This is a genomic window from Bradyrhizobium sp. MOS001, from assembly GCF_004634465.1.
Taxonomy (GTDB): Bacteria; Pseudomonadota; Alphaproteobacteria; order Rhizobiales; family Xanthobacteraceae; genus Bradyrhizobium; species Bradyrhizobium barranii.
This window is the reverse complement of sequence record NZ_SPVJ01000023.1, coordinates 57,672-114,820: the sequence shown is the minus strand read 5'-3', so window position 1 is coordinate 114,820 and position 57,149 is coordinate 57,672. Positions and strand designations below refer to the sequence as shown.

Here is a 57,149-nt window from a genome sequence, read left to right as displayed (position 1 = left end):
CATCATCGGCGGCTCCGGCTGCGGCAAGTCCACGCTGCTGCGTGCCATCGCCGGCCTCGATCGCGCGAGCGCAGGCATGGTGACGCTCGACAGCGAGGCGATCAGTTCGCCGCACGCAAAAATCGGCATCATCTTCCAAGAGCCGCGGCTTCTGCCCTGGCTCAGCGTCGCGGACAATATCGGCTTCGGCCTTGCCGACCTGCCCGCGGCCGAGCGGCGCGAGAAGGTGGCGCGCGCGCTCGCCCGCGTCGGGCTCACTGATAAGGCGCAGGCCTGGCCGCGCGAGCTCTCGGGCGGGCAGGCGCAGCGCGTCGCGATCGCGCGTGCGCTGGTGCCGCAGCCGGAAGTGCTGCTGCTCGACGAGCCGTTCTCGGCGCTCGACGCCTTCACCCGCAGGGATCTCCAGGATCATCTGCTCGACCTCTGGGCCGACACCCGGCCGACACTCATCCTCGTCACACATGACGTCGACGAGGCCGTGGTGCTGGCTGATCGCGTTTTGGTGATGCGGCCGCGGCCGGGCCGGCTGTTCGACCAGATCGAGATCAATCTGGGCCGGCCGCGCGACCGCAATTCGCCGCTGTTCGAGAATTTCAAGCGAAGTGTGCTGACGTCACTCGACCGTTCGCTCGACCGCAACGTGCCCGACCGTGACGCAACCCAGGGTCCCGGTCAGGCCATGTGGTGGTGACATTTTCTCTCTGAGCCGGTACATCGAGGGACGATTTTTCCGGGAGAGAACAAGATGGACGCCGCAGCACTGCGCCAGATGCAGGCCCCGATCAAGGAACGCTACAAGACCGATCCCAAGACCGCGATGATCACGCTGAAGGCCAAGGGCTCGACCGACAGCGAAGGCATCGCCTGCAAGGTCGAGACCGGCCGCGCCATCGCGATGGCGGGCCTGCATCCGGCCACCGGCGGCTCCGGCCTCGAGCTCTGCTCCGGCGACATGCTGCTGGAAGCGCTGGTTGCCTGTGCCGGCGTCACGCTGAAATCGGTCGCGACCGCCATCGAGATCCCGCTCAAGACCGGCAATGTCTATGCCGAGGGCGATCTCGATTTCCGCGGCACGCTCGGCGTCGACAAGGAGACTCCGGTCGGCTTCGCCGAGATCCGCCTGCGCTTCGAGGTCGACACCGACGCGCCGCAGGACAAGCTTGATCTGCTCCTGAAACTCACCGAGCGCTATTGCGTGGTCTACCAGACCATCAAGAACGGCCCGAAGGTTTCGGTGTCGATGCAGCGGATGTGACTTCCTGACCCTCCCCTTGAGGGGGAGGGTCGATCGCGCGCAGCGCGAGCGGGGTGGGGTGATCTCTCCACTCGGGCGCCGTATCCGTCGAGAGACTGTCACCCGACCCCGTCTCATATTTCGCTACGCTCCATATGAGCCGACCCTCCCCCTCAAGGGCAGGGTAAGAAGCAAAAAAATGCCCCCCGAGCTCCACTTCATCATCCTCCTCGTCCTGCGCATGGCGATCGCCGCGGCGTTCGTCGTGTCCGCGTCGTTCATTGCCGAGCGCACCGGTCCGGTGATCGGCGGACTGGTGGCGACCTTGCCGATCTCGGCCGGTCCTTCCTACGTCTTCCTCGCGCTCGACCATGATGCCGCCTTCATCGCGCAAGGCGCGCTGTCGAGCCTTCCGGTCAACGCGGCGACGATCGTCCTTGGGCTCACCTATGTCGTGCTGGCGCAGCGGAACAATCTGCTGGTGAGCGCGGGCAGCGCGGTCGCGGTGTGGATCGTGCTGGCCTCCATCATCCGCCTGTTCGACTGGACGTTGACCGCCGGGCTCGCCGTCAACCTGGTCGCCTTCGGCATCTGCATTCCGCTGCTCGCACGATACCGCCATGTGAAGATGCCGCTGGTGACGCGTCGCTGGTACGACATTCCATTCCGCGCCTCGCTGGTCGCGACGCTGGTTGCGATCGTGGTCTCGACCTCGGGATGGGTCGGCCCGCGGGTGAGCGGCGTCATCGCACTCTACCCGATCGTGTTCACCAGCATGATGGTGATCCTGCATCCGCGCATCGGCGGCCCGCCGACCGCTGCCGTGCTCGCCAACTCCGCCTGGGGCCTGCTCGGCTTCGGTCTGGCAATTGCGGTGCTGCACGTCGCCGTCACGCAGTTCGGCTCGCCGATCGGCTTGAGTTGCGCACTCGCCACCTGCATCGGCTGGAACCTGACGCTGTGGTGGATGGGACGACGGAAGAGGCCGATGCATCAGCCGCGCCGCGCTTCGTAAGGCGAGATACGCTACGCTTGGGACCTCAACCCTGCGTCAGGATAGTTAGTTACCCGGGCTGGCAGACCCGCTAAACTGGCAACAGAGCAAGATCGGGGCGTGCGGTGGAGGGATTGTACAAGGTCGAATACGATATCAACGACGGCTCCGGCCGCAGCGTGCTGTACGCCCATGCCGGGAAAATGCTTGGCGGCAACACGGCCTTCGCCCACTTCGGCACCTACGAGATTGTGGACGGCGAAATCGTCGCCAGGCTCCGGACGAAGCGCCACAGCCGGTCGCCGCAGCACAGGTCGCTGGTCAGTTCCGACGCCGTCACAATCAGCATTCGCGGTCGACCGCAGGGCAAGCTCTACCGCTTCGAGGGAGAAGTGGTCGAGGACGCCTCGGTGTTTCGCGCCGTGATGACGCCGCTCGGCGACGAGGACGTTCCCCCGCCCGGTGCGGTCGGCGAGGGCGGCATCGTCAGCGGACTCTATTCGATCGACATCCGGATGCTGGATGGAATTACCGGTGGCCATACCGGCGTGATGTTGCTGCGCGACGGCCGCATCCTCGGCGGCGATGCCTTCTTCTATTATCTTGGCGCCTATTCTTCGGCGAACGGTCGCTGGAAAGGCGAATTCGTCAATCAGGAACACACGCCGGCGAAGAGCGAGCATCCCTTGTTCGGTGGCTATGAGGTGGGCATCGGCTTCTCCGGCCACTGCGATGACAAGGGCGCCGACATGGAAGCGATCGCGCTCGCCGGCAAGCGCAGCATCCGCCTCGCCGCCACCTTGAAGCTGATCGAGCCGTTTGCCAGGGCGAGCCGCTGACGGCCGCCGGAAGGCGTTGCGTTAATGGGGCAGCATCCTGGACGGTAGTCGCGCGGAAAAGTGCGCGCGGGGCCGCAATCCGTTCATGTCGCGACGTCGCTAAGTATCGATTTGATCGTTGCTAATTCGCGTTTCGGCCGTTTCTTCCGCCGGCCATTTTCGGTTCCATCACTCCGTATTTCTTCGGAGATGGGCTGCCCGATTCCGATAGGTGCATTAATCTAAATTTGGTGCATTCCCCGTAAAGCTACTCGTCGGTTGTCGTTTCCGCGTTTGGGCGGACATGGGCATCAAGGCGGGTCCTCTGTACGCGTGAACGGACCCACATAGTTCACAGCTAGTCATATTCCAACGCTCGGTCTGTCCGAGGGCGTCCGCTCGCCTGTCTTTGAGGCGCGTTGCGCTGCGGCACCATGCGATCCATTCTGGAGATGTTTTGATGTTTGGTCGTAATCCCCATGGAAATGCCCAGGCACAGCTCGACGCCATCGGCCGTTCGCAGGCGACGATCGAATTTGCACTGGATGGCACCATCCTCACCGCGAACGAGAATTTCCTGAAGGCCCTGGGCTATGGGCTGGGGGAGATCAAGGGAAAGCATCACTCCATGTTCGTGCCCGCCGATCAGCGAGGCGGCGCGGCGTACAAGGCGTTCTGGTCCGCGTTGAAGAGCGGCGAGTTCCAGGCCGCGGAGTTCAAGCGGATTGCAAAGGGTGGTCGCGAGATTTGGATCGAGGCGTCGTATAATCCCGTGCTTGACGGCGACGGCAAGCCGATCAAGGTCGTGAAGATCGCGACCGATATCACCGCGAAGAAGATCAATGCCATGACGGAAGCCTCCAAGGTGTCCGCCATCGGCCGCGCCCAGGCCGTCATCGAGTTCAAGCTCGACGGCACTATCGTGACTGCGAACCAGAATTTCTGCCAGGCGCTCGGCTATTCGCTGGCCGAGATCGAGGGCAAGCATCACAGCCTGTTCGTAGGCCCCGCTGAGCGCGACAGCGCGGCCTATCGCGAATTCTGGGCCAGGCTCAACCGCGGTGAATTCCAGGCGGGCGAATACAAACGCATCGGCAAGGGCGGCCGCGAGGTCTGGATCCTCGCCTCTTATAACCCGCTGCTCGACGAGAACGGCAAGCCGTTCGGCGTTGCCAAATTTGCGACCGACGTCACCGCGGAGAAGCTGAAGAACGCCGACCTCGCTGGTCAGATCTCGGCGATCGACAAGGCGCAGGCCGTGATCGAATTCAACATGGACGGCACGATCATCACCGCCAATGCCAATTTTCTCGGCACGCTCGGCTATTCGCTGGCCGAGATCAAGGGCAAGCATCACAGCATGTTCGTCGAGCCATTGGAGCGCGACGGCGCTGCCTATCGCGAGTTCTGGGCCACGCTCAATCGCGGCCAGTACCAGGCGGCTGAATACAAGCGCATCGGCAAGGGCGGCAAGGAGGTCTACATCCAGGCCTCCTACAACCCGATCCTCGATCTCAACGGCAAGCCGTTCAAGGTCGTGAAATACGCCACTGACACCACGCGGCAGGTGCTGGTCCGCATGGGCAATGAGCGCGTCCGCGGCATGATGGAATCGGTCGCCGCAGGCTCGGAGGAGCTGAACGCGTCGGTGCGCGAGATCTCCGAAGCGATGACCAAGTCCCGCGAGACCGCGATGAGCGCGGTGGAGCAGGTTGCCTCTGCCGACGCGCAGGCGCAGCGGCTGACCGAGGCAGCGAAGGCGATGAGCGGCATCATCGAGATGATCAACAGCATTACCAGTCAGATCAACCTGCTCGCGCTCAACGCCACGATCGAATCGGCGCGCGCCGGCGAGGCTGGCCGCGGCTTCGCGGTGGTCGCTTCCGAGGTGAAGAGCCTCGCCAATCAGGCGAGACAGGCGACCGACAAGATCGGCCAGGAGATCGGCAGCCTCAACGGCATCTCCGGCGACGTCGTCAGTGCGCTCGGCTCGATCAAGCAGGCCATCAACAACGTCAGCGAATACGTCACTTCGACAGCCGCTGCCGTCGAGGAGCAGAGCACGGTCACGAACGAGATGTCGACGAGCATGCAGCGCGCCGCCGCGGAAGCTGCTGCGATGGCGGCAAGGGCGTAGCCAAGCGCGCAGAAGTCGTAGGGTGGGCAACGGCGCGCTCTTCGCGCGCCGTGCCCACCATCTTCCCGCGAATTGGTCGTTGAATGGTGGGCACGCTGCGCTTTGCCCACTCTACGGCATCGTCACTGCTTCGGCAGCTTGGCCTTCAACGCATACAGCGCATCCAGCGCCTCGCGCGGGGACATCTCGTCCGGATGCAGCGCCTTCACCGCGTCCATCAATAGCTCCGCCTCGCTCGGCGGCGCGGCTTCGGCGGCGGCGCGCGAGGGCACCGCGAACAGCGGCAGATCGTCGGCCAGCGCCCGGGCGGTTTGACCGCGGTCCTGGGCTTCCAACTTCGCCAGCACCGATTTGGCGCGCGTGATCACGGCCGGCGGCAGGCCGGCGAGCTTGGCGACCTGGATGCCGTAGGAGCGGTCGGCCGAGCCCGGCAGCACCTCGTGCAGGAACACGACATTGCCCTGCCATTCCTTCACCCGCACCGTCGCGTTGAACATCCGCGGCAGTTTTGCCGAGAGCGCGGTCAGCTCGTGATAATGCGTGGCGAACAGCGTGCGGCAGCGGTTGCTCTCGTGCAGATGCTCGATCGCGGCCCAGGCGATGGAGAGGCCGTCGAACGTCGCGGTGCCGCGGCCGATCTCGTCGAGGATCACGAGCGCGCGCTCGCCGGCCTGGTTCAGGATCGCTGCGGTCTCGACCATCTCCACCATGAAGGTGGAGCGGCCGCGGGCGAGGTCGTCGGCGGCGCCGACGCGCGAGAACAGGCGGTCGATGATGCCGATCCGCGCGCGCGTCGCCGGCACGAAGCTGCCGATCTGCGCCAGCAGCGCGATCAATGCGTTCTGGCGCAGGAAGGTCGATTTACCGGCCATGTTGGGACCGGTCAGCAGCCACAGCTGGCCGGATTTTTGCGCCGGTGTTGGCGAGAGATCGCAGGCATTGGCAATGAATGGCTCGCCATTGCGCTTCAAGGCCTGTTCCACGACGGGATGGCGGCCAGCTTCGATCGCGAAGCCGAGGGAGCCATCGACCTCGGGCCGCACATAATTGTCGTCGACCGCGAGCTTGGCCAGCGAGGTCGCGACGTCGAGCAGCGCAAAGGCATGGGCAGCGGCGCGCAGATCGTCGCTGATATCGAGCGCCTTCGCGGACAGCCGCTCGAAGATCTCGAGCTCGAGCCCGAGCGCGCGGTCGCCGGCATTGGCGATCTTGGCCTCGATCTCGCCGAGCTCCGAGGTGGTGAAGCGCACCTGGCCCGCCAGCGTCTGGCGATGGATGAAGGTCGCATTCAGCGGCGCCGACATCAGCTTGTCGCCGTGTTGCGCGGTGACCTCGACGAAATAGCCGAGCACGTTGTTGTGCCGGATCTTGAGGCCCTTCACACCGGTATGATCGGCGTAGCGCGCCTGCATCGAGGCGACCACAAGACGCGAAGCGTCGCGCAGGTTTCGCGTTTCGTCGAGCGCGGGCTCGTAGCCCTGACGCACGAAGCCGCCGTCGCGCTTGATCAGCGGCAGCTGCTCATCAAGGGCGCTGGCAAATTCGGATGCGAGCTCGCGCGACGGACGCTGCAGGGCCGCCATCACCACCGCGATCTCCTGCGGCGGCTGGTCGAGCTCGGAAAGCCGCGCCAGCACCTGGTCGGCGGCGATGATGCCGTCGCGCAGGCCGGAGAGGTCGCGCGGTCCGCCGCGGCCGACCGAAAGGCGGGCCAGCGCCCGCGACATGTCGGGCGCGCCGCGCAGGATGCTGCGGATGTCTTCACGCGCAGCGGAGTCCGCAACGAAGGCGCTGACGGCATCGAGCCGCCGCGCGATTGCGGGCGCGTCCGTCAGTGGCGCGGCCAGCCGCTGCGCCAGCAGGCGCGAGCCGGCCGAGGTCACGGTGCGGTCGATGGCGTCGAGCAGCGAGCCGCGGCGTTCGCCCGCGAGCGTTCGCGTCAGTTCGAGATTGGCGCGGGTGGCCGGATCGATCGCCATGGTCGCGCCCGAGGCCTCGCGCGCGGGTGGCGACAACGGCGGATGCTTGCCGACCTGGGTGCGGTCGACATAGGTGACGGCGGCGGCTGCGGCGGTCGCTTCGAGCCGCGTCAGTTGCGCCAGCCCGTCCATGGTCGCGACGGCGAAATAATCACACAGGCGTTTTTCCGCGGTGGCGCCATCGAAGACGTCGCGGGTCAGCGGCGTCACCGCCGGCAGCTCGCGCAAGGTCTGTCCGAGCTCGCTGTCATTGTAGAGTGCGTCGGTGACGATCGCCTCGTTCGGATTGATGCGCGCCAGCGTTGCGGCGAGCTCGCCGCTAGAGCATTCCATCACCGTGAATTCGGCGGTCGAGATGTCGATCCAGGCGAGGCCAAAACGGTCGCCGCCACCGGAGGCGCGGGCGCGCGCGATCGCCAGCAGATAATTGTTGGCGCGCGCGTCTAACAGCGTGTCCTCGGTCAGCGTGCCCGGCGTGACCAGCCGCACCACGCCACGGCGTACCACGCTCTTGTTGCCGCGCGCTTTGGCGGCGGCGGGATCCTCGGTCTGCTCGCACACGGCGACCCGGTGGCCGGCGCTGATCAGGCGATGCAGATAATCCTCGGAACGCTCGACCGGCACGCCGCACATCGGGATGTCGGCGCCCTGATGCTTGCCGCGCTTGGTCAAGACGATGCCGAGCGTCTTCGAGGCGATCTCGGCGTCCTCGAAGAACAGCTCGTAGAAGTCGCCCATCCGGTAGAACAGCAGCAGGCCCTGATGCGCCGCCTTGATTTCAAGGTACTGTTCCATCATCGGCGTGACGCGCGCGATGGCTTCCGCCGGCAGCGTGGGCGCTTCGTCAGGGGGCGGCACAGGTATCGGCTGTTGCATTGTCATGGGCGGCGCAACCTACAAAATTTCGCCTCCTGCTCCTACCGGTTTGGCCGGCGAGCGGAGGTTTTCCACGTTGTCCGCACCACGGCATGCATTGGCAGCGTGCGCCCCCCTCGGAACAAGCAAGAAACCGTCAATTGACCTGCCGCGGGCGCCCTCCTAAAACTCCGCGGACATTGAAGAATTTGGGCCGGACCGCGGCATTCAGGGAGAACAACGATGCGTGACGTCTTTATCTGCGATGCCGTGCGGACCCCGATCGGCCGTTTCGGCGGCTCGCTCGCCAAGGTGCGCGCCGACGACCTCGCGGCGGCCCCGATCAAGGCGCTGATGGCCAAGCATCCCAATCTCGACTGGGCACAGGTCGACGAAGTCTTCTTCGGCTGCGCCAACCAGGCCGGCGAGGACAACCGCAACGTCGCGCGCATGGCGCTGCTGCTTGCGGGCCTGCCGGATTCGGTTCCCGGGCAGACCCTGAACCGGCTCTGCGCCTCCGGCCTCGACGCGGTCGGTGCGGCTGGCCGCGCCATCCGTTCCGGCGAGATCGAGCTTGCGATCGCCGGCGGCGTCGAATCCATGACCCGCGCGCCCTTCGTGATGGGCAAGGCGCAGGAAGCCTTCTCGCGCTCCGCCGAGATTTTTGACACCACCATCGGCTGGCGTTTCATCAATCCGCTGTTGAAGGCGCAGTATGGCGTCGACGCCATGCCGGAGACCGGCGAGAACGTCGCCGAGGAATTCCAGGTCTCGCGCGCCGACCAGGACGCCTTCGCGATCCGTTCGCAGCAGCGCGCGGGCGCGGCGATCGCGGCGGGTTATTTCGCCGAGGAGATCACGCCGATCACCGTTCCCGGCGGCAAGGCCGGCCCGATCACCGTGGACAAGGACGAGCATCCGCGCCCGGAGACGACGCTGGAAGGCCTGGCAAAACTGAAGCCGATCGTGCGCAATCCCGGCACCGTGACCGCCGGCAACGCCTCCGGCGTCAATGACGGCGCGGCCGCGATGATCCTGGCTTCTGAAGCCGCCGTGAAGAAGCATGGCCTCACCCCGCGCGCACGCATCCTCGGCCTCGCCTCGGCCGGCGTGCCGCCGCGCATCATGGGCATCGGCCCGGTGCCGGCGACCCGCAAGCTGATGGAACGCCTCGGCAAGAAGATCAGCGATTTCGACCTGATCGAGCTCAACGAGGCCTTCGCCTCGCAAGGCATCGCCTGCATGCGCCAGCTCGGCGTCGCTGACGACGCCGATTTCGTCAATCCGCATGGCGGCGCCATCGCGCTCGGCCATCCCCTCGGCATGAGCGGCGCGCGCCTCGCGCTCACCGCCGTCCACGGCATGGAAAAGCGCGGCGGCAAGCTGGCGCTGGCCACCATGTGCGTCGGCGTCGGCCAGGGCGTTGCCGTTGCGATCGAGAAGCTGAATTAAGCTTTCTCTTCTCCCTCTCCCCGCAAACGGGGAGAGGGCCTTTCGAGGGCCGTGTCATGATCATCGAGCGCGAGCAGGATGTCACGGCCGCCGCACTGGCGGTTATGGAGCGGACGTCCGACCCGCGGATGCGGCAGATCATGGTCTCGCTGGTCAAGCATCTTCACGGCTTCGTCCGCGACGTGCGCCTGACCGAGAAGGAATTCCGCGACGCCACCGCTGTTATCGCCGAACTCGGCAAGCTGACCACCGACACGCACAACGAAGTCGTGCTGATGGCGGGCTCGCTCGGCGTCTCGCCGCTGGTGTGCCTGCTCAACAACGGCGATCAGGGCAATACCGAAACCGATCAGTCGCTGCTCGGCCCGTTCTGGCGGTTGAACTCGCCGCGGGTCGAGAATGGCGGCTCGATCGTCCGCTCGGAAACGCCCGGCGCGCCGCTGTTCGTCAGCGGCCGCGTCGTCGACAGGGACGGCCGTCCCGTCACGGGTGCGGAGGTCGATGTCTGGCACGCCTCGCCGGTCGGTCTCTACGAGAACCAGGACCCCGATCAGGCCGACATGAACCTGCGCGGCAAGTTCACGACCGACCAGGACGGACGCTTCGCCTTCCGCTCGGTGATGATGGTCGGCTACCCCATCCCGACCGACGGCGTGGTCGGCCGCCTCCTGGAGGCGCAGAGCCGGCATCCCTATCGTCCCGCGCATCTGCACGCGCTGATCTTCAAGCCCGGATTCAAGGTGCTGATCTCGCAGGTCTACGACCCCGCCGACCCCCATATCGACAGCGACGTGCAGTTCGGGGTGACGCAGGCACTGATCGGCAAGTTCCAGCGCCACGACACGCCGCATCCGACCGCACGAGACGTCCCGACCCCCTGGTATTCGCTCGACCACACCTACCGGCTGGAGGCCGGTGAGGCCGTGTTACCGCGTCCGCCGATCAAATAGCGTGGCCCTGCCGGGCGCAGGACGCCCGCCAAACCCGCTTCCCTAGATTAGTTATGTTCTATAATGATCGGGGGGAGCGTTGACCGGCTGGAGCAAAATGGCCGGGGAGGAGTTCGCCAATGACATTCATCTATCCCGTCGACAGCAACAAGGCGCATCCGCTGCCGCTGTCGCCCGAATACAAGAGCTCGATCAAGCGCGCGCCGAACAAGCCCTTGATCCCGATGCGCCACACGCTGTCGGAATTGACCGGCCCGGTCTACGGCCACGAGACCGTGCGCGAGGGCGATGCCGATCTCACCACCCAGCATACCGGCGAGCCGATCGGCGAGCGCATCATCGTGCACGGCCATGTGCGCGACGAGGACGGCCGCGGCGTGCCGAACTCGCTGGTCGAGATCTGGCAGGCCAATTCCTGCGGCCGCTACGTCCATGTCCGCGACCAGCATCCGGCGCCGCTCGATCCGAACTTCACCGGCGCGGGCCGCACCGTGAGCGATGCCGCCGGCTACTACCGTTTCGTCACCATCAAGCCTGGCGCCTATCCCTGGGGCAATCACCACAACGCCTGGCGTCCCGCGCATATCCATCTGTCGGTGTTCGGCCATTCCTTCGTAACGCGCCTCGTGACGCAGATGTATTTCCCTGCTGACCCGCTGTTCCCGTTCGACCCGATCTTCAATTCGGTGCCGGACGAGAAGGCGCGGGCGCGGATGGTGTCGTCTTTCGACCTCGAGAACACGCAGCCCGAATGGGCGCTGTGCTACCGCTTTGACATCGTGCTGCGCGGCAAGAACGCCACGCCAATGGAGAACACTTAAGTGCAGGACAACGGTATTACCCCATCGCAGACCGTCGGTCCGTTCTTCAAATACGGCCTGACACCGACCGGCGAATACGCCTGGAACGACGCGTTCACCAACTCGACGCTGACGCCCGACGTCACCGGCGACCGCGTCCGCATCGAAGGCCGCGTGTTCGACGGCGACGGCGTCGTCGTGCCCGACGTCATGCTGGAGATCTGGCAGGCGGATGCGAAGGGCCGCTTCGCCGACCCCCAGGACAAGCGCGCGCTGCCCAATGCCAGCTTCCGCGGCTTTGCCCGCTGCGGCACCGACAAGGACGGCAATTATTCCTTCGACACCGTCAAGCCGGGCGCGGTGCCCGATCCCGACGGAAAGCCACAGGCGCCGCACATCGTCCTTGCGGTGTTCGGTCGCGGCATGCTGCGGCATCTCTACACCCGTATCTATTTCAGCGACGAGGCCGGCAATGTCGCCGATCCCGTGCTGGGACTGGTGCCGGCCGATCGCCGCGCGACGCTGATCGCGACGCGCGAGGCGGGGAAGGCGGTCTATCGGCTCGACCTGCGGCTTCAGGGCGACGACGAGACGGTGTTCTTCGACATGTGAGGCAGCAACGCGTGGCGGCGATATCGACAGCCGCCACGCGTTTCTCATCCAGCGCAACTGAGCTGGTTGCTGCGTTTCATCGGGCCTGAGACGTTTCTGTTCGTGCCCCGAGTCGGTCTCGCTGACGCAAAAACGACCGACTGACGTCCTCTTTTCGTAATTTTCCGGTGCCCGCGGGATACAATTTCCGCGCGAAGCAATCCCGTGTTTACCGCAGTTGTTTAGGGTCCGTTCGGATTTCGACCTGCGCCATTGGATTGTTTCATGAAAATTCGTCTCTCGCTTTCTTCTGCAGTCATTGCATTCGGGATCGTGCTCGCCATCGGCTTTACTGCCGTCGTCTCGACCAGCCTTTACGCCCTGCGCGAGCTCAAGGTCGGCGGTCCGCTTTACTCCGACATCAAGCTCGGCAACGACCTCATCGCGGACATCCTGCCGCCGCCCGAATATGTGATCGAAGCCTATCTCGAGGCCACGCTCGCCATGCGTGAGCCGGACCAGCTGTCGGCCCATGGCGAACGCCTGGTCCAGCTCCGCAAGGATTACGATGAGCGCAAGGCATTCTGGACCACCTCCAACCTCTCCACCGATCTGAAGACGGCGTTGGTGTCGAAATCCGACGCCGAGGTGCAGAAGTTCTGGAAGCTTCTGTCCGACCAGCTCCTGCCAGCCCTCAAAGCCAAGGACGTGGCCGGCGCCGAACGCGCCTATGCGCAGCTCAAGGACGCCTACACCGCGCACCGCGCCGTCATCGACAGCATCGTCGAGAGCGCCAACAAGCAGAATGCCGACATGGAGAAGCTGGCCGCCGAGCGCGACAGCTCGATCCTCTACATTCTCCTCGGCGTCTCCGCAGCCGTCCTGGCCTTCATTGCCGCAGGCCTGCTCGGCGTCGCGCTTGGCGTGGTACGCCCGATCGTGCGCATGACGGACACGATGCAGAAGCTCGCGACCGGCGATCTCGCCGCCGACATCCCCTTCGCGCACCGCCAGGACGAGGTCGGCTCGATGGCGGGTGCGCTCCAGGTGTTCAAGCAGGGGGCGATCGAGAATTCGCGCCTGCGCGAGGAGCAGTTGCGGAAGGAGCAGGAGGCCGCGACGGCCAAGCGCGGTGCCCTGCACCAGATGGCCGAGACCGTCGAGCGCGAGACCGGCCGCTCGGTCGATTCCGCGAGCGTGGCGAGCCAGGGTGTCGAACGGGCCGCCTCCAGCCTGTCCGAGATCGCCCGGTCGCTGTCTGCGGAGTCGCAGGCGGTGGCCTCGGCGTCCACCCAGGCGCTGGGCAGCTCGCAGACGGTCTCGGCCGCGGCCGAAGAACTGAGCGCCTCGATCCGGGACATCGCAACGCAGGTGGCGCGGACCAGCACGGTCACGAAATCGGCGGTCGCGGGCCGCGAGCAGGCGCGTTCGACCATCCAGGCGCTGGCGGGCGCGGTGAAGAAGATTGCGGAGGTCTCCGACCTCATTGGCGGCATCGCCGGCCAGACCAACCTCCTGGCGCTCAATGCCACGATCGAGGCCGCGCGGGCCGGCGAGGCCGGCCGCGGCTTTGCGGTGGTTGCGGCCGAAGTGAAATCGCTGTCCGACCAGACCGCCAAATCCACCGAAGAGATCGGGCGCCTGATCGCCGAGGTGCAGGCCTCGACCCAGGCCGCGGTCGATGCGGTCGAGACGATGGGAGGCCACATCGTCGAGATCGACGGCGTGGCGACCTCGGTCGCGGCGGCGATGGAGGAGCAGGACTCCGCAACGCGGGAGATCGCGCGGTCGATTTCCGAATCGGCATCCGCTGCGAAGGAGGTCTCGGCCAAGATCGCCAATGTCAGCCGCGACGCCGCCTCGGTGGACGAGCGCGCCACGGAGGTGAGGCAGGCGATTGCGGGCATGGCGGCCAATCTGGAATCGCTGCGGTCGGTCGTCGTCCGGACCGTGCGCGACTCGACCGCCGCGGCTTGAGCCGGGCGCCGGGTCTGCAACTGGTGTGTGGGGTCGTGATCGCGCAGTATGGCGCGGGACAGGGGCATCGTGGTCATGACACCTCCACAACTGCCGGCGGTCGTTGAGCCCGCCCAACTGACGGCTGCGCTGCGCAGGGGTGGCGTGCTGGACGCTGGCGCGGTGCGCGAGGTGAAGGTGCTGCATCAGCGTGACACCGTCGTGTCACACATCGTCCGCCTCGGCCTGCGCTATGTCGGGGAATCCGCCGGTGCGCCGCAATCACTGATCCTGAAGACCGCCAATTCCGCGTTTGCGCAGACGCTCGCCAATGCCGGCCGGCACGAGGTGGCGTACTACACGCAGCCTGCGCCGAAGATGCCGCTGGGATTGGTGCCGCGCTGCTTCGACGCGCATTTCGACGAAGAAAGCCTCGCCTGGCACCTGCTGCTCGAGGATCTCACCGACAGCCACGAGGTCGCAACGCAATGGCCGCTGCCGCCGTCACGCGAGCAGGCGATCGCGATCGTCACGACGCTGGCGCGCTGGCATGCGGCCTGGTGGGACCATCCCGATCTCGGCGAGACCGTCGGCAGCTGGGCGAGCACCGAAGACAGCACGCAGCACATGGAGGCGTTTGCAGGTCATTACGACCGCTTTGCCGATTTGCTCGGTGACCGCCTCAGCGAGGAGCGACGCCTCATCTACCGTCGCCTCATCGATCAGTCGGCCCGGCTATCCGAGCGCTATCATTCGCGCCGTCATCTCAGCATCACCCATGGTGATGCCCATAGCTGGAATTTCCTGCTGCCCCGCACCGGTGTCGCCGATACCGCGCGCATCTTCGACTTCGACCTGTGGGGCATCGACGTCCCGACCAACGATCTCGCCTACATGATGGCGATGCAATGGTACCCGGAGCGACGGCAGGCGCTCGAACGCTCGCTGCTCAATTTCTATCATGACACGCTGATCGAAAGCGGCATCACGGGCTACACGCGAGGTGCGCTCGATCGCGACTACCGTTGGTCCGTGCTCTGGCACATCACCAAGCCGGTCTGGCAGTGGAGCATCAACATCCCGCCGGTGATCTGGTGGAACAATCTGGAGCGGGTGATGATGGCGGTCGAGGATTTGGGCTGCGAGGAGTTACTGTAGTAACTCGTGCCGCCTGCTCGCTGTCGTCGCCCGGCTTGACCGGGCGACCCAGTATTCCAGAGACGTTTGTGGGCTTCGGAGAAGCCGCGGCGTACTGGATGCCCCGCCTTCGCGGGGCATGACGCCAGTGGCTACTCCATCACCGCATGTTCCGGCCCCGCGGCCTGCTTGCGCAGCGTGGCCTTGGTCGAGCCGATCAGCAAGGCGAGCGGGATGGTGCAGAGGATGAAGATCATCACCAGCATATAGTCGTGTGCGAAGGCGATGATCTGCGCCTGCACGCTGACCATCCTGTCGGCCATGGCGCGGCCGGCGTCGGTGGAGAGATTGATCATGCCGCTGACGCTGGGCATCTGGAGCGCGTGGTTGAACGGGTTGATGTACTCGGACAGGATCGCGTAGGTCCTCCGCGTTCCCTGCGTCAGTTCGGCGATGACGACGGAGATGCCGACCGAGCTCGCGACGTTGCGCATCAGGGTCAGCATCGCGGTGCCGTCAGTACGCAGCTCGTTCGACAGGGTCAGGAATGCCACCGTCGAGAGCGGCACGAAGACGAGGCCGAAGCCAAAGCCCTGGATGACACTGACGGTGACGATCTCCGGCACCTGGGTCAGGTCGGTCCACCCGGTCATCTGGAACAGCGAGCCCGCGGTCAGCGTCAGGCCGGTGATGATCAGTGTGCGTGCCTCGAAATAACGCATCATGCGGCCAACCAGCATCATGGCGAAGAAGGTGCCGAAGCCGCGGCTCGCCAGCAGCAGGCCGGCGGTGATGATGGGATAGCCGATCACGTTCTGCATGTAGGGCGAGGCCAGCGCCATGGTCGAGAACAGCACGAGCCCCATCACGACCATGAACATGCAGCCGGTGACGAAGTTGCGATCCTTGAACAGCGCGAAGCGGATGAACGGCGACGACGTCGTGAAGGAGTGCGCGAGGAAGAAGTAGAAGGCGACGGCCGAGACGATGAACTCTGCGATGATCTCATTGGATTCGAGCCAGCCCAATTGCTCGCCCCTGTCCAGCGCGAGTTGAAGCGAGCCGATCGCGACCGCCAGCGCGGCGAAACCGAACCAGTCGAATTTGAGGCTGATATCCTTCCGGGTCTCGTCCATGAAGACGATCAGGCCGAGCACGGTGATGGCGCCGAACGGCAGGTTGACGAAGAACACCCAGTGCCAGGAATAGGTCTCGGTCAGCCAGGCGCCGAGCGAGGGGCCCATGATCGGGCCCATCATCACGCCCATGCCCCAGATCGACATCGCCTTGGCGCGTTCCTGGAGCGTGTAATAATCGAGCATGACTGATTGCGACAGCGGCACCAGGGCCGCGCCGAACACGCCTTGCAGCAGACGGAACAGCACCATCTGGTTGATGTCCTGCGCCAAGCCGCACAGCACGGATGCGAAGGTGAAGCCGGCGGCGCAGATGATGAAGATGCGCTTGCGGCCGAAGCGGTTGGCGATCCAGCCGACCGGCGCCGTCATGATCGCGGCGGCGACGATGTAGGACGTCAAGACCCAGTTGATCTGGTCCTGCGAGGCCGACAGTGAGCCCTGCATGTAGGGCAAGGCGACGTTGGCGATGGTGGTGTCCAGCGCCTGCATGATGGTCGCGGTCATGGCGCAGATCGTCACCATGTTCCTGCGCAGGCCGGGGACCATCAGGCTGGCATTGGGGCCGGACATCGGATCAGTCCTTGTCCTGGTCTTTGTCCTGGTTCGCCGTCGCCGACAATCCGAACAGGCCGGCGAGCGAGCGCTTGTGGCCGGTGTCGATGGTGGCGTAGACGCTCATGCCGGCCTTCAGCTTCCGCACGTATTTGTCGGTCTCGTCGAAATAGATCCGGATCGGCACGCGCTGTACCACCTTGACGAAATTGCCGGTGGCGTTCTGCGGCGGTAGGATCGCGAATTGCGCGCCGGTGCCGGGCGAGAGCGAACCGATCTTGCCCTTGAAGACGTGGTTCGGGAACGCGTCGACCTCGAGGGTCACAGGCTGTCCCTCGGTGACGTGGGTGAGGTCGCTCTCCTTCGGATTGGCGTCGACCCAGGGGTGGGCGACGTCGATGATGGAGAACACCGGCGTGCCGGCGGTGACGTAGCGGCCGAGCTGAATCTGCTCGACCTGCGTCGCAACGCCGCCCATCGATGCCCGCACCACGGCGTGGTCGAGATTGCGCTCGGCATTGTCGAGCTTGGACTTGGCCTGCGCGTAAGGCGGGAATTTCTCCAGCGGCAGGTCGGTGTCGCCGAGCAGCTGCGTCTTGGCCGCCGAGATCTGCTGCTTGACGTATTGCGCGATCGAACCTGATGTGACCAGCGCGTTCGCGGAGTTGTCGAGGTCGAGTTGCGAGCCGTAGCTGTTCTTCACCAGCGCCTGCTTGCGCTCGACGTCGCGCTGCTTCAGGTCGACGCCCTGTTGCGCAAGGTTAAGCATGTCGCCGTAGATCTTGATGTTGGCGCGGAGGTTGTCATAGGTCGACTGCGCCTGCATCAGCTGCGCCCTGGCCTCGTCCACCGCGAGGCGGAACGGCACGGGATCGATCTCGAACAGCTCGTCGCCTTGCTTGACGATCTGGCCTTCCCTCACGACGACCTTCTGGATCTTGCCGGAGATGTCGGGCGTCACCAGGACCTTCTGCGCGCCGACATAGGCATCGTCAGTGCCGACGTAGCGGCCGCCGTTCAGATAGAAGGTGAGGCCGCCGACGGCGACGACGAGCGGCAGCACGACCAGGAGCAGGAAGCGGCGATAGCGGCGCAGGCCCGCCACCAGGCGGCGGCGCGGATCGGTGCCGGCTTTCTTGGTGGGCTTGCCGCTGTCGCTCTTCTGCTCGGGCTGGAACTTGAGGACCTGATCAGCCATAGCGCTGCTCCTTACGCGCTTGTTCCGCGCCGGATGTCTGGATCGCGTTACGCACGTTTTCCTTGATGGATTCGAGTTGGGTGAGGAGACGGTGGGCGTCCGCCGGGCTGATGCCGTCGAGTGCGTTCGCCGTGAGTTCCGATTTCAGGCCGCTCATCTTGCCGAGCAGCGCACGGCCGGCCTTCTTGAGATAGAGGCGCTTGACGCGGCGGTCCGAGGCGTCGCTGCGGCGCTCGATCCAGTCGCTGTCGCAGAGCTTGTCGATCAGGCGCGTCAGCGTGATCGGCTGCATCTCCAGCAACTCGGCGAGTTCCGACTGCTTCATGCCCTCGCTGCGCTCGACCTTGGCCAGGACCGCCCATTGCGCGCGGGTGATGCCGAAGCGCGATGCCTCCTTGTCGGCATAGACCCGCAAGAGGCGGTAGAGTTCACCGAGCGTGAACAGGAAGTTCTGGTCGACGGACCCGCGGGTCATAAGGTTATCTCCAATGAGCTTGACTATAATAAGCAAGCTTATGATTATTTCGTGGCGGATTAGCGGGACGCTGTCCCGCAGCAAGAGCATGGCTGGCAGGCGCATTCCCGGTCGCGCTTTGGGTTCCACGGCCGAAATGCTAGAAGGCAGGCCACATGACCCTCGCAAAGCCGGCATTTCCGACGCCCGACCACGATCACGGCCGCTGCACCGCGGACGCGCTGGCGCACGCCGAGACGGTTTGCGAGGCTCGCGCGCAGAAATTCACGCCGATCCGCCGCCAGGTGCTGGGGGCGCTGCTCTCCAGCCACCGGCCGCTCGGCGCCTATGAGATCATCGACGAATTGGCAAAGTCGATGCCGCGGCCGGCGCCGATCACGGTCTACCGTGCGCTCGATTTCCTGATGGCCAACGGCCTCGTGCACCGCATCGAAAGCCGCAACGCCTACCTCGCCTGCGCCGCCCACGACCACGACGCGACCTCGGCGGTGGCGTTCCTGATCTGCGAGCGCTGCGGCCTGGTCGGCGAGATCCCGTCGGCGTCCTTCGCCAAGGACCTCAATGCCGCGGCGCGCAGCTCAGGCTTCGCACCAAAACTGTCCGTGGTGGAGATTACGGGCGTCTGCGCCCATTGTCAGAAAGCTGCATAAAGCAACAACGGCGCAAGCCGGTATTCGGGAAGAAATGTCCGAACCACAAGCCATACCGTCCGCCGGTCGCCCCCTCAGTGCCGGCGCCATCGCCCTGATGCTCATGCTGTGCCTGACCTGGGGCTTCAATCAGATCGCAGTGAAGCTGGTGCTGCCGGAGGTGCCGGCGATGCTCCAGGCGATGATCCGTTCGATGGGTGCGCTGCCGGTGCTGTTCATCGTCGGCAGTTTGCGCGGCGTCAAATTCTTCGAGCGCGACGGCACGTGGAAGGCCGGCCTGGTCGCCGGGCTGATGTTCGGCGTCGAGTTCGTGCTGATTTTCCAGGGCCTGCGCCTGACCTCGGCCTCGCGCGCGGTGGTGTTCCTCTACACGGCGCCGTTCTTCGTCGCGCTCGGGTCCTACCAGGTGCTCGGCGAGCGGCTCGGCGGCACCCAATGGCTGGGGCTGGCTGTGAGCTTTGCCGGAGTTGCGCTCGCGATCGGCGTGCCGCAGCCCAATGTGGATTCGCACATCCTGCTCGGCGACCTCCTGATCGTGGCCGGCGCAGGGCTTTGGGCGGCGACCACGCTGGTCGCCAAGGGCACCCGGCTGCGCTTCGCGGCGCCGGAAAAAGCACTCGGCTATCAGGTCGCGACCTCGATCCCGATCCTGGGCACCGCCGCCTGGCTGTTTGGGGAGACCATCACCCAGACCCCGTCGCCGCTGTCGCTCGGCCTGATGGCCTTCCAGGCGATCTGGGTGGTTGGAACCACGTTCACGCTTTGGTTCGCGCTGGTCAAGACCTATTCGGCCAGCAAATTGTCGGCTTTTACCTTCATCACCCCTTTGTTTGGCGTGGTGGGTAGCTATTTCATCATGCACGACACCTTGAGCCTGACATTCGGGGCCGCTGCGATCCTTGTAATTGCTGGGCTTTTTCTGGTTAACCGTCCCAGCTCAACGGCTGCGGCGCCGCGCGATGCATTGCTCAACGTCACCAAAACCTGATATTTGGACCCCATGAACAAGCTCGAAAACCCCATTGATTCCGACATTGCGGGCCCGGCGCCCCGGCACCGGACCACCCAGGTCAAGGTCGGCGACGTCGCCGTTGGCGGCGGTGCGCCGATCGTCGTGCAGTCGATGACCAACACCGACACCGCCGACATCGACGGCACCATCGCCCAGGTCGCAGCGCTTGCGCGCGCCGGCTCCGAAATGGTCCGCATCACCGTGGACCGCGAGGAGGCCGCTGCTGCCGTTCCGCATATCCGCGACGGCCTGGCCAAGCGTGGCATCACCACGCCGCTGATCGGCGACTTCCACTATATCGGCCACAAGCTGCTCGCGGCCTATCCGGCCTGCGCCGAGGCGCTCGCGAAATATCGCATCAATCCCGGCAATGTCGGCTTCAAGGACAAGCGCGACACCCAGTTCGCCGACATCATCGAGATCGCGAACAAGAACGGCAAGCCGGTCCGCATCGGCGCCAATTGGGGTTCGCTCGACCAAGAGCTGCTGACCAAGCTGATGGACGAGAACGCCGCGTCCGCCAATCCGCGCGACGTGCGCGCGGTGACGCGCGAGGCCATGGTGCAGTCGGCGCTGCTCTCGGCCGCACGCGCCGAAGAACTCGGCATGCCCAAGAACCGCATCATCCTGTCGGCCAAGGTTTCGGCCGTGCAGGATCTGATCGCGGTCTATCAGGATCTCGCGGCGCGTTCCGATTACGCCATCCATCTCGGTCTCACCGAGGCCGGCATGGGCACCAAGGGCATCGTGGCCTCGTCGGCCGCGCTCGGCATCCTGCTTCAGCAGGGCATCGGCGACACCATCCGCATCTCGCTGACGCCGGAGCCCGGCGGCGACCGCACCCGCGAAGTGCAGGTCGGCCAGGAATTGCTGCAGACCATGGGCTTCCGCACCTTCGTGCCGCTGGTTGCGGCGTGCCCCGGCTGCGGCCGCACCACATCGACCACGTTCCAGGAGCTGGCGAGCTCGATCCAGGCGTTCATCCGCGACGAGATGCCGGGCTGGAAGACGAAATATCCGGGCGTCGAAGAGCTCAACGTCGCGGTGATGGGCTGCATCGTCAACGGCCCCGGCGAATCCAAGCACGCCAATATCGGCATCTCGCTGCCGGGCACCGGCGAAGCGCCGGCCGCGCCCGTCTTCGTCGATGGCAAGAAATTCCGCACGCTGCGCGGCCCGACCATCTCCGCCGACTTCAAGGCGCTGGTGATCGACTACATCGACCAGCGCTACGGCCAGGGCGCCAAGGTGCCGGTGACCGCGGCGGAGTAAGCGTCTCCCAAACATTGGAATCGTAGGGCGGGTTTGCCAAAAGCAACCCGCCTTATTTTTTGCGCGACCGTAGCCTGGATGGAGCGCAGCGAAATCCGGGGCATTGCCCACCGTGGAACGACCCGTTCCCGGATTGCGCTTCGCTCCATCCGGGCTACGATGTCTTCCAATCAAAATGATCGGGAGACATGCCATGAGCTCACTCGCCGGCAAGCAGGGCCCGCGCTACCGCCACACGGCCGAAGACGGCGCGGCTTACGAGACCATCGCGGTCGAAAAGCTCACCCCCATCATCGGCGCGGAAATATCCGGCGTCGACCTCGGCAGCCTCGTCGATGGCGATGCCCGCTCCAACCGACAGATGGACGAGATCCACCGCGCGCTCGCCGAAAACCTCGTCATCTTCTTCCGCGATCAAAACATCACGCCAAAACAGCATCTCGCGTTCGGCCGCAAGTTCGGCGAGCTGCATTTCCATCCCGCCGCGCCGCACGAGGACGAGGATCCCGCGCTGATGAAGATCTACGCCGACAAGAACTCGCCGCGGGCGAACGGCGAGGGCTGGCATTCGGACGTGTCCTGCGATCTCGAGCCGCCGATGGGCTCGATCCTCTACATCAAGCAGTGCCCGCCGCGCGGCGGCGACACGCTGTTCGCCAACATGTACGCGGCCTATGAGGCGCTGTCGGATCGGATGAAGGCCTATCTCGACGGGCTGACCGCGCTGCATGACGGCGAGCCGATCTATCGCGGGCTTTACGCCAATTACGGCGTCGCCGATCGTCCGTCCTATCCGAGCGCCGAGCATCCGGTGGTGCGCACGCATCCGGTGACGGGCAGGAAGGCGCTCTACGTCAACCGCGGCTTCACCCATCACATCAACGGCATCCCGCGCGACGAGAGCGATGCGATGCTGGCCTATCTCTACCAGCACGCCGAGAACCCGCTGTTCCAGTGCCGCTTCCGCTGGACCGGGAATGCCATCGCGTTCTGGGACAACCGCTGCACCCAGCACCGCGCGATGTGGGACTACTGGCCGCATACGCGTTCAGGCACGCGCGTGACGGTGAAGGGGGAAAGGCCGGTCTAAGTCGCCGCCGTCGCCAATCGCTCAGTGACCTGAATCACGGACTTGGTATTGCCCCCGTCGAATGATGTGGGCTCGTGGTGCTGCTTGCAGGGGCTACAACCAGCGATATACTCGCAAAGGGCGATTTGGGGGGAATTATGCGCTGGGTGGCGGCTACCATTCTTGCGCTCGTTTTTTACGGGTTCGCGGGTCAGGCGCTGGCCGAGAAGCGCGTCGCTCTGGTGATTGGCAATTCGTCGTACCGGAATGTCCCGAGCCTTCCGAATCCCCGGAATGACGCCGCCGAGATTGCCTCCCTGTTCAGATCTGCAGGATTTTCCGCGGTCGATGCCCGCCGTGATCTTGGGATTTCAGACATGCGGCGCGCGATCAGCGATTTCGCCGAGATGGCAAGCGATGCCGACGTGGCCGTCGTCTATTTCGCCGGCCATGGCATCGAGGTCGATGGTGCAAACTACGTCATCCCCGTCGACGCGAAGTTGTCCCGCGATTTCGACATCGAGGATGAGGCTATTTCCCTCGATCGCATTCTGAAATCGATCGAGCCCACCAAGCGGCTTCGCCTCGTCATCCTGGATGCGTGCCGGGACAACCCGTTCTTGAAGACCATGAAGCGAACCATAGCGTCCCGATCGATCGGTCGCGGGTTGGCGAAGGTCGAGCCCGCGATATCCGATACGCTGATTGCCTTCGCGGCCAAGGCCGGATCGGTTGCGCTGGACGGCGATGCCAAAAACAGTCCCTTCACGGCCGCGCTGCTGCACAACATCGCCGCTCCCGGCTTGGACTTGAGGATTGCGCTCGGCCGAGTTCGCGACGAAGTGCTGAAGGTCACCAATCGTCACCAGGAGCCGTTCGTCTATGGATCATTGGGCGGCTCTGTCATCTCGATCGTCGATGCACCGAAACTGCCGCCACCGCCAACGACGGATGACATCGTCTGGAACGCCGTGAAGGATTCGACCTATCCGGCCGTGTTCGAGGAGTTCATCGCGAAGTTTCCGACGACGCCACATCTGAAGGCGGCCCAATCACGGCGTGATGAGCTCAAGCAGGCGCAAGCTGCGGCTGCCGCGCGCATACCCCCGCCGCCGACCGCCGACGAAATCGTCTGGACGGCGATCAGGGATTCGAACTATCCCGCGATCTTCGATGATTTCGTCAGCAAGTTTCCCACCAGCAAGCATCGAGCCGAGGCGCAATCGCGTGCCGACGAGCTGCAAAAGCAGATCGCCGCCGCTGCCGCCCGCGTTCCACCGCCTCCGACCGCCGACGAGGTCGTCTGGGATGCCATCAAAGGCTCGACGTATCCGGCAATCTTCGATGATTTCGCCAGCAAGTTTCCGGCAAGCCCGCATCTGGCGGACGCCCAGAGGCGCAGGGATGAGCTGAAAAAGCAGATTGCCGCCACGCAGGCTCCGCCACCTCCAGCCGCCGAGGACATCGTCTGGGCCGCGATCAAGGGATCGCGCGATCCCGCGATCTTCGATGAGTTCGTGAGTAAATATACGGCGAGCCCGCACATCGCGGACGCGCGACAGCGCGGGAATGATCTGAGGAAGGAGATCGCGGCCGCTCAAGCGCCGCCACCTCCGCCTGCAGATGAGATCGTCTGGAACGCGATCAAGGAGTCGCACGATCCCGCGATCTTCGAGGAGTATTCCGCAAAATATTCCAGCAGTTCGCACGTCTCTGCCGCGCTGTCGCGTCGTGACGAGCTGTGGAAGGAACGCGCGGCGGCAGCTGCACCGCCGCCGGCCCCGCCCGCGACCGATGAGATCGTCTGGAATGCGATCAAGGATGGGCGCTCGCCGGCGATGTTCGAAGAGTTTCTGAGCAAATTTCCCGAAAGCGCGCGCTCCGCAGAGGCGCGCGAACGGTTCAAGGCGTTACAGGCGGTGCAGGTGGCCTCCACCAACGCCACGCTTCCGGCTCCAGACACGACCCCGCAGCGCGAAGGACTGACTGCGATTGGCATCAAGGTGTTGTCCGATTCGGAAGAGGCGGCTCTGAAGCAGAAGGCCAGCTTCAAGGAATGTGAAAAGTGTCCGGAGATGGTTGTGGTCCCGCCGGGCGCGTTCATGATGGGGACGTCGGAGAGTGCATCGAAACGCACCGCGGAATCGTCTCGCCACAAGGTGACGTTCGCCCATTCATTCGCGGTTGGCCGTTACGCTGTCACGTTTGCGGAATGGGACGCCTGCGTCGCCGATGGGGGATGCAATGGGTACAAGCCCTGGGACAACGGTTGGGGCCGCGGGAGACGACCGGCGATCAACATTTCCTGGTCGGATGCCAAGAGCTATGCAGCCTGGTTGTCGGCCCGCACCGGCAAGACGTACCGCCTCCTGAGCGAAGCCGAGCGGGAATATGTGACGCGCGGGAACGACGTCATCGTTCTGGTGGGGAGTCTCCGTGTCTCGGGGCCAGGCCAACTACGATGACAGGGCCAGCCAGGACAAGAATGCAAAGGGTGCCTCCGGGCAAAAGACGGCTCCTGTCGATTCCTTCCAGCCGAATCCGTGGGGCCTCTATCAGGTGCACGGCAATATTTGGGAATGGGTCGAGGATTGCGTCAACGACACTTATGAGGGCGTGCCTGTGGACGGGAGTCCTTGGCTGAAAGGCCGATGCGAGCAGCGTGTCCTCAGGGGAGGCTCCTGGGTCAGCAAGGCGGATGCAGTCGAAGCGGGGAGCCGTTACGGCGTGCAGTCCGAAGGACGCGTGAGCAACGTTGGATTTCGAGTCGCGAGAACCTTGAGATAGCCGGGCACGAGTGCATCGGCCTCGCCAGCCGGAACAATCCCATACAATAACTCTAAGATTTTTTCATTGGAGACTTATGAAATGACAACCTACCCGGTACGCCTACCGTCGGCCCTCTTGATCAAAATCACCGCGGGGCTCGTCCTGTTCTTCGGAATCCTCTGTGGCGCACATGCGGGCGGGGGGAACACGTCGCTCGTCGTGAAATCGGGCGAGGCAAAGGAAATCTGCAAATGCGGCGGACACTGGCGCGTCGACAGCAGTGGCAAGGTCTGGCCCGTCAGCATTGAAGTCGTGACTCCGCCGAAGAGCGGTGCCGTGACGACGCGAGCGAGCACCGGGCAACGCAAATTGAGAAGCGGAGAGGCCAAGACCGTGCGGCTGACCAGCGTGGTGTACCAATCCAAGAAGGGTTATGTCGGTGAAGACTCCTTCACGTATCGGCGCGTGACGGCGGACCCTACCGACCCGGATAATGGCAAGGTATACACAGTCGCCGTCACCGTCAGGTAATTGCGATGGGGGCGGATAGGAGCCCTAAGATCTGCCCCCTTCGGCCTGCCATAAAGGCGGCGATTACGCTGCGCCAACCCACTTCACGAAGCCGTGCTTGCGTTGACGTCTTCCCGCGTCCGCGCCAATCTTCCCGAAAATCAAATCGGGAGGATCCGCCATGCTCCGCGCCGAGGACAACAAGTTCCTGACCGAGTCCGGCTCGGGGACGGGAATGGGCGAGTTGTTGCGATCGTCGTGCAGCGCTTCGGCGACGTCGCCGACTTCGTCGGCAGGCCGAGGATCGCGGCAGCGGAGTAGGACTTGTCGTTAGGGCGGGGCATCGTCGCAATTCTCCTCGTGTCGCTGGTCGCACTGTTGCTTCCGTCGATCGACGCGGGCCGTGCTGCCCCGGCCCGGAAGGTTGCGAAAGCCAGACCTAGGCCTGCGCCCGCACCAGCCAAATGTGAGATGCCGAAATTCCGGATCGTCGTCGACGTCGGGCACACCCCGGACTCCTACGGCGCGTTGAGCGCGCGCAATGATCCGGAATTCGGCTTCAACTTCCGGCTCGCAAGGCTGGTCACGGCAAAACTCAAATCCGAAGGCTTTACCGCAACCCGGCTGCTCGTCACGGACGGCAAGGCGCGGCCGAGCCTGTTCAAGCGCGTCAGTGCCGCGAATGACGGCCGGGCCGATCTCGTGCTATCGATCCATCACGATTCGGTGCCGGATAAGCTGCTCGAGACCTGGGAATTCGACGGCGCAAAGAGCTATTTCAGCGACCGCTTCTCGGGTCACTCGCTGTTCGTGTCCGAGCGCAATCCGCACTTCACCAGCAGCCTGAAGCTGGCCCGGATGATCGGCAGACAGTTGAAGGAGCAGGGGCTGCACTACGCCAGCCAATACACCCTGCCGGTGATGGGCCGCTACCGGCGCCAGCTGCTCGACAAGGATGTCGGCGTCTACCGCTATGACGGGCTCGTCGTGCTGTCACGGACGCGGAGTGCCGCCGTGCTGCTCGAAGCCGGCTCGATCATCAACCGCGACGAGGAGATGGAGATGAATTCGTCGGAGCGGCAGGAGATGATTGCGGGCGCCGTTGCGGCGGGGGTCGGGGAATTTTGCGAGAGGCGATAGTTGGTGCTGCCGTCATTGCGAGCGAAGCGAAGCAATCCAGAGTCTTTCCACGGCAGCAGTCCGGATTGCTTCGCTTCGCTCGCAATGACGAAAAGACTACAACGGCACCCCCCGATACTCCCTGTTCGCCAGGCTTGCCTCTTCCAGGTCCAGGTCGCGCTCGATCCGGCGCCGCGTCTCGTCGGTGATCTGACCGTCGCGCAGGAGGTCGTGGATGAACTTTCGCTCGGCGACGATCAGGTCGCGGGTCAGGGCGGTGCCGGCGGCGGAGACGTCGTGATGGTTGGGGTCGAGGGAATCCGGAAGCTGGTTGACACGAATCTCGTGACGCGCGCGCAGGAGCCGCATCACCTCGTCCGACACATCCTTTTCCTCGGTCATTGCGTCGAGCGACTTCAGCGCCGCCTCGAGCGCCTGGCGGCGTGCCGCGATCTCGGCCTCGTGCTCGGCGACATGCTCGTTGCGGCCGGCCTCGGCGACACCGAGCCAGCGCACCACCGGCGGAAGCGTCAGGCCGACGCCGATCAGCGTCACGAAGATGACTCCGAAGGCGACGAACAGGATCAGGTCGCGATACGGGAAGGCCTCGCCGCCCGGCAACGTGAACGGCAGCGCCAGCGCGGCCGCCAGCGACACCGCGCCGCGCACGCCGGTGAAGGCGAGCACGAACGGCCATTGCCATGGCGGCGATGGGTCGCGCTTGCGCAGGCTCTTGCTCAATATCCGCGGCAGATAGATCGCAGGATACAGCCAGACGAAGCGTGCGATGACGATGACCGCCAGGACCACCGCGGTCGCGATCATGATATCGTCGAGCGGAAACGCCTTCGACTTCTCGTAGAGTGCCCGCATCTGGAAGCCGGTGAGCAGGAACAGCAGGCCCTCGATCAGGTAGATGATGAGATCCCAGAAGAAGATGCCTTGCAGGCGCGTTGACGCCGAGATCAGCAGCGGGCCGTTCCAGCTCACATAGAGGCCGCAGGCCACGGTCGCGATCACGCCGGAGCCGCCGAGATGCTCGGGCAGCCAGTAGGACACGTAGGGCGTGATCAGCGACAGCGTCAGCTCGACCTGCGGATCCCTGGACCATTTGCGGAAGCGAAGGGAGAGCCAGCCAATGCCGATGCCAAAGGCGATCTCGCTGGCGACGATGAGGACAAACTCGCCGGCCGCCAGCGGCAGTGAGAAATGGCCGACCATGATGGCCGCAAGCGCGAAGCGGTAGAGGATCAGCGCGGTCGCGTCGTTCGCGAGTCCCTCGCCCTCGAGGATGACCAGGAGCCGGCGCGGTATGTTCAGACGGCGCGCGATCGCGAGCGGCGCCACCACGTCCGGCGGAGCGACGATGGCGCCCAGCAGGAATCCGATGGTCCAGGGCAGGCCGATCACATAATGCGTGGCCGCAGCCACCAGCGCCGCGGTGAAGATCACCGCGCCGACAGCGAGCAGCACGATCGGCCGCAGATTGTTCCTGAACTCGCGCCAGCTCATCGCGACGCTCGCCGAGTAGATCAGCGGCGGCAACACCATCAGCAGCACCAGTTCCGGCGGCAGTTCCACCGGCGGCATGCCCGGCACGAAGGCGAGGCCGACGCCGGACAGCATCAGGAGAATGGCGGGTGCGATGTTGAAGCGGCGGGCGACCAGCGCGGTGCCGGCCAGCACCGTGAGCAGGATGAGAAAGGTCTGAAATTTCGCTGCGATCATGGCCTGTCTTGGCCCGGAAGCGGCCAAAAGGTCAATGCGTCGCGGCTCACGCCAGCCGTTCGGCCACCATGCGTCCGACGCGCGCGAACACGGCTTCGATCTGCGCGGCGTTGGGCCTGCCGCCCTGGGTATAGGCCGCGATCAGGATTGGTACATCCGCCTTGTTGTCGAGCTTGGGCCAGACGACCGCGATATCGCCCGACGCATCCTTGCCGTTGTTGCCGGTCTTGTCGCCGATCTTCCAGCCTGCCGGCAGGCCGCCGCGCAGCCGGTTGGCGCCGGTCTTGCAGCCCACCATCCATTCGGTGAGCTGGGTCCGCGAGGCCGGCGACAGTGCTTCGCCCACCACCAGCCGCTTCAGGTTGCCGGCCATCGCCGCCGGCGTCGTGGTGTCCCGGGGATCGCCGGGCGGTGAGCGGTTGAGCTCGGGCTCGTTGTGGTCGAGCCGCGAGGTGGTGTCGCCGAGCGATCGCCAGAAGGCCGTGAGCGCGGCGGGGCCGCCGATCCGCGCCAAGAGCAGGTTGGCGCAGGTGTTGTCGCTGAGCTCGACGATCGCCTTGCACATGTCGGTGACCGACATCGCGCCGGCGGCGAGATTTTGTTTGGCGACCGGCGCGTAGTCGAGCAGGTCGGCCTTGCCGTAGGGGATCATGGCCGCAAGCTGCTCCTCGCCGCGATCGGCCCGCGCCAGCACGCAGGCCGCGAGCGAAGCCTTGAATGTCGAGCACATGACGAAGCGCTCGTCGGCGCGCCATGCGAGCTTCGCGCCAGTCGCGAGGTTCTCGGCATAGACCCCGATCCGCCCGCCGCTCTCGCGCTCGTAGGATTCGAGCTCCGGCGGTGCGTCTACGGCGAGCGCGGGGGAGGCGGCCATCCAGCACAGCGAGGCAAACAGGGTACGGCGGTCGAGAGGCATAGGGGACTTTCAGACATCGTCATTGCGAGCGCAGCGAAGCAATCCAGAATCTTTCCGCGGAGACAGACTGGATTGCTTCGCTTCGCTCGCAATGACGGAAAATCAAAGGCGAGTTCGTCAGAATTCGGGCAGCGGAAGGGTCGTCCCCCTCACTCCCTCAGGTCATACCGGTACGATTTCGACACGATCTGCCAGCCGTCGGCGAGCTTCATCGCCACCAGATAGTCCGTGAAAAAGCGTGGCGGCAGCTGGCACCTGACCTTGATGAAGACGGTCTTGTCGTCCGAGCGGTCGATGGTGACGATGAAATCCTCGCGCGGCTTGCCTTCGGCCTTGCCGGAAGGGCGCTTGCGGACGCGATCGAGCCAGTCGGGCACGGTCAGCACCTGAAGCTCGCCCTTCTCGACCCAGCGCAAATCGGCGGAGGGATGGAAGATGGCGCCGAGTTTTTCGGCATCGCCCTCGTAAAGTCCGTCGAAATAGGATTGCACGACGGCTTCGACGCTCGAACGGTTCTGGCTCATGGGACATCCCTTTGAATGATGGCTTGGGGCGAACTTAGTCGTACACATCAAAATGCGCTATGGGTGTCTGCGCCAATTGAGCGAGGACGCTGGAATGACCGGATCAGAAAATTCGAACGCTCGTATCCTCACCGGTGAATGCTATTGCCGTGCCGTGCGCTGCGAGGTCGCGGACGCGTTCTCTTACGCACTGAACTGCCATTGCTCGAACTGCCGCCGCACCACCGGCTCCGCCTTCAAGCCGTTCGCCGGGATCGTGCAGGACAAGCTCCGCATCGTCCGTGGCGAGGACCAGCGCCTCATCTATGGCGACGACACAACCCATGACGCGCACTGCGCGCGCTGCGGCTCGCTGCTTTATTCCCGGGTGCGCGAGGGAAAATGGGTCCATGTCGCCATGGGGACCCTGGTTGACGCCCCCTCGATTCGGCCGAGCGCCCACATCTTCGTGGGCTCGAAAGCGCCCTGGCATGAGATCACGGACGAGCTGCCGCAATACCGGGGACACATCGGGGCTGACTGAGCGCATACTTGGCCTGCGCCAGCGAACCGCTATCGCTCTGGCGAGACTAAAGAGTTCCTTGGCAGTTTGCAGGCGTCGTCTTCGTGATCTCCATCACAAATGCGATGGCGGATTCTGCTAAGGCAATCCCCAAAGGGCGACCGAATTGCTCCCGATCTCTGGAAGTTCTGTCATGCGTAGCCTGCTCGGACTTTGTCCGCTTTTCCTGGCTCTCTTGTTCGGCGCTGCGCCCGCTCTCGCCGGAAAGCGCGTGGCGCTGGTCCTTGCCAACTCGTCGTATCAGTACGCGCCGTCGCTCGCGAACCCCGTCAATGACGGTGCAGTGATGGCGAAGACGCTGAAGGACGCCGGCTTCGAAATTGTGGAGTCCCGGCATGATCTGTCCGCGCTGGAGACGCGGCGCGTGCTGCGCGATTTTGCCGATGTGACGCGCGATGCCGACATCGCCGTGATCTACTATGCCGGCCACGGCATCGAGGTCGAGGGCTCGAACTATCTGATCCCTGTTGACGCCAAGCTCGAACGCGACACCGATGTCTACGACCAGGGGCTGTCGCTCGACCGCGTCCTGGTCACGGTCGAGCCCGCCAGGCAGCTTCGCCTGGTGATCCTCGACGCCTGCCGCGATAATCCGTTCGGCAAGACCATGAAGCGCACGGTTGTCTCGCGCGGCATCGGCCGCGGCCTGGCCCAGGTCGAGCCGAACAGCCCCAACACGCTGATCGCGTATTCGGCCAAGGCCGGCTTCACGGCGCAGGACGGCGACGGCGCCAACAGCCCGTTTACGGTCGCGCTGTCGAAGCATCTGACGACGCCGGGCCTCGACGTCCGCCGCGCCTTCGGCTTCGTGCGCGACGACGTGCTCAAATCGACCGGCAACAAGCAGGAGCCGTTCGTGTACGGTTCGCTCGGTGGCGAGGACGTGCCGCTGGTGCCGGTCAAGGTGGTCACGGCCGCTCCGGTGGCGAACCCGCAGGCGGCCGATATCCGCCGCGACTACGAGCTCGCGCTCCAGGTTGGCAACAGGCCGGCCTGGGAGGCATTCCTGGCCCAGCATCCTGACGGCTTCTATGCGAATCTCGCCAAGCTTCAGGTCGAAAAAATCGGTGCCGAGCAGGCCCATGCGGCGGCCACCGAGAAGGCGAAGCAGGCCGAGGCCGAACGCGATCGTCTTGCCGCCCTCGGCGCGCAGAAGGATGCGCAGGCCAAGGCTGCGGCTGATGCGAATGCCGCCGAGCAGGCGCAGCTCGCCGCGCAGAAGGCCAAGGAGCAGGTGCAGCAGCAGGCGGCCGCGGCCGAGCAGCAGCGCGTCAACCTCGCCGCCGTGGCACCAGGTGCTGCACCCGCCAGCACGGCGAGCCCCGCCGGCAGCAGCGTCGCTTCGCTGACGCCGACGACCACGCCGGTCGACCTCAGCCGCTTGGTGCAGACCGAGCTCGGCCGCGTCGGCTGCTTCTCCGGGCAGGCTGATGGCAACTGGAATACGATTTCGCGGCGCTCGCTGTCGCAGTTCAACCGTTACGCCGGCACCAAGCTCGACGTGAAAGTGGCGAGCACCGATGCGCTCGATACCGTCAAGTCAAAGCCGTCGCGCGTCTGCCCGCTGGTCTGCGAGCACGGCTTCAAGGCCGACGGCGACAAGTGCACGAAGATCGTTTGCCGTGAGGGCTATGCGATCAACGACGACAATGCGTGCGAGAAGCAGCGCATCGCCAAGCCTGCGACGGCCAAGCCTGCAACCGCCAAGCGCGACGACGGCGATGAGCGTTCCGCACGGCAGCGCCGTCAGGCCGGTGGCGCGGCGGGCGGCTATGGTGCCGCCGCGGGCATTGCGGCTGCCGCGAGCGCCGGCCGCGCCTCGGGTGGCGGGCAGATTTTCTGCAATGGCGGCAGTTGCCGCCCGGTCAACCGCGGCTGTCATCTCGAATATCGCGGCGGCGGCGGCCCCGGCAACGACGCCAATGCCGAGGTGTGCAACTAGGACCGCGCCATCGACGCCGTCGTCTCGGCACTTGCCGGGATGACGTCAGTTCGAGATCGCGCTTGCCGCGATGTTCACTGTCAGCGCCAGCAGCGCCGTGTTGTAGATGAACGACACGATGCCATGCGCGGTCGCGGTGCGGCGGATGGTCTTGTCGGTGATGCCGACGTCGGAGACCTGCGCGGTCATGCCGATCACGAACGAGAAATAAACGAAGTCCCAATAATCGGCGTGATCTTCCTTATCGCCGCTCGGAAACTGCAATCCGCCCGGCGGGTGCCGGTAATAATCATGGGCGTAATGCAGCGCGAAGGTCGTGTGCACGGCGGCCCATGAGAGCGCGATGGTGGCGATCGCGATGGTCAACTCCCACGCCCCGCGATGCGGGGTGCCGAGCTCAGACATGATCGCTGCGATGCTTGCGAAGGCGCCGATCGCCGTCACCAGCAGGATCACGAAGCGGCCGTCGTCCTGCATTGCGGCACTACGGCGGATGTGCTGCTGGTCGTTGCACAGCATCATCGCGTAGACCAGCACGAGATAAACCGCGATCAACGCATCCCAGCCGAACAGCAGCCGCGTCACCAGCCGGTGCGATCCCGGCAGCAGCAAGCAGACCAGGATGCCGGCAGCGAGCGCGATAAAGGTACGCGGCCGCGCGTAAATCAGCCGCATCGGCCGCGACATCTTGCGGAAGCGGACGAGGACGGGATCGTCTTTGTCGGTGGCCATGATGGCTCCAGCCCTCTCGCTCAACTCTCGTTGTCGCCGCGGCGGCGGCCTGCTCCCTCGCCCCGCTTGTGGGGAAAGGGTCGGGGTGAGGGGGAGCCTCCGCAAGGACGGTGAGAGCTGGATTCGCGAAGGCTCCCTCTCATCCGATATTCAAGCCGCGCCTGAATATCGACCTCTCCCCGCAAGCGGGGCGAGGTGAAGATCGTGCACTACATCAGTTCTTTCGCTCGGCGACGAAGCGCGCGGCGGCTTGCAGCACGGCGGCGCGGTCGCCGAAGATCGACACGGCGCCGTAGGCCCGCGCGAGCAGGTCGCGCACGCGCTGCTTGGCGCCTTCGATGCCGAGCTGGGTGACGAAGGTGGTCTTGCCGAGCGCTGCATCGGCGCCGGCCGGCTTGCCGAGGGCCGCCGCATCGCCTTCGACGTCGAGCAGATCGTCGGCGATCTGGAAGGCTTCGCCGAGCGCGCGGCCGTAATCGTCGAGCGCCTGATATTCCTTTTGCGAGGCCTGGCCGAGGATCGCGCCCGCGATGCAGCCGTAGCGCAGCAGCGCACCGGTCTTCATCTGCTGAATGCGGGCGACATCGATCGGCTCGTTGCCGCCAAAACGGCCTTCGCCGGCGAGATCGAGAATCTGGCCGCCGACCATGCCGCCGATGCCGGCGCAGCGCGCCAGCGCGCGCGTCAGCAGGAGGCGCACATTGGCGTCGCGGTGGATCTCATCGCGGGTGATGATGTCGAAGGCGAGCGTCAACAGGCCGTCGCCGGCGAGGATCGCGGTCGCGTCGTCGGTCTTCTTGTGCAGGGTGGGACGGCCGCGGCGCAGGTCCGAATTGTCCATCGCCGGCAAATCGTCATGGATCAGCGAATAGCAGTGGATGCATTCGAGCGCGGCGCCGGCGAGCAGGGCGGCCTCGCGGGGAACGCCGAACACGGCGGCGCTCTCGACCACCAGGAACGGCCGCAGACGCTTGCCGCCGTTGAGGCTCGAATAGCGCATTGCGTCCATCAGTCGCTTGGGACGAGCGATCTCATCGTGCAGGATGTCGTGCGCCAGCAGGCGTCCAAGCAGGGCTTCGGTGTCATCAGCGGTCTTGTCCAGGCGTTTGGCGAAATCGGACGGGGACGTGCCGGTCATCAAGAAGGGCTCCAGAACTAAAATTCGGCGGGACAATCCTTTATGCGCCCGCCCCAGTCAATCGTTTGGAAGGCCTAAAAAGTGCTGGAAAAGGCCCGAATTATCACAGACTTAATGGCGGGATCCGTGGCCGCGTTTCATTTTGCGCCGGAAAGGTCGATTTGCGCATCGTCAAGATCCTGCTGGTAGCGCTCATGGTCGTGGCTCTCGCGCCCTACGTGATCGCGCCGTTCTACCGCACCGGCCATCCGGTTTCGACGCTGATGGCCTGGCGGTCGCTCCGGGGTGCGCCGATGCATCGGGAGTGGATTGATCTGGCCGCGATGTCTCCCTCGCTGCTGCGATCGGTGGTGGCGGCCGAGGACGCCCATTTCTGCAAGCATCACGGCATCGATTGGGGCGCGCTGCGCGAGGCGATCGACGATGCGAAGGAGGACGGGACGCCCTTCCGGGGCGCCTCCACCATCACCCAGCAGGTGGCAAAAAATCTGTTCCTCTGGCAGGGGCGGGATTTTGTCCGCAAGGCGCTGGAATTCCCGCTGGCGCTGTGGATCGATTTTGTCCTGCCCAAGGCGCGAATCCTGGAGATTTACCTCAACATCGCCGAGCTCGGCCCGCAGGGCCAGTTTGGGGTCGAGGCGGCCAGCGCCTATGCCTTTGGCAAATCGGCGGCCAACCTCTCGCCCCGGGAGGCGGCACTTCTGGCCTCGATCCTGCCCAATCCGGTCAAACGGAGCGCCCGGACCCCCGGGCCTGGCGTCCGGCGGCTGGCGGGGACCTATGTGGCGAGGGCGCAGGCGAACTCGCTTTTGACCTGCTGGCGGGAAAATCGCTGATTTTGGGCCCTTTTCGGACGTATTTTCCGGTCCAAAAGCCTAGATTTACGGCCAGCCTTCCTCTATAAGCCCGGCCTTGATCGGCATTCAGCTCGCCTCGGTTTGCGGGTGCTGAGCCGTCCCCTCGCGGACGATGCCCTGACAACACCAATCCCTAGAGGATATTGAAATGGCCGTTCCGAGAAGAAAAACCTCGCCGTCGCGTCGTGGCATGCGCCGCTCGGCAGACGCCATCAAGAAGCCGACCTATGCGGAAGACAAGGACTCCGGCGAGCTCCGTCGTCCGCACCATCTCGACCTCAAGACCGGCATGTACAAGGGCCGTCAGGTCCTGAAGAAGAAAGAGTCCTGAATTTAGGACCTTTCTCCGGGCAGGATCATTTCGCCTGCCTGATTTCGGCCACCCAATGAGATATGACAATGACGGCGGCGGAGCTAATGCTTCGCGGCCGCATTGTCCTGTCCGGATATCTTGATCGAGAAGGCATTTCGCCGATGGTCGGTTTCCCGCTGCTCCTGATCCCGCTCGCGGTCTACAACATCATCGCCTTCCTGATGCCGTCCGTGTCCTTCACGGACGTGCTGTTCAAGGTGCCGATGATCACGGGCGAGACCTGGCCGGTCACGCTTGCCGACGTGATGCTCGCGCTCGGTATCGTGTTGCTGCTGTTAGAGGTGGTCAAAGGCGCGCGGCCCGGCTCGAAATTCCTGATGGATCATCTGCTGTCGCTGATCGTGTTCGGTGCTGCCGCGGCCGAGTTCGTGATGTGGCCCAAGTTCGGCAACTCCACCTATTTCCTGCTGGTGCTGCTCGCGATGGCCGATTTCCTCGGCGGTATCGCCCAGCGCACGCGCCGCCGCGTCACCTATGTCGCGGAGACGACAGTGCCGGCGCCGCGCAAGGCCAAGCGCCAGGTCGAAGCGGCAACGGACGATGTGGCGTCCGAACCCAAGTTCGAGCCGGTGTCTGCGCCGGCGGTGCCACCCGCGCCTTCAGCGCAGTCGGTCGCCGAATCCGTGCTGAAGGATCACCCCGCGCCGAAGCCGGTGAACCCGCCCTCGCCGGAAATTCCCTCGCCGGATTTGCAACCGGGCAACGGCACGCCGCCGTCTCCCGACGCGCCGCGCTGATCCTTCAAACCACCTGCCGCGTGCGCGCGGTGACGCTCGGAAGCGGGCGCTTGCTGCCATAGGCCGTCTGCGCATCTTCGGAAGAGGCGCGGCGGAGCCGGCTGGACTGGGGCAGGTGCTCGGCATTGGCAATGAGTTGGGTGACGAAGCTCGGATCGGGACGGGGCAGCGGCGCCTTGTGGACCCACTGCAACGTCGGCAGCAGCGGCACCAGGGCCGTGCCCGTGCCGTTGTCCGCGCAGTTCGGTCGATCAGTACTTAACATCGCAATCACCGTTGATCCGGCGAGGCCTGTCGCGTTTCGAGACGCCGGCGCCGGTGCGTGTCATGTACTCGCAAGGCCTATGCCGGCCGGGCCGGTTTGGTTCCGCGGGCCTGCGAAACATGGTCTCCAAATTGTTCATGAACTTTGCCTAGAGTCGGAGTCGAATCTGGCCGTATTCTGTGCCGACTCAGGACTCCCTGCTGTCCCGAAACGAGGCGATTTTGACCCCTGCATTGCCGCAAGCCTCCGACATCCTGGCCGCTCTTGGTCAGGCCGTTTTCGCCTGGGACATCGCCAGCGATTCCATCGTGTGGGGTGAGCAGGTCGCCAGCGTCTTTCCCGGCATCCCGGCCGAGCGGCTCGCGACTGGCGCCGAATTCGCCAAGCTGATCGAGCCCGCGCAGACGCTGCGGACCGCCGCGCTGGCGCAGACCTCGCCGGTGCACGGCGCCGACGGCACGCCCTATCGGGTCGAATATGGCGTGCGCATGAGCGCCGCCGATCCCGTGGTCTGGATCGAGGAGACCGGCCGCTGGTTCGCCGGCCCCGATGGCCGCCCGGTGCGCGCGATCGGCTCCATCCGCATCAACAATGAGCGCCACGCCCGCGACGAGGAATTGACCAAGCTGGCTCGGCTCGATCCGCTGACCGGTGAGCTCAATCGTTCCCACCTGATCGCGGCGCTGGCCGAGGCGATCGAGGAGACGACCCGCTTCCGCTCGACCGCAGCCTTCATGCTGGTCGGCATCGATCATCTCGCCCGCGTCAACGACGCTTTCGGCTTCGACGTCGCGGACGCCGTGATCCTCGACGTGGCCAAGCGCATCCGCGCCCGCCTGCGCGGCGGCGACGTGCTCGGCCGTTTCTCCGGCAACAAGTTCGGCCTGATCCTGAAGAACTGCACCGTCGATGACATGAACGTCGCCGCCGAGCGCTTCCTTGCCGGCATCCGCGACGAGGTGGTGCCGACCAAATCCGGCCCGGTCTCGGTCACGGCGTCGATCGGCGCGGTCAGCGTGCCGCGCTATGCCCGCAGCACCGACGAGGCCGTCAATCGCGCCCATGAGACGCTGGACGCGGCAAAACAACGCCGCGTCGGTTCGTTCGCGGCGTGGCGCCCGGATGCTGCGCGCGACGCACAGCGCCGCGTCAACATCCGTGTCACCGACGAGATCGTCACCGCGCTGAACGAGCGCCGCATCAAGCTCGCCTATGAGCCGGTGGTCGCGGCCGCCTCGCGCGAGTGCGCGTTCCACGAATGTCTGGTGCGGATGGACCAGGGCGACGGCCAGGTGCTGCTGGCGCCCGACATCGTGCCGGTTGCCGAACGGCTCGGCTTGATCCGCCTGGTCGATCACCGCGTGCTCGAGCTCGTGGTCGCCGAGCTTGCGGCCGCGCCCGACATCTGCCTCAGCCTCAACATCTCGCCTGATACGACGATGGATCCGGACTGGTGGGCTGGAATTGAGTCGCTGATGCTGGCCCATCCCGGCGTCGCCGAGCGGCTGATCGTCGAGATCACCGAGACGGTCGCGATCCAGGACATCGATGACGTGCGCGGCTTCGTCACGCGGCTGAAGAATTTCGGCAGCCGCATCGCCATCGACGATTTCGGCGCCGGCTACACCTCGTTCCGAAACCTGCGCAAGCTCGGCGTCGACATCGTCAAGATCGACGGCGCCTTCGTGCAGAACATCACCCGTTCCGCCGACGACCGCGCCTTTGTGCAGACCCTGATCGACCTCGCCCGCCGCCTCGACATCAAGACGGTTGCCGAGTGGGTGCAGGACGAAGAGGCCGCCGCCATGCTGCGCGACTGGGGCTGCGACTACATCCAGGGCCGCCTGATCGGGCTCGCCTCAGCCGACCGCCCATGGGGCACGCCGCCGGACAGCGCACTGCCAGCGGCAGGATAGAGCTGCGTCCCTTGCTTCGTCGGATAACGACGAGCTGCGCGGGGCTTTCCGCATGCTCGCTGTCATCGCCCGACTTGATCGGGCGATCCAGTATTCCAGAGACAGTTGTGTTTAAGCCGAGAGGCCGCGGCGTACTGGATGCCCCGGTCAAGCCGGGGCATGACAGCTGAGTGGGAGGCGCGCAGCTACGCGACGCAAATACCGGGCACCGCGATCTTCTGGAACAGATGCGGGCTTGCGACTGCGGATGCGGGGTAGGCGGCGATCTTTGCGCGGAATTCCGGGTGGGTGAAAGCGGCGCGGAAATGCGCGTTGGATTCCCACACTGCGTAATTCAGGTAGGTCGGGCTGTCGCCGACGGCGCGGTGAAGCTGGGTGGAGATGAAACCGGGCTGGCGCTTCATGAAGGCGGCGTCGTCCTGCCACGTCTTGAGGAAGCTCTGCTCATCCTCGGCGTCGAGCGTGAACACGTTGACGAGCACCACGGGGCCGGTTTCGAGCGCGATCTGACGGTCGATCGGGAAGGCAGGGTCGAGGGGACGCATGAGGGGCATGACATTGCTCCGGTCAAGTTGGTGTCATAATGTCAATTCGACAGTCCCGGATATAGGCAATTGACATCATGATGTCAATACGGAGCAGTGGTGCCAAATGACCAAGACCAAGCGGACCCCGGCGGGCGAAGCCCTGACCGGCCTCATCCTCGACCTGTTCCGCGCCAACAGCCTGCTTCTGACCGCTGGCGATCGGCTGGTGACATCGCTCGGCCTCACCAGTGCGCGCTGGCAGATCCTGGGGGCGATCGCCGACGCCGAGCGCCCGGAGCCGGTCGCCTGGCTCGCCCGCAATCTCGGCGCCAATCGCCAGAACGTGCAGCGCATCGTCAACGACCTCGCGCGGGATGGTCTCGTCGTGTTCGAGACCAACCCGCATCACCGCCGGGCGCAGCTCGTGGTGCTCACCGACAAGGGCAGGCAGGTCTACGACGCCGCCGGCCGGTTGCAGGTCCCGTGGGTCAACGGCCTTGCGGATGGATTGTCGGTCAGGGATATCGACGTGGCCCATCGCGTCGTGACCGCACTGCGAGCCGGTCTGAAAGACGCCGGTGAAGCGAACGAGTAAGCAAGCGAGGCGCCGGGGGACACGAGGCGTACATCGTGTGAGCCCATTTCGGACTCAAATCCGCCGCCGACTCAATCGATGTATCCAAATGCGGTTGGAGGCATGTCCTGAGTTGGGGAATTTGCCATGAGTGATGAAGATTTAATGCGTCATAAGCTGATTTCCACTGCCGAAGATATCGTGCGTGATGAGTCTTTCGAACTCTTGTCGCAGCAGCTCTGCGAAGGCGCTAGCTTTTCGGACGATGAATCCCCGTCGAACGACGTTTTTTTGCTTCTTGAGGAGAATGCGCGGCTTCGTGCGCTTGCCATCAGCCTTTCCAGCCTGGTCGGAGACCTCTCCGAACGGGAGTGGAGCAATGCGCTCGCATCGGCCGATCGTGCCACGCTCAATCGCCTGAGGTCGTGTCGGGCGTAACGATAGAGAGAGCGGCGAGGTGAAGCGGAGCGTCACGCCACGCGCCTGACCGCGTTCAGTCGCTCGATCGTGCGTCCGACCTCGGCTGCCGGGCACGGCCTGCCGAAATAGTAGCCCTGGACTGCGGTGCAGCCGCATTCGCGGACGAAGTCGAGCTGCTCGATGGTCTCGACACCTTCCGCCGTGGTCTCGACGCCGAGCACGGAGCCGAGGCTGGCGATGGTGCGGACGATGGCGACGCTCTCCGGGCTTTCGCCGAGCGTGCCGACGAAGGAACGGTCGATCTTGATGCGGTCGAACGGAAACTTGCGCAAATAGCTCAGCGAGGAATAGCCGACGCCGAAATCGTCGAGGCTGACGCGCACGCCAAGAGCGCGGAGCTGGTGCAGGATCTCGATCGTCGCCTCGCTGTCGTCGAGCAGCGCCGTCTCGGTGACCTCGAGCTCGAGCCGCTGGGGCGGCAAACCGGCTTCCGCAAGCGCGCTCGTGACCATCGCGACCAGTCCGCGCGAGCGGAACTGCACCGGCGACAAATTGACCGCGACGGTGACATCGGGCCAGGACGCCGCTGTCGCACAGGCCGTGCGCAGCACCCATTCGCCGATCGGGACGATCAGCCCGTTCTCTTCCGCGAGAGGAATGAATTCGGCCGGCGAGACCAAGCCGCGCGAGGGGTGTTTCCAGCGCAGCAGTGCTTCGAAGCCGGTAAGCTCGGTGGTGTCGAGCCGCACCTGCGGCTGGAACACGAGGTGAAATTCGCGGGCTTCAAGCGCGCTACGCAGATCGTGCTCCAGCGCGTGCCGGCCGCGCGCCTGTTCCTCCATCTCGGGCTCGAACAGCTGGTAGGCGCCGCGGCCCTTTGCCTTGGCCTGGTACAGCGCGAGGTCGGCGCATTTCATCAGCTCGTCGGCATCGAGCCCGTGATCGGGCGCGATCGCGATGCCGACCGAAACGCCGACATGGATCGACTGGCTTTCCAGCGGCGGCGGGTGGCCGATGATCTCGACCAGGCGGCGGGCGAGCCGTTCCGCCGATTGTGGCTGCGGTCCGCGCTGGAGAACGGCGAACTCGTCGCCGCCGAGGCGGGCGACGGTGTCATGCTCGCCGACATTCTCCTTCAGCCGCGCCGCGACCCAGCGCAGAAGCCGATCGCCGGCGGCGTGGCCGAGGCGATCGTTGACGGTCTTGAAATTATCGAGGTCGAAGCACAGCACGGCCATCGCTCCGCCGGCGATCGCGACCTGGTTCAGTCCCTCGCCCATTTTCTCGCGGAACAGCGTGCGGTTGGGCAGGTCGGTGAGTGAATCGTGCTGCGCCATGTGCGCCACGCGGGCCTGGGCCTTGTGGCGCTCGGTGACGTCCTCATAGGTGACAACCCAGCCGCCGTGCTCCATCCGCTTGTGATTGAGCTTGATGATGCGGCCGTCGTTCAGGTGACGGTGCAGCGTGTGTTCGCCCTCGCGCAGCCTTTCGACATAGTCGGCATAGATCCTCGCGGCGGTCGTGTTCGGATGGATGCCGAGGTCGCAGCTATGCTCCATGATCTCGCGCATCGAGACGCCGGGCTTCACGACATCGGGCGACAGCCCATACATCTCGATGTAGCGGCGATTGCAGACGATGACGCGCAGGCTCGCATCGAGCATGCACAGGCCCTGGCTCATGTTGTTCAGCGCCGCGTCGAAGCGGCGGTATTGCTCGCTCAGCTCTTCGATCGCGCGCTCGCGGTCGGTGATGTCCTCGTAGGTGGCGACGAAGCCGCCCTCGGGCAGCGCGCAGTAGCGCACCGAGATCACGGTGTCGTTCGACATGCGCCGGCGCATCGGCGAGGAATCGTGGTTCGCGATCCTCGCGCTGGCGGCTTCCAGCAGCTGTTGCGGACTGTATTCGGAAACGAACGCCCCGTTCACCATCGACCGCTCGATCAGCTCGCCGAGATGCGTGCCAGGCCTGGTTTCCTCCGGCGACAGCCGATAGATCTTGCGGTAGGTGGTGTTGCAGACGCGCAGGCGCATGTCGCTGTCGTAGAAGGCGAGCCCGTGCGCCATGTTCTCCAGCGCCGCATCGAGGATGAAGTTCTGTTGCCGCAGCGCTTCTTCGTACTGCAGCCGCTCGGTGACGTCCTCATGCACCGTCACCCAGCCGCCGTCGGGCAGGAAGCGGGACACCGCCTGCACCATCCGGCCGTCATAGCGCATCACCAGCAGGCTCTTCGCCTTTCTGCTGCGCACATCCTCCAGCCTGGTGTCATGGAACTCGTCGGCCGGCATGCCCGGCAGGTTGCCGCGCGACATCCAGTGTTCGATCACTGAGCAATGCGAGACGCCCGGCTTCACGATATCGGGGTCGAGATTGTAGAGGTTCAGAAACCGCTCATTGCAGACGACGACACGGCTGTCGCCATCGTACATGATGAGGCCGTGCGACATGTTGGCGAGCGCGTGCTGGCTGCGCTCCGTCTGCACGCGTAATTCCGCCTCGAGCCGGGCGAGGCGGCTGACGTCATCGCAGATCGTCATCCAGCCGCCGCCGGGAAGCGGCTTCAGCTCGAGCGCCATGACGAGTCCGCTCGCGAGTATCTGTTCGGTGCGGAACGGTTGACCAGCCGCGATCTGCTTCACGCGCCGGCCATAGAGCGCATCGAGTTCGCTGACAGGAAAGTTGCCGAGCGCCGCGCTGTGGGCGAGCACGTCGCGATAGCTGGTGCCGACCCGCACGATGTCGGCCGACATGTTGAACAGCGTGAGGTAGCGCTGATTGACCAGCACGATCCGGTTGTCGGCGTCGTAGACGCAGACGCCCTGCTCCATGTGATCGAGCGCAAGCTGGCTCAGCCCGACGAGGGCCTGCGGGCCCTCTGCGCGGCGTGCACCAAGCTCGTTATCGCGGATCGGCGTCATGGGATCGACGGGTCTCGGCCGGCAATAGACTTAACGCAACGTAGTTCAGCCACTGAGCGTAGCGAAGAGGCCGGAAAATTCCCTTAAGCGCAGTAGTTTACGGAGGGTGACTGGGGATGCGGAGCGGCGTGCGCCAAGCGCGCGAATGCCGAGATATCTGCAAGCCAGAGTTGGCCGTAAGCGCACGACAAACTCCGCTGTCGTCCCTGCCTAGTGCGCAATTGCGCACGGGCGCAGGGACCCATAACCCCAGGGAGAAATTTGGCGAAGACTGATCCTGAATGGTCTTCCCGCGGTACCGGCGTCTGGGCTCACAGGTAGATCACGCGGTATGGGTCCCTGCGCCCGTGCGCAATTGCGCACTAGGCAGGGACGACAGCGGATGTTTGGGTCGAGTGTCCCCTACGGCCCGTACAGCACGAGTTCCGTGTCCGTGAGGTCGCCGAGCTGCGGCCGGTGCGGACCCTTGAAATACTTGCGCCCGCGCCGCTCGGTGTAGATGCCGGCGAGGCCGGGAATCGGGCCATTGGAATCGATCGCCACCGAGATCTTGCCGAGTCGCAGCAGCAGCCGGCCGATGCGGCCTGCGCAGGCGGCGTATTCGGCGGCGCTGCGGCAATAGATCAGCTTCATCGCCGGCGGTGCGATGAAGCCGCGGCGGATGCGCACCGGCTGCAGGATGAAGGGGAACGTCCCCTTCGGCGTGCGGCAGACCAGGCTGAGGCAATTGTAGCGGGCATGCCGCGTGAGGAGCTGCGTCTCGTCGTCGGTCAGCCCTTCGATCGTCTTGGCGTGCTGCGAGATGACCTCGATCTTGCTCCAGCGCGGAGGGCGCGCGAGTGCAGGCACGGAGAAGAAGATGCCGTGGCAATAGGCACGAAAGCCCTGCGTCTCGATGATCGGCCAGGTCCACGGCGCCGGGCTGATGTTGAGATAGGTGACATCCTTGTGCCGCTGCGCGATCTTGGTCAGCAGCGGGGCGTAGTTGCGGTAGGCCGGATCGACATACCAGCTCGACAAATTGCACTGGATGGCGGCCTCTTCGCCGTGCTTTCGCGCCGTGTAGATCAGCAGCAGCACGCCGACGGGCGCGCCGTCATTGTCGAGCATGTAGCCGAAGCGCGGATAGCCCTCCGGCACGGGCCGGAAGGCCTGCCGGCGCAGACCCTGGATCCAGTAATTGCGCGAGCGGCCGACGAAGCCGCGCGTCAGCAGGTCCGCGACCGCATCGACGTCGGCCTCGGTGATCTCGCGGCATCGGACCTTGGTGTGGATCACGCTCGTTTTACCCGTGGAAATGGGAGGCCTCGTTCGCTCTATCGTTTCAGCACGATCTATTCGGAAAACCGACCCGCACTTTTCCGGATCATGCTCTAGCGCCAGCCTTCACCATGGGCATCGGCCGTGGCTAACGGCTGCATGCCCATGATCTCCCGCACCTTGGCGGGCCAAGCGGCGAGATCCGTGCCGTGGGTGTGGAACATGGCGACGGCCAGGCGGTCCATGCCGAAGGCGACGCAGCCGGTATGCGCGGGTTCGCCATTGGCGTCCTGGATGCCCCAGGTCGTGCCAAAATGTTCGCGGTGATAGTTGAAGCTCATGCAGGCGGTCGGCTGATCCTCCGAGCGGAGCGGGATCAGGAGCTCGAACTTGAGCTGCTGCTGCTTCTGGCTCACCGCCTTGATCTGGCCGACGCGGCCGAAGAAGGGGTCGCTGGCGTAGTCGACGCGGAAGGTCAGGCCGAGGTCGCGGGCGATCGCCTGCGCGCGCACCATCCAGCGCTCGCGGAAATCGGCGACGTCGTCGGGGCTGCCGATGCAGACATATTCGCGCATCCGGAACGATTGCAGCCGGTCGAGATGTTTCGACGGCTCGCGGCGGAAGCAGTCGGCAGCGACGTCGAAGCGCAGGCCGCCCTTCGGCAAAGGTCCGCGGCTCGCCGCGATCGGATAGACCGGGTAGCACGCGGCGGGCGACAGCACGAGGTCGGCCGGCGAGAGCGATGAAGTCCAGTCGCCGCCGGCATCGAAGCGGCTCACCGCCGCGTTGATCTCGCGTTCGGTGCCGTGCAGGCCGCAGACGCAGCCGAGCAGGTTCGGAAAGCTCTTGAGATAGCCGGATTTCTCGAGCTGGGCCCGGCTCATCACCGGCGGAAAGCGCATGACCTCGGTGCCGGTCTCGCGATGGTTCGTGATCAGCGCGGCCAGCCGCTCGACGACGCCCTCATAGAGCGCGGTGCGGGCGTAAACGCCGTCCGAGCCCATGGGGTGGAACAGCTTGTCGGCGAGATGATCGAGCGGATCTGCGATTTGCGGCGCGGTCTCGGGCGAGCTGGGGAGAACAGCAATGTTCATGTTCGACTTCCTGCTATCTGAAATTGTTCTTTTTGGCCGAAAGGCACGTCAGTCGCGAAGGCTTTCTAGTCTCGAAGGCTTGCCGGAATGCCGCTCATCAGCGTCGAAGTGGCGGCGTTGGCGAGAATGCGGTCGTTGTTGATCATGATCGGCGAGGACAGCACGTCGCGCAGGTGGCGGCCCATGGTGAACTCGCCATCGTTGCGGTAGCCGGAGAGGCCCGCGGTGCGCATCGCATGCATCACGGTCTCGACCGCGAGCTCGGAGGCTTGCACCTTCAACAGCGTGATCGAGGACTGGAAATCGAGCGAGCTCAGCGCGCGCTCGTCATGCTCGGCGCGGGCAAAGGTGTCGACATTGGCTGCGATCAGCGCGCGCAGCTTGGCCAGCGACATCTTCGCGGCAGTGAAATGCGCCGCGGCCGGCGGCATCTGGCCGCCCGAGGTGCGGGCCGCCTTGCGAACGAAAGCCTGAGCACGGGTCACGGCCGCGGCGGCGATGCCGGCCCAGGCCGAGGACCAGCACAGATGCGCGAACGGCGTCATGGTCTGGGCATGGATCTTGTCATAGGATTCCGGGAAGATGCGGTCGGCCGGGCAATCGACCTTCAGCTCGAAGCCGGTCGAGCAGGTGCCGCGCATGCCGAGCGTCTCCCAGCCCTGCGTCTGCTTCAGCGAATAATCGTCCTTGGCGAGCGCCAGCAGAACCTGGTCGGAGGCGGCGGCCTCGGTGGCGCGGCGGGCGATGGTGACGAGGCCGTCGGCCTCCGCACCGTAGGAGATCACGGTGGCGTCGCGCACCAGCGAGACTGCGTCGCCGGCGTGGTCGACTGCCGCGGCGCTGGCGCGAATGTTGCCGCCGTTCTGGCCTTCGGTGGTGGAGGAGGCGAGCAGCCACTGGTCGCGGGCGACCCGGCGCATCATCGTTTCCATCCAGGGGATGCCATGGCCGTGCCTGATGACACAGGCGACCTTGGTCGTGTGCATCGCATAGATCATCGCGGTCGAGGCGCAGGCGCGCCCGAGCGTGTAGCAGATATCGGTGACGTCGTAGATCGAGGCACCGAAGCCGCCGAACTCGACCGGGATCATGACGCCGAGCAGTTTCTGCTCACGCGCGACCTCGAAAGCCTTGTGAGGGAAGCGGGCGCCGCGATCGACCTCGTCCGCATCGGCAGCCGCCGCAGCGGCTGTCCGGGTAGCGCGTTCGATGAGGGAGGGGCCGTGTTCGAGAAAGCTCGTTTGCGTTTCGTCGACAGTGAGGACTGCTTCACGCACGTTCATACTCGTCCGCCTCCGGTTTGCCGTTCAGGATCGCCGGCATCATTCGCGATGCCGTGCAAGCGATCCTCCGACCATTTTGCTTGTGAGACGAGGCTACGGATTTAATTCAAATTCGTCGATGAAATAGAGGGTAAACAAAGCCAAATTCCGAACGAACAGTTAAGTTCGGGTTGTTTGCATCACCGACAATTCCGCGGTCGCGTTAGGGATCTGGAAGAACTCGGAATTCCAGACAATCTGAGTCATCGTTTACTAAGAAAGGCGAAGTAATGGTGGCGCCCATTGTGGGATCGGCCCGTCGCGCCCATCGTAGCCGGCAACCGGTCCGACCGTTGAATAGACAGATGGGAATTTACCGATGCAGGCCTTCGATACCGACGTGCGCGATCGCATCATCAAGCTGGTGAAGGGCATCCTCGAGCAGAACTCGCTCACCGCGGACATCACACCACAGGCGAAGCTCGTCGATGCGGGTCTGACCTCGATGGACATGGTCAATCTGATGCTCGGCGTCGAAGCCGAGTTCGACTTCACCATCCCGCAGTCCGAGATCACGCCCGAGAATTTCCAGTCGGTCGAGACGCTGGAGCGGATGGTCGCGACCCAGCTGCAGCTGGCGGCGGCGGCCTAATTAGACGTACCTATCACTCCCCGGGTCGTCCCTGCGAACGTCGGGGACGACACTGAGAGCGAGGCGAGCACTCCAGGCTCCTCACAGCACCGGCATCGCCCCACCGCCCCCGTTTCAAAATCGCCGCAAAACTGGCATAGCTTAACCATGTCGCACATAGCTGACAGGGTGGAGCAGGCATGACGCAGGCGGTATTGGGCATCATTGGTGGCTCCGGCATCTACGATCTGCCGGGTCTCGAGGGCGCGCGCGAAGAAGTGATCAAGAGCCCCTGGGGCGAGCCGTCGGCCCCTCTGCGGCGCGGCTCGATTGCCGGCCTGCCGATCGTGTTCCTGCCGCGGCACGACAAGGGTCACCGGCTCTCGCCCTCCGACATCAATTATCGCGCCAACATCGATGTTCTGAAGCGGGCCGGCGTCACCGACTTGATCTCGCTCTCGGCCTGCGGCTCGTTCAGGGAGGAGCTGTCACCCGGCACCTTCGTTCTCGTCGACCAGTTCGTCGATCGCACCCACAAGCGCGAGAGCTCGTTCTTCGGCAGGGGATGCGTCGCGCATGTGTCGATGGCGCATCCGGTCTCGCCGCGCCTGCGCATCCATCTTGCGGCGGCAGCTGAAGCCGAGGGCATCGCGTTTGCGCGCGGCGGCACCTATGTCTGCATGGAGGGGCCGCAATTCTCCACCTACGCGGAAAGCATGACCTACAAGACATCGGGCTATTCCGTGATCGGCATGACCAACATGCCCGAGGCGAAGCTCGCGCGTGAGGCGGAGATCTGCTACGCCACGGTCGCGATGGTGACGGATTTCGACTGCTGGCATCCCGACCACGACGCCGTCACCGTCCAGGACATCATCCGCGTGCTGACCTCGAACGCCGACAAGGCGAAGGCGCTGGTGGCGCGGCTCGCGACGGATTTTCCGCGCGAGCACGAGCCGTGCCCGATCGGTTCGGACCGCGCGCTCGACACCGCGTTGATCACGGCGCCCGAGGCGCGCGATCCCGAGCTCTTGAAGAAGCTCGATGCGGTGGCCGGGCGCATCCTGCGGGCGTGATACGAAAGGCAGAATGCCATGAAGGTTGACGGCAAGCATTTCCGCAGCATCTGGCGCGAGCGCGATGGCTGGTCGGTCGGCGCGATCGACCAGCGCCGCCTGCCGCATGAGTTCGTCATCGCGAAGCTGACTTCATGCGAAGACGCTGCGGTCGCCATTCGCGACATGCTGGTGCGCGGCGCGCCGCTGATTGGTGCAACCGCGGCCTACGGCATGGCGCTCGCCATGCGCGAGGACTCATCCGACGCTGGCCTCAAGCGCGCCTATGACACGCTGGTCGTGGCGCGGCCGACCGCGATCAATCTGAAATGGGCGCTGGACGAGATGCGCACGGCGCTCGCCCCGGTCGATCCGGTTGAACGGGCGGAGGCGGCCTATGCGCGCGCCGACGAGATCGTCGAGCAGGACGTCGAGATCAACCGCGGCATCGCCGGCAACGGCTTGAAGCTGATCGAGGCGATCGTCGCAAGGAAGAAGCCGGGCGAGACGGTCAACGTGCTGACCCATTGCAATGCCGGCTGGCTTGCCACCGTCGACTGGGGCACCGCGACGGCGCCGATCTATCTGGCGCATGAGCGTGGCATCAAGATCCATGTCTGGGTCGATGAGACCCGTCCGCGCAACCAGGGCGCCTCGCTCACGGCCTGGGAGCTCGGTCATCACGGCGTGCCGCACACGGTGATCCCCGACAACACCGGCGGGCACCTGATGCAGCACGGCATGGTCGACCTCGCCATCGTCGGCACCGACCGCGTCGCCGCCAATGGCGATGTCTGCAACAAGATCGGCACATATCTGAAGGCGCTTGCAGCACACGACAACGGCGTGCCGTTCTATGTCGCACTGCCGTCGCCGACGATCGATTTCGCCGTTGATGACGGCATCCGCGACATTCCGATCGAGCAGCGCAGCGGCACGGAGGTGACCGACATGACCGGCCGCACCGCGGATGGCCGGCTGGAGACGGTGCGCATCGTGCCGGAGGGCTCGCCGGTCGCGAATTACGCGTTCGACGTGACGCCGGCGCGGCTGGTCACTGGTCTCATCACCGAGCGCGGTGTGCTGAAGCCGGATAGAGCATCGCTGGCGGCTGCCTTTCCGGAGCGGATCGCCGCCGCGGCGGAATAGGCTGCCGTAAGGTGGGCAAAGGCGCGAAAGCGCCGTGCCCACCATCTGCTTGTGGTGGGCACGCTCCGCTTTGCCCACCCTACGGCTTCGTGCCTCGCAACGATGAGCCAGCCTACCCCAACTTCAGCCCCGTCGCCGCCTCAAGCTCCGCAATCGCCTGCGCCCCACTCGCCACCTTGATCGTGGTCATGCCCATCTCGCGCGCGGGTTTTAGATTGACGCCGAGATCGTCGAGATAGACGCACTTCTTCGGATCGACCTTCAGCGTCTCGACCATCATCCTGTAGATGCGCGGGTCGGGCTTGCGCAAGCCGATCTTGGCGGATTCGACGACGTGGTCGAACAGAACCATCACCTCGGCGATGTAGAGTGAGCGCCCGGTCATGCTGCCGATCGCGTTGGCAGGCAGATTGTTGGTGATGCAGCCGGTCTTGAATTGCGCCTTGATGCGCTTGAGGGCCTCGACCATCTCGGGACGCAGATCGCCCTGAAGCAGCGGCAGCACGTCGCGGCCGCGCACCTCCGCGCCGAGCGCGCGAGATTCCTCGGCGAAAAGCTTGTCGAAGGTGTCGATATCGACCTCGGCCCGCTCGAACTTGGCCCAGGCGTTTTCCAGATGATTGGCGGCGTTGGTGCGCCGGATGATGTCGACGGGGAGACCGCGCTCGGTCTCGTACCGCGCGAACGCCTCGAACGGCGAGCTCGTCAGCACGCCGCCAAAATCAAAGATCACAGCCTCGATCGTCAAGATCCCGCCCTCGTCAATTCCTTCCCAAGAGCGCTAGCATGCGCTATCGGCAAGGGCCAGTCTGAAGCAATCCCGCCGTCACCGATGCTGACGCCAAGGCGTGTTCCCATGAAGAAGCTTGCAACCCTCATCGCAGCCGCGCTGCTGCTCGCCACGCCCGCACACGCCATCGTCGGCGGCGGCACGCCGCAGGCCGATGGTGTCGCGCGCGCGGTCGTCACCATCGTCGGCTCGCGGGGCAATTTCTGCACCGGCAGCCTGATCGCCCCGAAGGTCGTGCTGACGGTTGCCCACTGTGTGCAGCCCGGCGCGGACTACAAGATCGTCGATCGCGGCGCTGACGGTGCGCCGCAATTGCTGAACGTGCGCACCGTCGCGATCCATCCCAACTTCAACATGCAGGCAATGCAGGCGCACCGCGCCACCGCGGACGTGGCATTGTTGCAACTGGAAATTCCACTCAAGGGAAAATCGACGGTGTCGGTCGGTGCGCCGACTATTCCAATCCAGGTTGGCAGCCGCTTCGTCATCGCCGGTATCGGCGTCACCGTCCGTGGCGACGGCAAGAGCGGCGGCGCGACGCGCGTCGCCGGGCTCGTGGCCACGGGCCAGCCCGGCACGTTCCAGATCCGGCTGGTCGATCCCGTAACCAACGGTGTTCGCGACGGAATTGGCGCCTGCACCGGCGATTCCGGCGGTCCGGTGTTCGAGGACAAGCCGAACGGCCCGGTGCTTGTCGGCGTCATCAGCTGGTCCACGGGGCCGAACGGCGCCGCCGGCTGCGGCGGATTGACCGGCGTCACGCCGCTCACGCTCTATCGCGACTGGATTTTGCAGACCGCGCGGAGCTGGGGTGCGGCGTTATAGTTTGACCGCGAATTGATCTATGTCATTTTGAAGTGGAAGCGCGATGGGTGACCATGCCCGTCGCGGAGGAAACGCGCCGTCCGGTCAAGGGCGGCCACAAAAACAAGCAAGGCATAGAAGCAACAATGAATGTCGCTGTCCGCAGTCACGCCACAACCAAGCAGGCCTCTGAACATTTCGACGTGCTGATCGTCGGTGCCGGCATCTCCGGCATCGGCAGCGCCTATCACATCGAAAAGCAGCTTCCCGGCACGAGCTACGTCATCCTGGAGACGCAGGCGACGTTCGGCGGCACGTGGAGCACGCATCGCTATCCCGGCATTCGCTCGGACAGCGATCTCCATACCTTCGGCTACAGTTTCAAGCCCTGGGTCGGACCGCCGATCGCGACCGCCGAGGAAATCCTCGCCTACATGAACGAGGTGATCGACGACAACGATATCGCCCGACACATCCGCTACAAGCACCAGATCAATTCCGCGAGCTGGTCGAGCGAGCAAAATCTCTGGACCATCGAGGCGACAACGACCGACACCGGCGAGGCGAAAACGTTCACCGCCAACTTCCTCTGGATGTGCCAGGGCTATTATCGCCATTCCGAAGGCTACACGCCGGAATGGAAGGGCATGGACCGCTTCAAGGGCCGCATCGTCCATCCGCAGAGCTGGCCCGACGATATCGACCTCGTGAACAAGAAGGTCGTCGTGATCGGCTCCGGCGCGACCGCGGCGACGCTGGTGCCGAACATCGCCGACGCCTGCGCGCATGTCACCATGTTGCAGCGCTCGCCGACCTATTTCCGGCTCGGCCGCAACGCCATCGAGATCGCCGAGGAGCTGCGCCGGCTTCAGGTCGACGAGGAATGGATCCACGAGATCGTCCGCCGCAAAATATTGTTCGAGCAGGATGCTTTCACAAAGCTCTGCATTGCCAAGCCGGAGCAGGTGAAGAAGGATTTGATCGACCAGATCCGCGCGGTTCTCGGGCCGGACTACGACGTCGAGACGCATTTCACGCCGACCTACCGGCCGTGGCGGCAGCGTATCGCCTTTGTGCCCGACGCCGATCTGTTCAAGGGCATCGCCAGCGGCAAGGCCTCCGTCGTCACCGATGAGATCGAATGTTTCGTCGAGAACGGCATCCAGCTCAAGTCCGGCAAGCTGCTGGAAGCCGACGTCGTCGTCACCGCAACCGGCTTCAATCTTGCGGCGCTCGGTGACATCGCCTTCGAGATCGACGGCAAGCCGCTCGCCTTCGGCGACACCGTGACCTATCGCGGCATGATGTTCACGGGCGTGCCGAACATGGTCTGGGTGTTCGGCTATTTCCGTGCGAGCTGGACGCTGCGCGTCGACGTCGTCGCCGATTTCGTCTGCCGGCTGCTCGGCCACATGAAGGCCAAGGGCACGAAGAAGGTCGAAGTCAGGCTGCGGCCTGAGGACCACAACATGCCGATCCTGCCCTGGATCGATCCGGAAAACTTCAATCCCGGCTACATCATGCGCAACATGGACCTGCTCCCCAAGCGCGGCGACAAGCCGGAATGGCAGCACAGCCAGGATTACTGGACCGAGAAGGACGAGATCCCGAAGACGGATCTGGACGACGGAGCGTTTGTTTACGGGTGAGGGGCCGTCGGAGTAGGGAACGTTAGAAGCCCCCCACACTCGGCTGTCGTCCCGGGGCGCGGAAGCGAGCCCGGGACCCATACTCCCAGGCAGTGGTCATAGGGTTGGCTGGTCACTCCGAGTCTTCACCAAACCACTTCCTGTGGTTATGGGTCCCGGGCTCGCTTCGCGCCCCGGGACGACACTGTTGGTTGGGTGAACGGCGCACCAACTCATCTGCAGTGCTGCTACGAATTCCTTCGCGTCGCATTCGTTGCAATCGCGGCCGCCGCGGTCCGGTTCTCCACGCCGAGCTTGGCGTAGATCTGCTCCAGGTGCTTGTCCACGGTGCGCGGGCTCAAGCCCAGGATCTGCGCGATATCGCGGTTGGTCTTGCCCTTGCTGAGCCAGGCCAGCACTTCGCCCTCGCGGGTGGTGAGGCCGAGCTCGCTGGTGAATTCGGGTGGCAGCGCAGTGCCGGACTCCTTGGACAGCCGCAGCAGGAACTCGTTCGGCGCGGTCTCGCCCATGTAGTAGAGCCGCAGTTGCGGATTGTCGGGCAGGGGAGCCGCCTGCGACTTCGAGCTGCCCTTGTCCTTCGCCTGCTCCAGCCATTGCAGGAGTGATGGCGGCAGGACGAAGTCGTCGGCCTGCGCGCCATGATGATCGGCCAGCAGTTTTTGCGCCTGCGGGGTGGCCCAGAGCACGTGGCCCTGGCGGTTGACCGCGAACAGGAAGCGGCCGGAGACGTCGAGCGCGGCACGCGCGCTCTGGGTCAGGCGGGCGTTGCCGAGATGGACGCGGATGCGCGCCAGCATCTCCTCGATCACAATCGGTTTTGTCACGTAGTCGACGCCGCCGGCCTCCAGCCCGCGCACGATGTGCTCGGTCTCGGCGAGGCCCGTCATGAAGATCACGGGCACGTTGGCAACGCCCGCATCGCGCTTGAGCCGGCGGCAGGTCTCGAATCCGTCCATGCCGGGCATCACGGCGTCCAGCAGCACGATGTCGGGCGTGATCTGGTCGACGATGCGCATCGCGGCCGCGCCGTCGAGCGCCACCATCACCGTCATCCCGGCGCCGTCGAGCGCGTCGGTGAGCAGCCGCAGCGTCTCCGGGGAGTCATCGACAACGAGCGCGACATCGCGCTTCCTCGACTCAATGCTCATGCGCATGCAACGTCTTCAATGTGGCCATGTACCGGTCGAGATCGAAGCGGTCGACCAGCGACCGCATTTCCGCGACGAAGTCGGCATGCTCGGGGTGCTCGCTGCCGATCTCGTCCAGCTTCAACTGGATGCCCTTGACGTAGCCGATCTGGCCCAGCCCCATCAGCGCCTCGATGTGCCGCACCGGTGGCCTTGATCCGCTCTCGAGCCGCCAGAACGGCACCGCGATCTGGTCCGAGCCGTACTGCCATTCGATCTTCAGGAGCTGACGGATCGTCTCCAGCAGCCGCGGGATGTCGATCGGCTTCATCAGATAGCCGTCGTGGAAGGGCTGCGCCAGCGGCGCGCCGTGAGCCTCCAGCGCGCTCGCCGACACCATCAGGATGCGCGCCTGGTGGTGGCCGCTCGTGCGCAAGGCCTCCGCGACGGCCCAGCCGTCCATGGCAGGCATCGAGATGTCGAGCAGGAACAGGTCGGGCCGGCAATGCTGCGCCAGCGCGAGGCATCCTGGCCCATCGGGTGCACTGAGCAGGATGAAGCCGAGCGGCGCCAGCACCTCGCGCAGGAGGTCGCGATGCACGGGGTCGTCGTCGGTGATGAGGATGGTCTTGCGTGCGCCCCGATAGCCGGAGACCGGCGCCTCTACCGGCGCGATGCGCAGCGGATTGGCGACTTCCGATAGCAGGATCTTGACCTTGAAGGTGCTCCCGGCGCCAACCGTGCTCAGGACCTTGATGTCGCCGCCCATGACGCCGGCGAGCAGCCGGCTGATGGTCAGGCCCAGCCCGGTGCCGGTCTGCGGCTGCGAGACGCCGAGCGCGCCACGCTCGAAGGGCGCAAAGATGCGTTCGAGGTCGTCGCCCTGGATGCCGGGGCCGGTGTCGATCACTTCGAACTCGGCAACGGGGCTGCGATAGTGCACGACGAACTGCACGCTGCCGGTCTGGGTGAACTTGATCGCGTTGGAGAGCAGGTTGATCAGCACCTGGCGGAGCCGCTTCTCGTCGGCGTAGACCACGACCGGCAAATGCGCCGGCCGCCTGAACACGAAGTCGATGCCCTTGGCGGCGGCCTGGAGACGGAACATGCCGACGAGCTGGTCGAGGAATTCGCTCAGGCGCACTTCGTCGCGCGACAGATACAGCCGTCCCGCCTCGATCTTGGAAATATCAAGAATGCCGTCGATCAGGCCGGAGAGGTGATCGGCACTGCGGCGAACCACGCGGACCTGGTCGCGCGGCTTGGTGTTGAGCGTTGCGTCCTGCTCCAGGAGCTGGGCATAGCCGCTGATCGCATTCAGCGGCGAGCGCAGCTCGTGGCTCAGCCCCACCACGTAGCGACTCTTGGCGAGGTTGGCAGATTCGGCGACCTCCTTGGCGCGCTGAAGCTCGGCGTCGGTGCGCTTGTGCGCGTCGATCTCCTGGATCAGCAGCGTCGTCTGCCGCCGCGTCTCGGCCTCGGCGGCGCGACGGCTCTGCTGCGCCAGCACGAACAGCCAGGCCACAACGCCGATGATGATGCTGAGCGAGAAGAACACCTTCCAGAGCACGTTCGAGACGAGCAAATTCTCGCCCGGCACGCTCGCCGAGGTCTGAAGATAGATCAGTCCCAGCACCAGCGCGACGAGGCCGGCGGAGACCACGAAGACGCCGATATAGTGGCCGAACTGCGAGTTGATCCGCCGGTAGATCGGTTCGGGAAGAATCTTGCCGAGCGCGTCGGCGAACTGCACCTGCGCCCGCGCATGCGGCTTGCAGAGGTCGTGGCAGCGTGCATCGAGCGAGCAGCACAGCGAGCAGATCGGGCCGGCGTAAGCGGGGCAGGACGTCATGTCCTCCGGCTCGAAACTGTGCTCGCAGATACAGCACTGGATCGACTCGATGTTGGCCCAGCTCCGCTTCGGCTTGCGCGCGATGTAGTACTTTCCGTCGGTGAGCCAGGCGATGACAGGCGCGGTGACGAAGGCGACCGTCAGCGCGACGAAGGCGGCGAGCGCCTTCATGGTCGGGCCGAACAGGCCGTAGAACGCCGCGATCGAGACGATGGTCGCGATCGTCATGGCGCCGACACCGACCGGATTGATGTCGTAGAGATGGGCGCGCTTGAACTCCATCTGCGGCGGGCGCAGGCCGAGCGGCTTGTTGACGACGAGATCGGCGACGAGCGCGCCGACCCAGGCGATCGCGACATTGGAATAGAGCGCCAGCGTCTGCTCCAGCGCCTTGTAGACGCCGATCTCCATCAACAGCAGCGCCACCATCACGTTGAACACCAGCCAGACCACCCGGCCGGGATGGCTGTGCGTCAGACGCGAGAAGAAGTTCGACCAGGCGATCGAGCCGGCATAGGCGTTGGTGACGTTGATCTTGAGCTGCGACAGGATCACGAACATGCCGGTGAGCGCCAGCGCCAGGTCCGGCTGCGACAGCACGTAGCGAAACGCTTCGAGATACATGTGCGCGGGCTCGGCCGCCAGCTCGCCCGAGAGGCCGTGGCTCAGCGCGAAGAAGGCGAGAAAGGAGCCCAGTAACAATTTCAGTGCGCCGAAGATGATCCAGCCCGGGCCCGCGATCAGCAGGGCGATCCACCACGACGTTCGCGACGTGCGGCGGTCGCGCGGCAGAAACCGGAGGAAGTCGACCTGCTCGCCGACCTGCGCCACCAGCGAGAACACCACGGAGGATGCGACACCGAACAGCAGCAGATCGAAATGCCCGCTCGGGTCGCCATGCTCGCCGGCGAACTTGCGCCACTCCGTAAACGAGTAAGGGTTGGCCCAGGCGATCGCGGCGAAGGGCAGGATGTGCAGGATGATCCAGATCGGCTGCGTCCAGAGCTGGAAGCGGCTGATCAGCGTGATGCCGTAGGTCACGAGCGGAATGATCGCCACTGCGCTGATGAGGTAGCCGATCGGGCGCGGAATGCCGAAGCACATCTCCAGCGCCGTTGCCAGGATCACCGCCTCGATGGCGAAGAAGATGAAGGTGAAGGAGGCGTAGATCAACGAGGTGACGGTCGAGCCGATATAGCCGAAGCCGGCGCCGCGGGTGAGCAGGTCAATGTCGATGCCGCATTTGGCTGCGTAATAGGCAATCGGCACGCCGCAGAAGAAGATGATGGTGGAGACAACGAGGATCGCGGCGCTGGCGTTGGTGACGCCGTAGTTCAGCGTGATGGTGCCGCCGATCGCTTCCAGCGCCAGAAAGGAGATGGCGCCGAGTGCAGTGTTGGCGACACGGGCGGCAGACCAGCGGCGCGCGCTCTTGGCGGTGAAGCGCAGCGCGTAGTCTTCCAGCGTCTGGTTGGCGACCCACTGGTTGTACTGGCGCCTGACGCGGTCTATTCGCTGCCGCCCTGCCACTCGTTACCCCACTCCCGATACGTCCCAGAGCCCTCGCAAATTCCGTACCAGAAGCCTACGTCGGTATTTTGCGGTGCAGTATACGCGATCTTGCGTATGCTTGCGCTGCACAAATTCGAGCCATCCTAACGGCACCAATCGCGTGTCCT

The 57,149-nt window shown here is 64.8% G+C and carries 49 protein-coding genes (1 of these 49 only partly in view); 31 read left to right on the top strand and 18 right to left on the bottom strand.

Translation table 11 applies throughout. The features are described 5' to 3' along the window. The 5 genes from CT676_RS25500 to CT676_RS25480 all read left to right on the top strand — a co-directional run. Positions 1-691 carry the 3' portion of an ABC transporter ATP-binding protein gene (locus tag CT676_RS25500; protein ID WP_085404059.1) on the top strand. 95 nt of this gene lie to the left of the window's left edge, so 691 of the gene's 786 nt are visible here — the last part of the coding sequence; its start codon lies off the left edge, out of view; its stop codon occupies positions 689-691. 54 nt (positions 692-745) lie between these two features. After that, a complete protein-coding gene (locus CT676_RS25495; protein WP_028149375.1) occupies positions 746-1,255 on the top strand; it encodes an OsmC family protein in 510 nt (169 codons plus the stop codon). 178 nt (positions 1,256-1,433) lie between these two features. Next, a complete protein-coding gene (locus CT676_RS25490) occupies positions 1,434-2,249 on the top strand; it encodes a hypothetical protein (RefSeq protein ID WP_085404058.1) in 816 nt (271 codons plus the stop codon). A 104-nt stretch (positions 2,250-2,353) separates the two neighbouring features. Then, positions 2,354-3,067, top strand: coding sequence for a hypothetical protein (locus tag CT676_RS25485; RefSeq protein ID WP_085404057.1), 714 nt, complete (start codon positions 2,354-2,356; stop codon positions 3,065-3,067). A 439-nt stretch (positions 3,068-3,506) separates the two neighbouring features. Continuing rightward, a complete protein-coding gene (locus CT676_RS25480; RefSeq protein WP_135215601.1) occupies positions 3,507-5,183 on the top strand; it encodes a PAS domain-containing methyl-accepting chemotaxis protein in 1,677 nt (558 codons plus the stop codon). 122 nt (positions 5,184-5,305) lie between these two features. Here the strand turns inward: CT676_RS25480 and mutS are convergent, their stop codons facing one another. Beyond that, the gene (mutS, locus tag CT676_RS25475) at positions 5,306-8,044 is read right to left on the bottom strand and encodes a DNA mismatch repair protein MutS (RefSeq protein WP_085404055.1); all 2,739 of its coding nucleotides are present in this window, start codon (positions 8,042-8,044) and stop codon (positions 5,306-5,308) included. A 216-nt stretch (positions 8,045-8,260) separates the two neighbouring features. Here mutS and pcaF point away from each other — a divergent pair, with 216 nt between their 5' ends. From pcaF to CT676_RS25445, 6 genes are all read left to right on the top strand, one after another. Then, entirely contained in the window at positions 8,261-9,469 is a 1,209-nt protein-coding gene (pcaF, locus tag CT676_RS25470; protein ID WP_085404054.1) for a 3-oxoadipyl-CoA thiolase, read from the top strand. 56 nt (positions 9,470-9,525) lie between these two features. Then, positions 9,526-10,419, top strand: a complete 894-nt coding sequence (locus CT676_RS25465; protein ID WP_085404053.1) for a dioxygenase — start codon at positions 9,526-9,528, stop codon at positions 10,417-10,419. A 119-nt stretch (positions 10,420-10,538) separates the two neighbouring features. After that, positions 10,539-11,240 carry a protocatechuate 3,4-dioxygenase subunit beta gene (gene pcaH, locus CT676_RS25460; protein ID WP_071909017.1) on the top strand — a complete coding sequence of 234 codons (702 nt, stop codon included), beginning with the start codon at positions 10,539-10,541 and terminating at the stop codon, positions 11,238-11,240. Next, positions 11,241-11,831 (top strand): protocatechuate 3,4-dioxygenase subunit alpha, encoded by a 591-nt coding sequence (gene pcaG, locus CT676_RS25455; RefSeq protein WP_085404052.1) that lies wholly within the window; start codon positions 11,241-11,243, stop codon positions 11,829-11,831. It abuts the gene before it with no gap. A gap of 264 nt (positions 11,832-12,095) precedes the next feature. Further along, complete coding sequence (locus CT676_RS25450) at positions 12,096-13,787, top strand: methyl-accepting chemotaxis protein (RefSeq protein WP_135215600.1); 1,692 nt, start codon at positions 12,096-12,098, stop codon at positions 13,785-13,787. 48 nt (positions 13,788-13,835) lie between these two features. Beyond that, entirely contained in the window at positions 13,836-14,924 is a 1,089-nt protein-coding gene (locus tag CT676_RS25445; protein WP_085404050.1) for a phosphotransferase, read from the top strand. Between the two features lie 131 nt (positions 14,925-15,055). Here CT676_RS25445 and CT676_RS25440 read toward each other — a convergent pair whose 3' ends face one another. The 3 genes from CT676_RS25440 to CT676_RS25430 are packed head-to-tail and all read right to left on the bottom strand — an operon-like array spanning position 15,056 to position 18,267. Continuing rightward, positions 15,056-16,612, bottom strand: coding sequence for an MDR family MFS transporter (locus tag CT676_RS25440; protein WP_085404049.1), 1,557 nt, complete (start codon positions 16,610-16,612; stop codon positions 15,056-15,058). A 4-nt stretch (positions 16,613-16,616) separates the two neighbouring features. Then, positions 16,617-17,792, bottom strand: a complete 1,176-nt coding sequence (locus tag CT676_RS25435) for an HlyD family secretion protein (protein WP_085404048.1) — start codon at positions 17,790-17,792, stop codon at positions 16,617-16,619. Then, on the bottom strand, positions 17,785-18,267 hold the full coding sequence (locus tag CT676_RS25430) for a MarR family transcriptional regulator (protein ID WP_014491125.1): 483 nt from the start codon (positions 18,265-18,267) through the stop codon (positions 17,785-17,787). The genes CT676_RS25435 and CT676_RS25430 overlap by 8 nt, the downstream gene beginning before the upstream one ends. Before the next feature lie 155 nt (positions 18,268-18,422). Between CT676_RS25430 and CT676_RS25425 the strand changes: the two genes are divergently transcribed. From CT676_RS25425 to CT676_RS25390, 7 genes are all read left to right on the top strand, one after another. Continuing rightward, positions 18,423-18,917 carry a transcriptional repressor gene (locus tag CT676_RS25425; RefSeq protein ID WP_038943833.1) on the top strand — a complete coding sequence of 165 codons (495 nt, stop codon included), beginning with the start codon at positions 18,423-18,425 and terminating at the stop codon, positions 18,915-18,917. Positions 18,918-18,951: 34 nt separating this feature from the next. Next, positions 18,952-19,905 (top strand): DMT family transporter, encoded by a 954-nt coding sequence (locus CT676_RS25420; RefSeq protein ID WP_135215599.1) that lies wholly within the window; start codon positions 18,952-18,954, stop codon positions 19,903-19,905. Between the two features lie 12 nt (positions 19,906-19,917). Beyond that, positions 19,918-21,201: a flavodoxin-dependent (E)-4-hydroxy-3-methylbut-2-enyl-diphosphate synthase gene (gene ispG / locus CT676_RS25415; RefSeq protein WP_085404046.1), complete on the top strand. Its 1,284-nt coding sequence runs from the start codon at positions 19,918-19,920 to the stop codon at positions 21,199-21,201. A gap of 193 nt (positions 21,202-21,394) precedes the next feature. Next, positions 21,395-22,291 carry a TauD/TfdA family dioxygenase gene (locus tag CT676_RS25410; protein ID WP_085404045.1) on the top strand — a complete coding sequence of 299 codons (897 nt, stop codon included), beginning with the start codon at positions 21,395-21,397 and terminating at the stop codon, positions 22,289-22,291. Between the two features lie 137 nt (positions 22,292-22,428). Further along, positions 22,429-24,735 carry a caspase family protein gene (locus CT676_RS25405; protein ID WP_135215598.1) on the top strand — a complete coding sequence of 769 codons (2,307 nt, stop codon included), beginning with the start codon at positions 22,429-22,431 and terminating at the stop codon, positions 24,733-24,735. 403 nt (positions 24,736-25,138) lie between these two features. Next, positions 25,139-25,570 carry a hypothetical protein gene (locus CT676_RS25395; protein WP_063980026.1) on the top strand — a complete coding sequence of 144 codons (432 nt, stop codon included), beginning with the start codon at positions 25,139-25,141 and terminating at the stop codon, positions 25,568-25,570. A gap of 303 nt (positions 25,571-25,873) precedes the next feature. Next, entirely contained in the window at positions 25,874-26,689 is an 816-nt protein-coding gene (locus tag CT676_RS25390; protein ID WP_167768149.1) for an N-acetylmuramoyl-L-alanine amidase, read from the top strand. A gap of 96 nt (positions 26,690-26,785) precedes the next feature. Here CT676_RS25390 and CT676_RS25385 read toward each other — a convergent pair whose 3' ends face one another. The 3 genes from CT676_RS25385 to CT676_RS25375 all read right to left on the bottom strand — a co-directional run bounded on the left by CT676_RS25385 (position 26,786) and on the right by CT676_RS25375 (position 29,836). Next, a complete protein-coding gene (locus tag CT676_RS25385; protein ID WP_094184376.1) occupies positions 26,786-28,396 on the bottom strand; it encodes a Na+/H+ antiporter in 1,611 nt (536 codons plus the stop codon). A 46-nt stretch (positions 28,397-28,442) separates the two neighbouring features. Then, on the bottom strand, positions 28,443-29,312 hold the full coding sequence (gene bla / locus CT676_RS25380) for a class A beta-lactamase (RefSeq protein ID WP_085404042.1): 870 nt from the start codon (positions 29,310-29,312) through the stop codon (positions 28,443-28,445). Between the two features lie 149 nt (positions 29,313-29,461). Further along, positions 29,462-29,836: a nuclear transport factor 2 family protein gene (locus CT676_RS25375; RefSeq protein ID WP_135215595.1), complete on the bottom strand. Its 375-nt coding sequence runs from the start codon at positions 29,834-29,836 to the stop codon at positions 29,462-29,464. 94 nt (positions 29,837-29,930) lie between these two features. On the opposite strand from CT676_RS25375, the gene CT676_RS25370 reads away from it, so the two are divergent. Next, positions 29,931-30,359, top strand: coding sequence for a GFA family protein (locus CT676_RS25370; protein WP_085404041.1), 429 nt, complete (start codon positions 29,931-29,933; stop codon positions 30,357-30,359). A 172-nt stretch (positions 30,360-30,531) separates the two neighbouring features. Beyond that, a complete protein-coding gene (locus tag CT676_RS25365) occupies positions 30,532-32,340 on the top strand; it encodes a caspase family protein (RefSeq protein ID WP_085404040.1) in 1,809 nt (602 codons plus the stop codon). Between the two features lie 45 nt (positions 32,341-32,385). Here CT676_RS25365 and CT676_RS25360 read toward each other — a convergent pair whose 3' ends face one another. Then, a complete protein-coding gene (locus CT676_RS25360) occupies positions 32,386-33,072 on the bottom strand; it encodes a DUF1345 domain-containing protein (RefSeq protein WP_063980020.1) in 687 nt (228 codons plus the stop codon). Positions 33,073-33,286: 214 nt separating this feature from the next. Further along, positions 33,287-34,210 (bottom strand): polyprenyl synthetase family protein, encoded by a 924-nt coding sequence (locus tag CT676_RS25355; protein ID WP_135215594.1) that lies wholly within the window; start codon positions 34,208-34,210, stop codon positions 33,287-33,289. A gap of 161 nt (positions 34,211-34,371) precedes the next feature. On the opposite strand from CT676_RS25355, the gene mtgA reads away from it, so the two are divergent. From mtgA to CT676_RS25340, 3 genes are all read left to right on the top strand, one after another. Continuing rightward, positions 34,372-35,046: a monofunctional biosynthetic peptidoglycan transglycosylase gene (mtgA, locus tag CT676_RS25350; protein WP_085404038.1), complete on the top strand. Its 675-nt coding sequence runs from the start codon at positions 34,372-34,374 to the stop codon at positions 35,044-35,046. 169 nt (positions 35,047-35,215) lie between these two features. Beyond that, positions 35,216-35,398 (top strand): 50S ribosomal protein L32, encoded by a 183-nt coding sequence (gene rpmF / locus CT676_RS25345; protein ID WP_028149139.1) that lies wholly within the window; start codon positions 35,216-35,218, stop codon positions 35,396-35,398. Positions 35,399-35,541: 143 nt separating this feature from the next. Continuing rightward, entirely contained in the window at positions 35,542-36,177 is a 636-nt protein-coding gene (locus CT676_RS25340; protein WP_085404093.1) for a hypothetical protein, read from the top strand. 4 nt (positions 36,178-36,181) lie between these two features. Here CT676_RS25340 and CT676_RS25335 read toward each other — a convergent pair whose 3' ends face one another. Then, positions 36,182-36,442 (bottom strand): hypothetical protein, encoded by a 261-nt coding sequence (locus CT676_RS25335; protein ID WP_167768148.1) that lies wholly within the window; start codon positions 36,440-36,442, stop codon positions 36,182-36,184. A 221-nt stretch (positions 36,443-36,663) separates the two neighbouring features. Between CT676_RS25335 and CT676_RS25330 the strand changes: the two genes are divergently transcribed. Next, positions 36,664-38,358 (top strand): bifunctional diguanylate cyclase/phosphodiesterase, encoded by a 1,695-nt coding sequence (locus CT676_RS25330; protein ID WP_085404092.1) that lies wholly within the window; start codon positions 36,664-36,666, stop codon positions 38,356-38,358. A gap of 185 nt (positions 38,359-38,543) precedes the next feature. Here CT676_RS25330 and CT676_RS25325 read toward each other — a convergent pair whose 3' ends face one another. Continuing rightward, a complete protein-coding gene (locus CT676_RS25325) occupies positions 38,544-38,912 on the bottom strand; it encodes an antibiotic biosynthesis monooxygenase family protein (protein ID WP_085404036.1) in 369 nt (122 codons plus the stop codon). 97 nt (positions 38,913-39,009) lie between these two features. On the opposite strand from CT676_RS25325, the gene CT676_RS25320 reads away from it, so the two are divergent. Next, a complete protein-coding gene (locus CT676_RS25320) occupies positions 39,010-39,480 on the top strand; it encodes a MarR family winged helix-turn-helix transcriptional regulator (protein ID WP_085404035.1) in 471 nt (156 codons plus the stop codon). Between the two features lie 126 nt (positions 39,481-39,606). Further along, positions 39,607-39,897 (top strand): hypothetical protein, encoded by a 291-nt coding sequence (locus CT676_RS25315; RefSeq protein WP_085404034.1) that lies wholly within the window; start codon positions 39,607-39,609, stop codon positions 39,895-39,897. A 32-nt stretch (positions 39,898-39,929) separates the two neighbouring features. On the opposite strand, the gene CT676_RS25310 is transcribed toward CT676_RS25315, so the two are convergent. The 4 genes from CT676_RS25310 to CT676_RS25295 form a co-directional block, all read right to left on the bottom strand. Then, positions 39,930-42,797, bottom strand: a complete 2,868-nt coding sequence (locus CT676_RS25310) for a PAS-domain containing protein (RefSeq protein ID WP_135215592.1) — start codon at positions 42,795-42,797, stop codon at positions 39,930-39,932. 402 nt (positions 42,798-43,199) lie between these two features. Further along, on the bottom strand, positions 43,200-44,075 hold the full coding sequence (locus CT676_RS25305; RefSeq protein WP_085404032.1) for an acyl-CoA acyltransferase: 876 nt from the start codon (positions 44,073-44,075) through the stop codon (positions 43,200-43,202). A 95-nt stretch (positions 44,076-44,170) separates the two neighbouring features. Next, on the bottom strand, positions 44,171-45,151 hold the full coding sequence (locus CT676_RS25300) for an amino acid--[acyl-carrier-protein] ligase (protein WP_028155272.1): 981 nt from the start codon (positions 45,149-45,151) through the stop codon (positions 44,171-44,173). A 65-nt stretch (positions 45,152-45,216) separates the two neighbouring features. Next, positions 45,217-46,434: an acyl-CoA dehydrogenase family protein gene (locus tag CT676_RS25295; protein WP_085404031.1), complete on the bottom strand. Its 1,218-nt coding sequence runs from the start codon at positions 46,432-46,434 to the stop codon at positions 45,217-45,219. Between the two features lie 358 nt (positions 46,435-46,792). Here CT676_RS25295 and CT676_RS25290 point away from each other — a divergent pair, with 358 nt between their 5' ends. The 3 genes from CT676_RS25290 (at position 46,793) to mtnA (ending at position 49,248) form a co-directional block, all read left to right on the top strand. After that, positions 46,793-47,065, top strand: coding sequence for a phosphopantetheine-binding protein (locus tag CT676_RS25290; protein ID WP_014491153.1), 273 nt, complete (start codon positions 46,793-46,795; stop codon positions 47,063-47,065). A 179-nt stretch (positions 47,066-47,244) separates the two neighbouring features. After that, positions 47,245-48,120, top strand: a complete 876-nt coding sequence (locus tag CT676_RS25285) for an S-methyl-5'-thioadenosine phosphorylase (RefSeq protein WP_085404030.1) — start codon at positions 47,245-47,247, stop codon at positions 48,118-48,120. Between the two features lie 18 nt (positions 48,121-48,138). Further along, the gene (gene mtnA / locus CT676_RS25280) at positions 48,139-49,248 is read left to right on the top strand and encodes an S-methyl-5-thioribose-1-phosphate isomerase (protein ID WP_085404029.1); all 1,110 of its coding nucleotides are present in this window, start codon (positions 48,139-48,141) and stop codon (positions 49,246-49,248) included. 112 nt (positions 49,249-49,360) lie between these two features. Here the strand turns inward: mtnA and CT676_RS25275 are convergent, their stop codons facing one another. Continuing rightward, positions 49,361-49,996 (bottom strand): HAD-IA family hydrolase, encoded by a 636-nt coding sequence (locus tag CT676_RS25275; protein ID WP_085404028.1) that lies wholly within the window; start codon positions 49,994-49,996, stop codon positions 49,361-49,363. A 108-nt stretch (positions 49,997-50,104) separates the two neighbouring features. Here CT676_RS25275 and CT676_RS25270 point away from each other — a divergent pair, with 108 nt between their 5' ends. Together CT676_RS25270 and CT676_RS25265 are read left to right on the top strand one after the other, a co-directional pair. After that, positions 50,105-50,863, top strand: a complete 759-nt coding sequence (locus CT676_RS25270) for a trypsin-like serine protease (protein ID WP_063980005.1) — start codon at positions 50,105-50,107, stop codon at positions 50,861-50,863. 125 nt (positions 50,864-50,988) lie between these two features. After that, the gene (locus CT676_RS25265; protein WP_085404091.1) at positions 50,989-52,491 is read left to right on the top strand and encodes an NAD(P)/FAD-dependent oxidoreductase; all 1,503 of its coding nucleotides are present in this window, start codon (positions 50,989-50,991) and stop codon (positions 52,489-52,491) included. A gap of 227 nt (positions 52,492-52,718) precedes the next feature. On the opposite strand, the gene CT676_RS25260 is transcribed toward CT676_RS25265, so the two are convergent. Then, entirely contained in the window at positions 52,719-53,645 is a 927-nt protein-coding gene (locus CT676_RS25260; protein WP_014491159.1) for a response regulator, read from the bottom strand. Further along, positions 53,629-57,000, bottom strand: coding sequence for an ATP-binding protein (locus tag CT676_RS25255; protein WP_085404027.1), 3,372 nt, complete (start codon positions 56,998-57,000; stop codon positions 53,629-53,631). The genes CT676_RS25260 and CT676_RS25255 overlap by 17 nt, the downstream gene beginning before the upstream one ends. Positions 57,001-57,149 lie beyond the last annotated feature (149 nt).

Excerpts from the sequence above, each read along its gene's own strand:
- CT676_RS25495 (WP_028149375.1), top strand. The coding sequence starts at position 746 with ATGGACGCCGCAGCACTGCGCCAGATGCAGGCCCCGATCAAGGAACGC.
- CT676_RS25490 (WP_085404058.1), top strand. The coding sequence starts at position 1,434 with ATGCCCCCCGAGCTCCACTTCATCATCCTCCTCGTCCTGCGCATGGCG.
- CT676_RS25480 (WP_135215601.1), top strand. The coding sequence starts at position 3,507 with ATGTTTGGTCGTAATCCCCATGGAAATGCCCAGGCACAGCTCGACGCC.
- mutS (WP_085404055.1), bottom strand. The coding sequence starts at position 8,044 with ATGACAATGCAACAGCCGATACCTGTGCCGCCCCCTGACGAAGCGCCC.
- pcaF (WP_085404054.1), top strand. The coding sequence starts at position 8,261 with ATGCGTGACGTCTTTATCTGCGATGCCGTGCGGACCCCGATCGGCCGT.
- CT676_RS25465 (WP_085404053.1), top strand. The coding sequence starts at position 9,526 with ATGATCATCGAGCGCGAGCAGGATGTCACGGCCGCCGCACTGGCGGTT.
- pcaH (WP_071909017.1), top strand. The coding sequence starts at position 10,539 with ATGACATTCATCTATCCCGTCGACAGCAACAAGGCGCATCCGCTGCCG.
- CT676_RS25450 (WP_135215600.1), top strand. The coding sequence starts at position 12,096 with ATGAAAATTCGTCTCTCGCTTTCTTCTGCAGTCATTGCATTCGGGATC.
- CT676_RS25445 (WP_085404050.1), top strand. The coding sequence starts at position 13,836 with ATGGCGCGGGACAGGGGCATCGTGGTCATGACACCTCCACAACTGCCG.
- CT676_RS25440 (WP_085404049.1), bottom strand. The coding sequence starts at position 16,612 with ATGTCCGGCCCCAATGCCAGCCTGATGGTCCCCGGCCTGCGCAGGAAC.
- CT676_RS25435 (WP_085404048.1), bottom strand. The coding sequence starts at position 17,792 with ATGGCTGATCAGGTCCTCAAGTTCCAGCCCGAGCAGAAGAGCGACAGC.
- CT676_RS25430 (WP_014491125.1), bottom strand. The coding sequence starts at position 18,267 with ATGACCCGCGGGTCCGTCGACCAGAACTTCCTGTTCACGCTCGGTGAA.
- CT676_RS25425 (WP_038943833.1), top strand. The coding sequence starts at position 18,423 with ATGACCCTCGCAAAGCCGGCATTTCCGACGCCCGACCACGATCACGGC.
- CT676_RS25420 (WP_135215599.1), top strand. The coding sequence starts at position 18,952 with ATGTCCGAACCACAAGCCATACCGTCCGCCGGTCGCCCCCTCAGTGCC.
- ispG (WP_085404046.1), top strand. The coding sequence starts at position 19,918 with ATGAACAAGCTCGAAAACCCCATTGATTCCGACATTGCGGGCCCGGCG.
- CT676_RS25410 (WP_085404045.1), top strand. The coding sequence starts at position 21,395 with ATGAGCTCACTCGCCGGCAAGCAGGGCCCGCGCTACCGCCACACGGCC.
- CT676_RS25405 (WP_135215598.1), top strand. The coding sequence starts at position 22,429 with ATGCGCTGGGTGGCGGCTACCATTCTTGCGCTCGTTTTTTACGGGTTC.
- CT676_RS25395 (WP_063980026.1), top strand. The coding sequence starts at position 25,139 with ATGACAACCTACCCGGTACGCCTACCGTCGGCCCTCTTGATCAAAATC.
- CT676_RS25385 (WP_094184376.1), bottom strand. The coding sequence starts at position 28,396 with ATGATCGCAGCGAAATTTCAGACCTTTCTCATCCTGCTCACGGTGCTG.
- bla (WP_085404042.1), bottom strand. The coding sequence starts at position 29,312 with ATGCCTCTCGACCGCCGTACCCTGTTTGCCTCGCTGTGCTGGATGGCC.
- CT676_RS25375 (WP_135215595.1), bottom strand. The coding sequence starts at position 29,836 with ATGAGCCAGAACCGTTCGAGCGTCGAAGCCGTCGTGCAATCCTATTTC.
- CT676_RS25370 (WP_085404041.1), top strand. The coding sequence starts at position 29,931 with ATGACCGGATCAGAAAATTCGAACGCTCGTATCCTCACCGGTGAATGC.
- CT676_RS25365 (WP_085404040.1), top strand. The coding sequence starts at position 30,532 with ATGCGTAGCCTGCTCGGACTTTGTCCGCTTTTCCTGGCTCTCTTGTTC.
- CT676_RS25360 (WP_063980020.1), bottom strand. The coding sequence starts at position 33,072 with ATGGCCACCGACAAAGACGATCCCGTCCTCGTCCGCTTCCGCAAGATG.
- CT676_RS25355 (WP_135215594.1), bottom strand. The coding sequence starts at position 34,210 with ATGACCGGCACGTCCCCGTCCGATTTCGCCAAACGCCTGGACAAGACC.
- rpmF (WP_028149139.1), top strand. The coding sequence starts at position 35,216 with ATGGCCGTTCCGAGAAGAAAAACCTCGCCGTCGCGTCGTGGCATGCGC.
- CT676_RS25340 (WP_085404093.1), top strand. The coding sequence starts at position 35,542 with ATGGTCGGTTTCCCGCTGCTCCTGATCCCGCTCGCGGTCTACAACATC.
- CT676_RS25335 (WP_167768148.1), bottom strand. The coding sequence starts at position 36,442 with ATGTTAAGTACTGATCGACCGAACTGCGCGGACAACGGCACGGGCACG.
- CT676_RS25325 (WP_085404036.1), bottom strand. The coding sequence starts at position 38,912 with ATGCCCCTCATGCGTCCCCTCGACCCTGCCTTCCCGATCGACCGTCAG.
- CT676_RS25320 (WP_085404035.1), top strand. The coding sequence starts at position 39,010 with ATGACCAAGACCAAGCGGACCCCGGCGGGCGAAGCCCTGACCGGCCTC.
- CT676_RS25315 (WP_085404034.1), top strand. The coding sequence starts at position 39,607 with ATGAGTGATGAAGATTTAATGCGTCATAAGCTGATTTCCACTGCCGAA.
- CT676_RS25310 (WP_135215592.1), bottom strand. The coding sequence starts at position 42,797 with ATGACGCCGATCCGCGATAACGAGCTTGGTGCACGCCGCGCAGAGGGC.
- CT676_RS25300 (WP_028155272.1), bottom strand. The coding sequence starts at position 45,151 with ATGAACATTGCTGTTCTCCCCAGCTCGCCCGAGACCGCGCCGCAAATC.
- CT676_RS25295 (WP_085404031.1), bottom strand. The coding sequence starts at position 46,434 with ATGAACGTGCGTGAAGCAGTCCTCACTGTCGACGAAACGCAAACGAGC.
- CT676_RS25290 (WP_014491153.1), top strand. The coding sequence starts at position 46,793 with ATGCAGGCCTTCGATACCGACGTGCGCGATCGCATCATCAAGCTGGTG.
- CT676_RS25285 (WP_085404030.1), top strand. The coding sequence starts at position 47,245 with ATGACGCAGGCGGTATTGGGCATCATTGGTGGCTCCGGCATCTACGAT.
- mtnA (WP_085404029.1), top strand. The coding sequence starts at position 48,139 with ATGAAGGTTGACGGCAAGCATTTCCGCAGCATCTGGCGCGAGCGCGAT.
- CT676_RS25270 (WP_063980005.1), top strand. The coding sequence starts at position 50,105 with ATGAAGAAGCTTGCAACCCTCATCGCAGCCGCGCTGCTGCTCGCCACG.
- CT676_RS25265 (WP_085404091.1), top strand. The coding sequence starts at position 50,989 with ATGAATGTCGCTGTCCGCAGTCACGCCACAACCAAGCAGGCCTCTGAA.
- CT676_RS25260 (WP_014491159.1), bottom strand. The coding sequence starts at position 53,645 with ATGCGCATGAGCATTGAGTCGAGGAAGCGCGATGTCGCGCTCGTTGTC.